The 57671-nt window shown below is 46.3% G+C and carries 44 protein-coding genes (1 of these 44 only partly in view); 33 read left to right on the forward strand and 11 right to left on the reverse strand.

All coding sequences use genetic code 11. The features are described from left to right. Positions 1 to 74: 74 nt before the first annotated feature. From ACJJI7_RS15520 to putA, 3 genes are all read right to left on the reverse strand, one after another. Positions 75 to 563 (reverse strand): AAA family ATPase, encoded by a 489-nt coding sequence (locus tag ACJJI7_RS15520; protein ID WP_020415003.1) that lies wholly within the window; start codon positions 561 to 563, stop codon positions 75 to 77. A gap of 220 nt (positions 564 to 783) precedes the next feature. Then, positions 784 to 1653, reverse strand: a complete 870-nt coding sequence (locus ACJJI7_RS15525) for a hypothetical protein (protein WP_282950934.1) — start codon at positions 1651 to 1653, stop codon at positions 784 to 786. An 897-nt stretch (positions 1654 to 2550) separates the two neighbouring features. Further along, positions 2551 to 5697 (reverse strand): bifunctional proline dehydrogenase/L-glutamate gamma-semialdehyde dehydrogenase PutA, encoded by a 3147-nt coding sequence (gene putA, locus ACJJI7_RS15530; protein ID WP_282950933.1) that lies wholly within the window; start codon positions 5695 to 5697, stop codon positions 2551 to 2553. 141 nt (positions 5698 to 5838) lie between these two features. On the opposite strand from putA, the gene ACJJI7_RS15535 reads away from it, so the two are divergent. From ACJJI7_RS15535 to ACJJI7_RS15555, 5 genes are all read left to right on the forward strand, one after another. Next, positions 5839 to 6348 (forward strand): Lrp/AsnC ligand binding domain-containing protein, encoded by a 510-nt coding sequence (locus tag ACJJI7_RS15535; protein WP_020415006.1) that lies wholly within the window; start codon positions 5839 to 5841, stop codon positions 6346 to 6348. 328 nt (positions 6349 to 6676) lie between these two features. Beyond that, complete coding sequence (locus ACJJI7_RS15540; RefSeq protein ID WP_020415007.1) at positions 6677 to 7831, forward strand: acyl-CoA dehydrogenase family protein; 1155 nt, start codon at positions 6677 to 6679, stop codon at positions 7829 to 7831. A gap of 236 nt (positions 7832 to 8067) precedes the next feature. Beyond that, positions 8068 to 10083, forward strand: coding sequence for an alkyl/aryl-sulfatase (locus ACJJI7_RS15545; protein WP_282950932.1), 2016 nt, complete (start codon positions 8068 to 8070; stop codon positions 10081 to 10083). Then, a complete protein-coding gene (locus ACJJI7_RS15550) occupies positions 10083 to 10526 on the forward strand; it encodes an OsmC family protein (RefSeq protein ID WP_282950931.1) in 444 nt (147 codons plus the stop codon). Before ACJJI7_RS15545 ends, ACJJI7_RS15550 begins: the two co-directional genes overlap by 1 nt. A 46-nt stretch (positions 10527 to 10572) precedes the next feature. Beyond that, positions 10573 to 11808, forward strand: coding sequence for a phytanoyl-CoA dioxygenase family protein (locus ACJJI7_RS15555; RefSeq protein ID WP_444901784.1), 1236 nt, complete (start codon positions 10573 to 10575; stop codon positions 11806 to 11808). 211 nt (positions 11809 to 12019) lie between these two features. On the opposite strand, the gene ACJJI7_RS15560 is transcribed toward ACJJI7_RS15555, so the two are convergent. Continuing rightward, the gene (locus ACJJI7_RS15560; RefSeq protein ID WP_444901783.1) at positions 12020 to 13555 is read right to left on the reverse strand and encodes a flavin-containing monooxygenase; all 1536 of its coding nucleotides are present in this window, start codon (positions 13553 to 13555) and stop codon (positions 12020 to 12022) included. Between the two features lie 116 nt (positions 13556 to 13671). Here ACJJI7_RS15560 and ACJJI7_RS15565 point away from each other — a divergent pair, with 116 nt between their 5' ends. Continuing rightward, on the forward strand, positions 13672 to 14721 hold the full coding sequence (locus ACJJI7_RS15565; RefSeq protein ID WP_282950926.1) for an AraC family transcriptional regulator ligand-binding domain-containing protein: 1050 nt from the start codon (positions 13672 to 13674) through the stop codon (positions 14719 to 14721). Here the strand turns inward: ACJJI7_RS15565 and ACJJI7_RS15570 are convergent. After that, positions 14715 to 16220, reverse strand: coding sequence for a DUF1254 domain-containing protein (locus ACJJI7_RS15570; protein ID WP_020415012.1), 1506 nt, complete (start codon positions 16218 to 16220; stop codon positions 14715 to 14717). The genes ACJJI7_RS15565 and ACJJI7_RS15570 overlap by 7 nt on opposite strands. A gap of 47 nt (positions 16221 to 16267) precedes the next feature. Here ACJJI7_RS15570 and ACJJI7_RS15575 point away from each other — a divergent pair, with 47 nt between their 5' ends. From ACJJI7_RS15575 to ACJJI7_RS15660, 18 genes are all read left to right on the forward strand, one after another. After that, positions 16268 to 16504, forward strand: coding sequence for a hypothetical protein (locus ACJJI7_RS15575; RefSeq protein ID WP_282950925.1), 237 nt, complete (start codon positions 16268 to 16270; stop codon positions 16502 to 16504). 635 nt (positions 16505 to 17139) lie between these two features. Then, on the forward strand, positions 17140 to 18609 hold the full coding sequence (locus ACJJI7_RS15580; protein WP_444901782.1) for a class I adenylate-forming enzyme family protein: 1470 nt from the start codon (positions 17140 to 17142) through the stop codon (positions 18607 to 18609). A gap of 128 nt (positions 18610 to 18737) precedes the next feature. Beyond that, positions 18738 to 19886, forward strand: coding sequence for a type III PLP-dependent enzyme domain-containing protein (locus ACJJI7_RS15585; RefSeq protein WP_353375177.1), 1149 nt, complete (start codon positions 18738 to 18740; stop codon positions 19884 to 19886). A 3-nt stretch (positions 19887 to 19889) separates the two neighbouring features. Next, a complete protein-coding gene (locus ACJJI7_RS15590) occupies positions 19890 to 20930 on the forward strand; it encodes a hypothetical protein (RefSeq protein WP_020415015.1) in 1041 nt (346 codons plus the stop codon). After that, positions 20927 to 21763: a hypothetical protein gene (locus tag ACJJI7_RS15595; protein ID WP_444901781.1), complete on the forward strand. Its 837-nt coding sequence runs from the start codon at positions 20927 to 20929 to the stop codon at positions 21761 to 21763. The genes ACJJI7_RS15590 and ACJJI7_RS15595 overlap by 4 nt, the downstream gene beginning before the upstream one ends. Beyond that, complete coding sequence (locus ACJJI7_RS15600) at positions 21760 to 22299, forward strand: hypothetical protein (protein WP_282950918.1); 540 nt, start codon at positions 21760 to 21762, stop codon at positions 22297 to 22299. Before ACJJI7_RS15595 ends, ACJJI7_RS15600 begins: the two co-directional genes overlap by 4 nt. A 2-nt stretch (positions 22300 to 22301) precedes the next feature. Next, positions 22302 to 23321 carry a hypothetical protein gene (locus ACJJI7_RS15605; RefSeq protein WP_020415018.1) on the forward strand — a complete coding sequence of 340 codons (1020 nt, stop codon included), beginning with the start codon at positions 22302 to 22304 and terminating at the stop codon, positions 23319 to 23321. Beyond that, positions 23314 to 25161 carry an acyl-CoA dehydrogenase family protein gene (locus tag ACJJI7_RS15610; RefSeq protein ID WP_444901780.1) on the forward strand — a complete coding sequence of 616 codons (1848 nt, stop codon included), beginning with the start codon at positions 23314 to 23316 and terminating at the stop codon, positions 25159 to 25161. Before ACJJI7_RS15605 ends, ACJJI7_RS15610 begins: the two co-directional genes overlap by 8 nt. Positions 25162 to 25166: 5 nt before the next feature. Then, positions 25167 to 27134 (forward strand): NAD(P)/FAD-dependent oxidoreductase, encoded by a 1968-nt coding sequence (locus ACJJI7_RS15615; protein ID WP_444901779.1) that lies wholly within the window; start codon positions 25167 to 25169, stop codon positions 27132 to 27134. Further along, on the forward strand, positions 27131 to 28045 hold the full coding sequence (locus ACJJI7_RS15620) for an alpha/beta fold hydrolase (protein WP_444901778.1): 915 nt from the start codon (positions 27131 to 27133) through the stop codon (positions 28043 to 28045). The genes ACJJI7_RS15615 and ACJJI7_RS15620 overlap by 4 nt, the downstream gene beginning before the upstream one ends. Then, positions 28042 to 29172: a hypothetical protein gene (locus tag ACJJI7_RS15625; RefSeq protein ID WP_353375183.1), complete on the forward strand. Its 1131-nt coding sequence runs from the start codon at positions 28042 to 28044 to the stop codon at positions 29170 to 29172. Before ACJJI7_RS15620 ends, ACJJI7_RS15625 begins: the two co-directional genes overlap by 4 nt. A gap of 2 nt (positions 29173 to 29174) precedes the next feature. Further along, positions 29175 to 29429: an acyl carrier protein gene (locus tag ACJJI7_RS15630; RefSeq protein WP_020415023.1), complete on the forward strand. Its 255-nt coding sequence runs from the start codon at positions 29175 to 29177 to the stop codon at positions 29427 to 29429. Positions 29430 to 29451: 22 nt separating this feature from the next. Next, on the forward strand, positions 29452 to 30186 hold the full coding sequence (locus ACJJI7_RS15635; RefSeq protein WP_282950912.1) for a tetratricopeptide repeat protein: 735 nt from the start codon (positions 29452 to 29454) through the stop codon (positions 30184 to 30186). Continuing rightward, on the forward strand, positions 30186 to 30920 hold the full coding sequence (locus ACJJI7_RS15640) for an ABC transporter ATP-binding protein (RefSeq protein ID WP_444901777.1): 735 nt from the start codon (positions 30186 to 30188) through the stop codon (positions 30918 to 30920). Before ACJJI7_RS15635 ends, ACJJI7_RS15640 begins: the two co-directional genes overlap by 1 nt. After that, positions 30917 to 31621, forward strand: coding sequence for a hypothetical protein (locus tag ACJJI7_RS15645; protein ID WP_444901776.1), 705 nt, complete (start codon positions 30917 to 30919; stop codon positions 31619 to 31621). The genes ACJJI7_RS15640 and ACJJI7_RS15645 overlap by 4 nt, the downstream gene beginning before the upstream one ends. A gap of 2 nt (positions 31622 to 31623) precedes the next feature. Beyond that, a complete protein-coding gene (locus tag ACJJI7_RS15650; protein WP_444901775.1) occupies positions 31624 to 32853 on the forward strand; it encodes an ABC transporter permease in 1230 nt (409 codons plus the stop codon). Between the two features lie 48 nt (positions 32854 to 32901). Beyond that, positions 32902 to 33645, forward strand: a complete 744-nt coding sequence (locus ACJJI7_RS15655; RefSeq protein ID WP_282950907.1) for an outer membrane lipoprotein-sorting protein — start codon at positions 32902 to 32904, stop codon at positions 33643 to 33645. A 14-nt stretch (positions 33646 to 33659) separates the two neighbouring features. Then, positions 33660 to 35045: a hypothetical protein gene (locus tag ACJJI7_RS15660; RefSeq protein WP_282950906.1), complete on the forward strand. Its 1386-nt coding sequence runs from the start codon at positions 33660 to 33662 to the stop codon at positions 35043 to 35045. Positions 35046 to 35134: 89 nt separating this feature from the next. On the opposite strand, the gene ACJJI7_RS15665 is transcribed toward ACJJI7_RS15660, so the two are convergent. Further along, positions 35135 to 37438, reverse strand: coding sequence for a tetratricopeptide repeat protein (locus ACJJI7_RS15665; protein WP_444901774.1), 2304 nt, complete (start codon positions 37436 to 37438; stop codon positions 35135 to 35137). A 109-nt stretch (positions 37439 to 37547) separates the two neighbouring features. Between ACJJI7_RS15665 and ACJJI7_RS15670 the strand changes: the two genes are divergently transcribed. The 4 genes from ACJJI7_RS15670 to ACJJI7_RS15685 all read left to right on the forward strand — a co-directional run bounded on the left by ACJJI7_RS15670 (position 37548) and on the right by ACJJI7_RS15685 (position 43898). Further along, entirely contained in the window at positions 37548 to 38594 is a 1047-nt protein-coding gene (locus ACJJI7_RS15670; RefSeq protein WP_444901773.1) for an HAD family hydrolase, read from the forward strand. Positions 38595 to 39006: 412 nt separating this feature from the next. After that, positions 39007 to 40485 (forward strand): arylsulfatase, encoded by a 1479-nt coding sequence (locus ACJJI7_RS15675; RefSeq protein WP_444902643.1) that lies wholly within the window; start codon positions 39007 to 39009, stop codon positions 40483 to 40485. 34 nt (positions 40486 to 40519) lie between these two features. Next, a complete protein-coding gene (locus ACJJI7_RS15680) occupies positions 40520 to 40846 on the forward strand; it encodes a hypothetical protein (RefSeq protein WP_282950900.1) in 327 nt (108 codons plus the stop codon). A gap of 229 nt (positions 40847 to 41075) precedes the next feature. Further along, entirely contained in the window at positions 41076 to 43898 is a 2823-nt protein-coding gene (locus tag ACJJI7_RS15685) for a zinc dependent phospholipase C family protein (RefSeq protein WP_444901772.1), read from the forward strand. Between the two features lie 794 nt (positions 43899 to 44692). Here the strand turns inward: ACJJI7_RS15685 and ACJJI7_RS15690 are convergent. Beyond that, positions 44693 to 44914, reverse strand: a complete 222-nt coding sequence (locus ACJJI7_RS15690) for a hypothetical protein (RefSeq protein ID WP_444901771.1) — start codon at positions 44912 to 44914, stop codon at positions 44693 to 44695. 459 nt (positions 44915 to 45373) lie between these two features. Between ACJJI7_RS15690 and ACJJI7_RS15695 the strand changes: the two genes are divergently transcribed. From ACJJI7_RS15695 to ACJJI7_RS15710, 4 genes are all read left to right on the forward strand, one after another. After that, positions 45374 to 48340, forward strand: a complete 2967-nt coding sequence (locus tag ACJJI7_RS15695) for a DUF3857 domain-containing transglutaminase family protein (protein WP_444901770.1) — start codon at positions 45374 to 45376, stop codon at positions 48338 to 48340. A gap of 109 nt (positions 48341 to 48449) precedes the next feature. Beyond that, entirely contained in the window at positions 48450 to 48830 is a 381-nt protein-coding gene (locus tag ACJJI7_RS15700) for a SpoIIAA family protein (protein WP_444901769.1), read from the forward strand. Between the two features lie 39 nt (positions 48831 to 48869). Then, a complete protein-coding gene (locus ACJJI7_RS15705) occupies positions 48870 to 49217 on the forward strand; it encodes a hypothetical protein (RefSeq protein ID WP_444901768.1) in 348 nt (115 codons plus the stop codon). 68 nt (positions 49218 to 49285) lie between these two features. Next, positions 49286 to 49741: a GyrI-like domain-containing protein gene (locus ACJJI7_RS15710; RefSeq protein ID WP_020415042.1), complete on the forward strand. Its 456-nt coding sequence runs from the start codon at positions 49286 to 49288 to the stop codon at positions 49739 to 49741. A gap of 20 nt (positions 49742 to 49761) precedes the next feature. Here the strand turns inward: ACJJI7_RS15710 and ACJJI7_RS15715 are convergent, their stop codons facing one another. Next, on the reverse strand, positions 49762 to 51732 hold the full coding sequence (locus tag ACJJI7_RS15715) for a DUF3604 domain-containing protein (protein WP_444901767.1): 1971 nt from the start codon (positions 51730 to 51732) through the stop codon (positions 49762 to 49764). A 283-nt stretch (positions 51733 to 52015) separates the two neighbouring features. On the opposite strand from ACJJI7_RS15715, the gene ACJJI7_RS15720 reads away from it, so the two are divergent. Continuing rightward, entirely contained in the window at positions 52016 to 53695 is a 1680-nt protein-coding gene (locus ACJJI7_RS15720; RefSeq protein WP_444901766.1) for an NAD-dependent malic enzyme, read from the forward strand. A gap of 48 nt (positions 53696 to 53743) precedes the next feature. On the opposite strand, the gene ACJJI7_RS15725 is transcribed toward ACJJI7_RS15720, so the two are convergent. The 3 genes in view from ACJJI7_RS15725 to ACJJI7_RS15735 are tightly spaced (at most 49 nt apart) and all read right to left on the reverse strand, a layout consistent with a single transcriptional unit that may run on beyond the window. After that, a complete protein-coding gene (locus tag ACJJI7_RS15725; protein WP_444901765.1) occupies positions 53744 to 55048 on the reverse strand; it encodes a patatin-like phospholipase family protein in 1305 nt (434 codons plus the stop codon). A 49-nt stretch (positions 55049 to 55097) separates the two neighbouring features. Next, positions 55098 to 55889: a M48 family metallopeptidase gene (locus tag ACJJI7_RS15730; protein WP_444901764.1), complete on the reverse strand. Its 792-nt coding sequence runs from the start codon at positions 55887 to 55889 to the stop codon at positions 55098 to 55100. A gap of 7 nt (positions 55890 to 55896) precedes the next feature. Continuing rightward, positions 55897 to 57671: the 3' portion of a type I restriction endonuclease subunit R gene (locus ACJJI7_RS15735; protein ID WP_444901763.1), read on the reverse strand. 1549 nt of this gene lie beyond the right edge of the window; the window shows 1775 of its 3324 coding nt (coding positions 1550–3324); the start codon falls outside the window, past its right edge; it ends in the stop codon at positions 55897 to 55899.

The raw sequence follows: 57671 nt of genomic DNA on the forward strand, positions 1-57671 counted from the left end.
TAAGAATTAACGCAACTAAATTAGCTGCTGCTGGTTTTTGCGCGGGTAAAGAAAACGGTGGGATTAGGGCAGGCTCATTTTATATTTTTATTCTCTGCATAAATAGCTTTTTTGCCTTGATAAGTTTTGTAAAATCTCAGGTGAGCTTCATAAGAAAAGGTGTCTGATCTTGCTTTATAATCCTTGATCCAGCGTGTCAGCATATCAAGATTTGAATCCTGTGCCTCTTTGGATTCGTACTTATGTGGCTCCCAGGGTCTATTCCTGGCATTTTCTATACACTGTTCTATGCTGAGATCCATAAATATTATTTCTGTGGATTCTTCTACTAGAAGTTCAAGTAAATCGGTGTAGCATCCTTCTACCACCCAGTTTTCATTTTCCCTTAGAAAAACCTCTATCTTAACTCGGGATTCTTCTAAAGGCATTCTCTGGGGAGGGGAGGTGGGTAGCCATGCCAAAACATCCAAATCCAAATGAGCTAATCCTTTGTTATTTGAAAGATGCTTAGCTAAGGTCGATTTGCCGGAACCAGAGTTTCCAAAAATTAATATTTTGCTCAATTGAAAATTCTATCTCTGTGATGAATAGGGTATTAAAAGGTAGGATCTTTAATGTATATGCTATCAGTAAGTATTGATTAAGGCCACCAGTAGTTGCTCTTTCAAGTGCGCAGATAGTAACAATAAAGCACTGGCCGATCTATACATCGGCCAGTGCTAATATTTAAGTATTGTCTTTCCTGTGCCAGAATTAATCAGCTTTATGGTTGTACAACTGTTGCTATAGGGTATTTCTAGCCAGAACTCCCTTGGTCATAGCTAAATGCTCATGCTGAAGATTATAGTTGATTCCGTTGTTTGGTGAGAAGCCATAATGCTCTGCAAGTGCTGTCACTAGTACGTAGGTATAGAAGTCGCAAATTGATGTGTCGCCACTAAACTTATCTGCTGCTTTTAATAGATCTTGTTTGTTTTCAGTCAGTTGCTGACCAGTTTTTTGAAACTTCATATAATCACGTGTATCACTATACATCCAGGCAATAATAATCGTGTTTCCCACGGCTGTTGGTGCAAAAAGACCCACCACGTTAGAGGCGATCGCCAAAAAATCTCGCCGGATCATTTTATAGTATTCCCTCCAGGATGTGTTCTGTGAGGCCAGGTTAATTCTCAAGCCTTTAAGTGCGATAATTGTTGCCACAACTCCATTGATCTTTGATGAAATATCATTGACGGATGACGCTAACGAAGAGGCTGAAATTGCAAAATTAATACGCCTATCTTTTTTAAGAGCATTGTTTTTATCGATTTCTTTATCTATTTCTTTCGTGAGGAACGCCGTAGAACATAACCGCTGATAATCCACTGCAGCGATCCTAAAGCGGTCTCGTAAGTTATCAAGTTGTGCAATTTGGCTGGCAGGTACTCTCGAAGTCAGGTATTCCCTGAGAAAGGAGTGGATGGCCAGGATGCAGCTCGCTTCACTGTTAAGGTCGTTCCAATAAACTTGTCCATCCGCAGATCGCTCTCGACCAGATTTATAGTTATTGGCGACATCCTTATTAATAATTTTGGTCCAGGCGTCATAGCCTTTGGAGCAAAATTCAATCATCTCTTCTATTTTGGTATTAGTGAAAACGTCTGCACCCATGATTAGTCCCTTTGTCAGGTGGAGAATTTAAAGTGGAAGTCGGCACTCAGTTATATATGATGTTCTGGAAGGCCAGTTATGATGAGCAGCATAGGAGTAGTACCATAATTTGACTCCTATATGTCTTAGCCTTAAGACGGTTTAAAGGCTAACGTGGTTTCTCATGGGAATAGCCAAGGCCCGATAATCAGCTTCTACATTACCATACTTCCCTGATAAACCTATTACTCGCAGGCACATCCCAATGGTACAGCTGATTTTCTATATTTCTTTGCCTTAGATAAATTGGTTTACATAAACTAACCTTCATTGAGCATGGCGTAAGTTGGTACTTGAATACAAAAATCGATTGGCAGATTTTTTGTACGATCGTACGGAATGTGTCTGCTACTCTATTCATTAAGCCAGAAGGCCAGTAGTCTTTTCTAATGGATCTTTTACTGGTAGTTGGGTTTAGTGAGCTTTGTGTTTTTGTCCAGGACTTATGAAGAGTGAAAAAAGATATCTGATTTTCTGAATCAATTTTTTAACGATGCAGCCCGATTAAAAAATTAAAAATTAAGAAATTTTGTTATTTTTAATGTTGAAAAATACAGTATTGGTTTCATGGGTGGGACTCTAAATATCTTATTGTATCCTGCCTGTGAACTTATTAGTGGTGTATTGATGGTCAATTAGAAGTCGATTATTTCAGTGGAAATATGGCATTGCTGAAAGTCTTTATTATATTAAGCAGGGGTGCAGAAACCTAAACGTTTTTAACTGCTAAGATTAAAAAATTAAATTTTACTGGTTTGGCGGAATAGGGTGAGACAGCCGGGAGCAAAAAAGATTTAAAAGTAATTACTTATATGGTGTAGAAAAAGCGGGCTAAGCCCGCTCTCTCATTTTTGAAGATTACTGTCCCAAAGTAAACAGCTGTGTATTGCCACCAGTGGCAACGGTATTGATGGTTTTGGTTTTCTCGGTAGCAAAACGGAATAAATAGTGGGGGCCGCCGGCTTTGAAACCGGTGCCGGAGAGGCCTTGGCCGCCGAATGGGTTCACGCCGACTACTGCACCGACCATATCCCGGTTTACGTAGCAATTCCCTACATTAACCCGTTTGAATACCGCGTCTGCTCGGCCCTCGATGCGGGAGTGCAGGCCGAAGGTAAGGCCGTAGCCGGTGGCGTTAATGCGGCGGATCATGTCTTCAAGTTCTTCCGCTTTAAAGCGTACCACGTGCAGGAAGGGGCCGAAGACTTCGCGCTTTAGTACAGAGAAGTCTTCAATTTCTACAACTTGAGGGCCGAAGAAAGTGCCTGTACCGGGCTTTTTATCTTCATCGAAGGCAAACAGTGTTTTGGACTCTGTGCTCATACGCTCCCGATGGGCTTCCAACATGCCCAGTGCTTTGTCGTCGATTACTGGGCCGATGTCGGTATCCAGCTTGCCGGGATCGCCAAGGGAGAGTTCTTCACAGGCGCCTTTGAGCATATTGAGCAAGTTATCGGCGATTACGTCCTGTACACACAGAATGCGCAGGGCGGAGCAGCGCTGGCCGGCACTTAGGAAGGCGGATTGAATTACGTCATCTACTACCTGCTCGGGCAGGGCAGTGGAATCCACAATCATTACATTCTGCCCACCAGTTTCGGCAATCAATGGAACGATCGGGCCCTCTTTCGCTGCCAGTTGTTGGTTGATCAGGCGAGCGGTCTCGGTGGAACCGGTAAAGGCTACGCCGCCCAAGCGGGGGTCTTCGATCAATAACTTACCTACGGCTGCACCGGTGCCGGTAATCAGGTGTAGTACTTTTGCTGGTACGCCAGCATCGAGCATCAGGCGAACGGCGTGGGCGGCGATTATTGGCGTCTGTTCAGCGGGCTTGGCCAGTACTGCATTGCCAGCCGCCAGTGCGGCAACCACTTGGCCGGTAAAAATAGCCAAGGGGAAATTCCAGGGGCTGATAGCGACGAATACGCCACGGCCGCCTAGGTATAGTTGGTTTTTTTCACCAGTGGGGCCGGGCAGCTCCGTTGGTTCACTGAAATGCTGGCGCGCTGCATTGGCATAGTAGCGGCAGAAATCGACTGCTTCACGTACTTCGCTGATACCATCATTGAGAGTGCGGCCTGCTTCCAGGCAAATAATTGCGGCAAGTTCATTCGTCTTTTTCTCATAGAAATCGGCGATGCGATCGAGAATCGCGGCGCGCTCATTGCCGCCCATACGATCCCAGCCGATCTGTGCTTCAGTCGCAGAGGCGTAGGCTTGCTCAATCAGGTGCTTGTCGGTATTAGCGGTGTGGCCAATGACCTCGCCGGAAGCCGGATTGTAAACTGGCTCTTCGGCTTTACCCATAACACCGTTGATGATTGGGCCCCCGAGGAAATGCTTGCCGCGCTGTTTGTCCAACTCTTCCAACAGCGGCTCTACAGAATTGGGATCGGTCAGCTCGATGCCGTGTGAATTTTTTCGTGGCAGGGCTTCTGCGCCCATATAAATATTCTCCGGAACAGGAATTTGTGGGTGGCGGTATGGGTTACAGGCCTCACTGAGGTCGAGAGTGTCCTGTACCAATGCCTCAATTGGGGTCTCCTCATCCATAAAGCGGTTTACAAATGAGCTGTTTGCGCCGTTCTCGAGGAGTCGGCGAACCAGGTAGGGAAGCAAGTCGCGGTGGGCGCCTACCGGAGCATAAACTCTCACTGGTACGCGTTTGCCGTGTACAGCTTCAATTTGCGCGTAGAGCAGGTGGCCCATGCCATGCAGGCGCTGGAATTCATAGTCAGTGCGTTCACCAGCCATCTCCAGGATCAGGCCTACGGTGTAAGCGTTGTGAGTAGCAAACTGGGGATAGATAGCATCACCGGCATCCAGCAGCCTCTTGGCACACACTTGGTAAGAAAGGTCAGTGTGACACTTGCGGGTATATACCGGGTAATCGGTCAGGCCCATCTGCTGGGCGTGCTTGATTTCGCTATCCCAGTAAGCGCCTTTCACCAAGCGAACCATTAATTTGCGGCCGGTGTCTCGACCAAGGGCGATCAGCCAGTCTGCAACATGGGGAGCCCGTTTTTGGTAAGCCTGCAAAACAAAGCCGAGGCCCTGCCAGTCCTTCAGTTCAGGGTCGCGGGCAAGTGCGTCGAAAATATCCAGGGAGATATCCAGGCGTTCCGCTTCCTCGGCGTCGATATTTAAACCCATATCATATTTGGCGGCAGCAACGCACAGGCACTTTACCTGGGGCAGCAGTTCATCCATGACACGATCGCGTTGCAGTACGCTATAGCGAGGATGAAGGGCAGACAGTTTGATAGAGATCCCGTTAGCTTCGACAACGTCACGTTTGGTGTTGTCGTTACCGATGGCTTCGATAGCCATCATGTATGCATCGTAATAGCGCTGGGCATCGGCCATGGTGCGCGCACCCTCTCCGAGCATATCGAAGGAAAAGCGGGTGCCGGGCAGGTTTTCCTTGGGGCCGCGCTTAAGTGCCTCGTCGATAGTACGACCAAGTACGTACTGTCCCCCCATGATCTTCATGGCCTGCATCATGGAGGTGCGCACCATGGGTTCGCCGATACGGCTGATCAGGCGTTTCATCCAATGGGAAGGGCGCTCGGTGATATCGGGGTCCAGCTCAACCACGCTGCCGGTAAGCATTAGCCCCCAGGTAGAGGCATTCACAAATAGTGAATCTGACTGGCCACGATGGCTGGACCAGTTGCCGGAATGCACTTTCTCAGCGATCAGTTTATCGGCAGTATCAGCATCGGGAACCCGAAGTAGAGACTCCGCCAGGCACATGAGGGCCACCCCTTCTTTGTTCGACAAGCCGAACTGCTGCAGGAAGGCGTCCAGGGTGCCACGCTTACTGCGCTGCTGGCGTGAGTGCCGTACCAGCTCGCGCGAGGTATTCAGAATTTTCTTGCGCAGGGCTTCACTGGGACGCGGTGCGGCCAGGAGCTCACTTACACATTGGTTTTCGTCGGCATGCAAATACTCGCGTGCCTGTTCTCGGGCACTGTGTAGGTCTCCGGCGAAGTTTGTCGACATATCGTCTCCCAAGCTCTATATCTAGGGTCAGAATAAAAAACCGGATTATGTGCGAAAGTGCTTAGAATTAATCGCCATTTTGGCGCCAGTTGTGGTTAAATATCACGCCTAATTGCGTGATTGCCAGTAGGGTATTTTGTAATGTCTCGACAGTTGGAAGATCTTGATCGTATCGATCGCCAAATACTGCGTATCCTGCAACGCCATGGACGACTGCCAAACGTAGAGTTGGCACGCCGGGTTAATCTCAGTCCCACTCCCTGCCTGGAGAGGGTCAAGCGCCTCGAGCGAGAGGGATTTATCCGCGACTATGTAGCGTTGCTGGACCCGCTCAAGGTTCATGCCGGCCTGGTTGTTTACATCCAGGTGACTCTGGCTAATACAGCCACTGAGGCACTGGAAGCCTTTAACCAGCATGTGGCTGGCTTGGAGGAAGTGCAGGAGTGCCATATGGTGGCCGGTGGTTTTGATTACCTCGTAAAGATTCGCATTAAGGATATGCTTGGATACCGCCGTTTTCTCGGAGAGAAGCTGGCTTCAGTGCCGGGAGTACGCGAAACCCATACCTATGTGGTGATGGAGGAGGTGAAAACCGATACTGCCGTAGCGGTGCCGGACCCTGAGCCCAAGACCAAATCAGCCCGGCGCTGAGCCGGAAGCGCGCTTTAGGCGCGTGGTGGTCTGGAACCTATCTGGAACCTATGGGGAGTCGGCCATCGGGCAGATAATCATCAGGTAAGGTTGCCAGAGCTCGGGAAAATGACTCGCCAAAAAACTCCGTACCCGGCATGTGCTCCGTGTTGAGGTAAAACCCAATTGCTTTTCCCCACCGCTACCTTTGCTATTGATTGCGGAATTCATGGTGGAATAGGGCGAATTGGCAACCATTGTCGGTCGGTATTTTATTATCCTCGACATAACTTGTGAGCGGTGTCCCCGCCGCCGAATCAGAATGCGATAACGATAAAGTAGGTAATGTATGGATTTCTCACTGAGCGAAGAGCAGCAGATGATCCAGGACGCAGCACGTCAGTTTGCCGAGAGCGAATTGAAGCCTATAGCTGCGGAACTCGACAATACAGGTAACCGCCCTCTGATACTGGAGAAGCTCAAGGAATTGGCCGAACTGGGTTTTATGGGTATCAATATCGATCCCAATTACGGTGGTACAGGTGCAGGCACGGTGGCTTTTAGTTTGGCGATTACCGAACTGGCACGAGGCTGTGCATCCACTGCAACTACCACCTCGGTTACCAATATGGTGGCTGAAGTTATCCAGGCTGTAGGCAATGAGGACCAGCGCCAGAAGTACCTGCCAAAAATCTGTAGCGGGGAATACGCTGCGGGTTCTTTCTGCCTGACTGAGCCCGGCTCAGGTTCTGATGCTGCAGCTATGCGTACCCGTGCAGTAAAAGACGGCGATGAGTATGTGCTGAATGGCAGCAAATTATTTATCAGTAGTGCTGAATTTGCTGGCATTTTTGTTGTGTGGGCGGTTACCGACCCTGATGCCGCGAAAGGTAAAGGGATTTCCTGCTTCCTGGTTGAAGCGGGCACACCGGGGCTGATTATCGGCAAGGCTGAAGAGAAGATGGGGCAGAAAGCTTCTGTCACCAATGAAGTTTCCTTTGATAATTGCCGCATTCCCGCAAGTAATATGCTGGGTGAGGAAAACCGCGGCTTCCGAATCGCCGCGGGTGAACTTGCTGGTGGTCGTATTGGTATCGGTTCCCTGGCACTGGGAATTGGGTTGGAGGCGATGGATTGCGCCCGCGCTTATATGCACGAGCGCGAGCAGTTTGGTAAAAAACTGGCGCAGTTCCAGGGATTACAGTGGCAGCTGGCAGATAAGTACACTGAGCTCGAAGGTGCGCGCCTGTTGCTGTTACAGGCAGCTTGGCAGAAAGATGCGGGCATGGCTTTTGGCCCCGCGGCGTCCATGGGCAAACTGTTTGCCAGTGAAAAAGCCAATGAAGCTTGTTACTTAGCCCTGCAGATCCATGGTGGGGTCGGATATACCCGCGAGTACCCATTGGAGCGCATGAGCCGCGATGTGCGTATCACCACCATTTATGAGGGCACCAGTGAGATCCAGCGCCTGATCATTGCGCGTCACCTGCTTGATGTGCGTTGATTTAGTGATATAAGACCCAGAGGCTGGCTCTACCCAAATGGAGGAGTCGGCCAGTGGGCTCCATGCTTAAAATTGTCAGCAATCTTCCCTTCGTTACCGAATATCCCATCCTTACTGACAGATCCTACCTATTCTCTACTGGGAAATTCTTTTCCTGTTTTCCGGGAAAATATTTTTCAGAGCTTGTCCGCTAAACAGTACTTGCGGCCATTAAGAGTATCCGATAGCGGGTGAGAATGATGCTTGCTGACCAGGGAATCTCCGCGACTTTTTTAGCTCGCCTGGCATTTATTATATCTCTTCAGTTTTCTGTTTTCACTTATGCCGATCCACCTAATCCGGCGAGTGCTGTCACCCAAAAGGCCAATCAGACAGTTTTAAAAGAGTTACCATTTGATAATCGGCAGGATTTTGAAAATGTAAAACGCGGTTTTATCGCGCCATTACCTGATAATGGCGTAATTAAGACCGAAAAAGGACAGCCTGTCTGGAATCTTGAAGCCTTTCAATTTGCACGGGATAAATCTGCACCAGACAGTGCCAACCCAAGTTTATGGCGACAATTACAGTTGATCTCCGAGGGTGGGCTTTATGAGGTAACTCCGCGAATCTACCAGGTGCGTAGCGCCGATCTCTCAAATATTACGTTTATTGAGGGAGAGACTGGGGTGATCGTAATGGATCCCCTGATCTCGGAAGAAACTGCGAAAGCAGCCTTGAAATTGTACCGGCAGCATCGAGGTAACAAGCCAGTGGTCGCGGTGATTTATACCCACAGTCATGTGGATCATTACGGTGGCGTACGTGGGGTGGTAAATGAGGAAGAGGTAAAGTCTGGAAAAGTTAAAATCTTTGCTCCAAAAGACTTCCTAATTGAAGCGGTCAGTGAAAATGTCTTTGCCGGTAACCATATGGCGCGCCGAGCCAGTTTTATGTACGGTAATTTGATCCCAAAAGACCCTAAAGGTACGTTGGGGGCTGGATTAGGTCTGGAAACCTCTACGGGTACTGTCACTTTAATTGAACCCACCGACACTATTACAAAAACAGGAGAGACTCGAACCATTGATGGTCTGACTTTTGAATTTTTGATGGCACCGGGTTCTGAAGCACCGGCTGAAATGCATTTCTATATTCCCGAGCTAAAGGCAGTAACCGCTGCCGAAAATGCTACCCATACCTTGCATAATCTTTACACGCTTCGCGGGGCCAAGGTGCGCAATGCAAGGGATTGGTCGCGTTATTTAAATGAGACCATTCAGCGCTGGGGAGACAAGGCAGAAGTATTGTTTGCACCGCATCACTGGCCGACCTGGGGGCAGGAAAATGTTGTTAATCACCTAAAGAAACAGCGAGATCTTTATAAATACCTGAATGACCAGACCCTACGCTTGGCCAACCATGGCTATAACATGGTGCAGACTGCTGAGATGATGGAGCTTCCCCCAGAGTTGTCTCAGTATTGGGCCAACCGAGGTTACTACGGTAGCGTTAATCACGATACTCGCGCAGTGTGGAATTATTACCTCGGTTTTTTTGACGGCAACCCCGCGCGTCTTTATCCAATGCCGCCCACTGCTGCCGGCAAGAAGTATGTGCAATATATGGGAGGGGCGGCCAATATCATCAAGCAAGCCAAGAGAGATTATGATGCTGGCGAGTACCGCTGGGTGGCGGAAGTGCTGGATAGACTGGTCTCAGCCGAGCCGAACAACCGTGCTGCAAGAGATTTACTGGCCGATGCCCTGGAGCAAATGGGTTACCAACAGGAAAACGGAACCTGGAGAAACTTCTTCCTCAGCGGCGCTAAAGAGCTGCGGGATGGCATCGAGCGCCTACCGGTGCCGCTAACTGCCAGCGCAGATACTATTCGTAGTATGCCCACCGAGCTGATTTTTGATTATCTGGGGATTCGCTTGAATGGGCCAAGAGCGACAGGCAAAAAAATATCGATCAATATTAATCTTCCAGATATAAAAGAACGCTACTCACTGGTGCTGGAAAATGCAGTGTTGAACTATGGCCCTCCAGTTAATGACCCTCATTCCAGTGTCACAATAAAGCGTGAAGACTTGAATGATATTATCCTTGGTACCGCCACAATTCAGGAGAAGATGGAGGATGGTTCGATAAAAATAGTTGGGGATGTTGGCCAGTTGAAAACTCTTCTCTCCCTTATGGATCGATTTGACTTCTGGTGGAACCTGGTAACCCCAGAGCCTATGGAAAAAATGTCTTCAGGAGACTTCTGATGAGTGGTCCATTGCCAACTGTTGTTACCGTAGAAGAGGCTGGTGCGGATAAATATACGCAGATACTGCACTCGGGTCCCCATCGGTTAATTGCTGATGAGCCGGAGGATTTTGGCGGGCAAAATCGTGGACCAGGCCCTTACGAATATTTACTCATGGGGCTAGGAGCATGTACCAATATCACCGTGCGTATGTATGCAAATATGAAAAATATTCCGTTGGAGCGAATACAGGTCATCCTCTCCCATCGTAAGGTCCACCTAGAGGACGGGAAGGACTGTGAAAAAAGTTCGAAAAAAATTGATGAAATTGTGCGGGATATTACCCTGGAGGGGGAACTGACCGGTGAACAGAGGCAGCGCCTGCTGAAGATTGCTAATCGCTGCCCGGTACATCGGACTTTGACATCATCTATCACAATTCACACCCGGATTAGTTCATAAAGATCTGAAGATGAAGTTGGGAGATGCAATGCATTGAGGAGGTAATGTGAGTAAAAGCACTTTATCAGAAATGCTAAAAGGTTTTGGAAGTTTGGATGATATTGCTGCATCCTACTCGATTGGTTGGAGGCAATCTATTTATGTGTGGTTGGCAGTGATGGTTGTGGTGATTTATAAGATATTTGTGATGCCCTGGAGAAGAAAAAAGAAGAATGACTTGTTTGTAGATTTGGATAATTTGAAGAACTTAAAATTGAATATTTCCAGAGATAATATCTCGAATAAGTCTAATGAGAAAGGTCCAGGCGAGTACTTTCTAAATGAGAGTGATCTGAGTTTCTTTGAGAAAAATGGATACCTCCCACCTTTTCGTGTGATTTCTTCAGATGAGGCTGAAGAACTTAAGGGGGAGGCGATGTCCAGTTTTAAAAATGATTTTGACGGGTTCAGCTTTCTTGGAAAGCTAATCCCGGAAATTGAGAAAAAACAAGGTCAGTGGAGTATTGAAAGTGCTGGGTTGTATCAGGCACTTCGAATGAAGTCATTTCGCAATTTGATGCGAAAGCCTCAGATTTCTCAACGTATGGCTAGCTTATTAGGTAAGGAGGTTATCTGCTGGCGCTCACAATTTTTTGATAAGTTGAGAGGTGGGCGGGGTACTATTTGGCATCAAAATGCTACATTCAGGGAGACTGGAAAATATGCTAAGTTGCAGCCCACTAAAGAGACAGATCCTGCAATTATACAATTAAACGCCTGGGTTGCACTCACTGATACTAATCAGGAGAATGGCTGCTTGAGGCTGTTGCCGGGATCTTTTGTCGATGCAAGAATGGATTACTTATATAGTTATGTGTTGGATAATAAGCTTTTTTACATGGCTCTGATTCCACATGCTTTTTCACATTTTTATGTCCTTTTAAAAATAGTACTTTATGGGCAGGTTTTTGATAAAGGAATGTTTGTTTTTTTGACTGCGGTTGAATTACTTGGTGAGGATTACTTTGATCGATTTGATGTGGTAGATATGGAAATGAAGGCAGGGGAGTGTTTGATTTTTTCTTCTTTAAATATGCACGCCTCTTATCCTAATATGAGCAGTAAAGAGGATCGATTTTCCTTCGTTGGGCGATGTACTGCTAATCATGTAAGGGTTGCTCCTTCCGGAAAGGACTTCTATTCAACCGCAGAGGGGTTGATAGAGTACGACTTGCCGGAAGTTTCTAATTTTCAAGTTTATGGGAGGGATAGTTATGGCTATAACAAGATTATGAAAGATTAAATTATGATTTTTAGGCTAGGGCACTAGTGTTTAAATGGGAGAGTTTTTAGGAGTTTAAATTTTACTGTATTGTGGGGAGTTGAAATCCGGTATGGTCTCATCACAGGGTTTTACTTGGTGCGCAGATGAATCTACTTTCCCGGCTAATCTCTTTCTAATTTGTTGTACTTTTTATCTGAGTGAAGACTGATAGAGGTTGGTGTTGAAAGGTCTAGAATGTACTATTTTCTAGATTTTTTTTTGTTGAGTGTAGGTCCTCTGGAGGTCTATTTTTATTTGGTTTTTGGGTCTTCTTGGCTAAAAATCGTAGAATGCCATCTTCAATCGGGTTATTCAGTAAAATCTTTATATCTTCTTCATAGTTATTCAATAGGCGCCAAGGATATTTTTTACCTTGACGAGGAAGGGCGCTGTTTCCTCTTTTAACATAGCCGGAATCCAGCTCACTCATTACCGAAACATCCTCAGCGCAGCTCTCCATGTCGGTTGCGCAACAAAAATCATATTCATGTTTATCCATGTAGGCTAGGAGTCGGCAAATATAGCGAGCGGCAATATCTGCTTTTAAAGTCCAGGGTGCGTTAGTATAGCCGAAGATCCAGGACATATTGGGTACACCCTCCATCAGAACCGCTTTATAAGTTAATTTTTTTCTGGCCTCTACAAGATCACCATCCAGGTATAATTCCACTCCACCTAATACTTGTAGGTTTAAGCCGGTAGCAGTGACAATGATATCAGCGTTGAGGTGACGGCCTGATTTAAGCTGTATGCCATTTTCGGTGAGCATTTCGATTTCCTCTGTTTCCATGGAAACCTTGCCGGATTTAATTACCTTAAACAAGTCATCATTTGGTACCGCACAGAGCCTCTGATCCCAGGGATTGTAGCTTGGAGTGAAATGGCGCATATCATAGCCAGTTGGTAATCTCTTGCGAATACCACGCAAGAGCAATTTATGCACAAATTTTGGCCAGCGTTTTGAAGCCTTAAATAGCCAGCGTTGCACTCTGATATTCCGCCAGCGAGCCATTCTAAACACCCAGGCCTTTGGTAGGAATTTCAGTAGTAGGGATGATACTTTGTCAAAGGCTGGTACGGATAATATGTAGCTGGGAGAGCGCTGCAGCATGGTTACATGCTTGGCTTTTTCCGCAAGTGCGGGAACTAGAGTAACCGCTGTTGCTCCACTGCCGATGACAATGATCGTTTTATTACAGTAGTCCAGTTTTTCCGGCCAATGTTGCGGATGGATATAGTCACCCTGAAAATGTTCTGCTCCAGGAAGCTCAGGCAGGTATCCCTGATGATGATCATAGTACCCTGTACAGGAAATCAGGAAACGACAGCTATAGCTGCACCGTTCACCGGTTTTTAAGTTAATTCCGTCGATAACCCAGATTTTTTTTTCGCTATCCCAATTGGCTTTGGAAAGTTCAATGCCGAAATGAATATGCTCCTTAATGGAATATTTTTCGGCAGTATCGCTGATGTATTGTTGGATAGAGGGGCCATCGGCCAGCACTTTGAGGCCAGGCCAGGGGTGAAAGTCAAAACCAAAACTGAACATATCTGAATCGGAGCGAATTCCTGGATAGCGAAATAAATCCCAGGTTCCACCGACTTGTTCGCGGCGGTCCAGAATGGCAAAACGTTTTGTAGGGCACTCGCGACTGAGGTGGCAGGCTGCGCCAATACCGGAGAGGCCAGCACCGATAATTAGTACGTCAAAATGAAGCGGCTCCAAAATCAATTACCTGGCTGATTGGTAGGTGTTTATAGACTGCGTAGAACCAATGCTGATTTATTGCTACATTGCGACAAAAAATTATCTTGAGGCGCCAGAGGCGTTTTGGAGGGGCAGTGGGAAGCGTAATACGAGCCAGTGTGCTCACGGGATATGGCGAATTAGTGGAGGCTTTGGGTGGTAATACCGCTAGCTATCTCACTGAATTCAATATACCGCAGGATATTGTGGTGTCCGACACTCGTCTCTTGTCCCATGCCGATGTTGCGAGTTTGTTGGAAGTCTCCGCACAGCGATTACAGTGTGAGGACTTTGCGCTGCGCCTTGCCTTTCATCAGGGAGTAGACAGGCTGGGGGGAATCGCTGTGATTGCCTGCAACTCTACAACGCCAAGGGAGGCGGTGGAGGCGGTAGGTAGATTTATGCCTCTGCATAGCCCGGCAACCCAATTGCGTCTGGAGCCTGTAGGCGACGGGCATTGTGAGCGCTTGGTATTTAACTTACTTGACCCAGCTTTGTCACGATTTACCCAAATCCATGAGCAGACATTGGGTAATGCATTGGCAATGTTACGTATGCTGATGGGGGCGGATGCTGCACCACAACGGGTTTTGTTGCCGCACAGTCCGATCTCCAGCAGGCAACGTTATCACGAGTACTTTTCCTGTCTAGTGGAATTCCAGTCGGGCTACTGTGCTATGGAGTTTCCCTCTGACCAGTTGGATAGTCAATTGCCCTCTGCCGATCCCGTGACCAAGCGTTTGGCTACCTGCTATCTGGAGCAGCAATTTTCCTCATCAGCAGCGTCTCTGGGTACCAGAGTGCGGGAACTATTACGGCAGTTGTTGCCAACGGGAAAATATCAGGTGGCGGTGGTTGCTGATCACCTGAGCTTGCACCCCCGCACTCTACAAAGGCGCTTGGCAGATGAAAGTCTGCGTTTTGATAGCTTACTGGATCTGGTGCGTAGGGAGCTGGCGGCAGAGTATCTCTCAGATGCCAGTCTTGCATTGGGGCAGATAACGGGTTTATTAGGATATGCCGAGCAGAGTACTTTCCAGCGCTCCTGTAGGCGTTGGTTTTCCGATACGCCACGCAACCATCGGCGTCGCCTTACTCGTGCGCAAGCTTTAGAGCGTAAAGGTTTGGCTGCTGCAGATCAGTAGTCTGTTAGCTCAACCTCTCCGGGGCGCCAAGTCTTTTCCAGCCAGGGGCCTAATGGGCCATATAGGCGCAAAATAACAAAGAAGCCTTTACCCGGCACTGTCTCCAGCCAGTTGTTTTCAAATCCTTTCGGCGCTACGGGACCGAAAAAAATATCGTAAGAACCATCAGTGTTTTTCTTGATACCTTTGCTCTGGCTGCTTACCGAGGGAAACTCCTGGCTTGTCTTTAGCTGGGAGCGGGTTTGGCTGTCATAAATGTTAACCGCCCAAAATGCATTGACAGGTACATCGGGTGGCAGGTGCAGTTTGTATTTCCTGGCGCCATCAAAGGGCTCTTTGTTTTCGTCGACAAAGGCAATGGCATAGTCAGAACCTTTACCTGGCTCGATGGCTGTCATCGCTGGGCTGACACCGGTGTAAGGGTAGAAGTAGCTAACACGGGCATCACTGTTAATCGTTTTACCATCGGGCCCATTGAAGAAAATATTTTTACCCGGGAAGGCCATCACCCAGGCGCTGTCGGTGCCCGGATAGATTTTGACATCGGATAATGATTTGTCTGTGCGTGGGTACCAGACAATAGATCGGGCGATGCCATTACCGATGCCAACTGCATCGGTCAGTATCTTGATCATGCGTTCATCAGGGCTAAAAGCCTTACCTTTCTCAATGCCGATAGAGGCAAACAAGCCGCGAGTTTCCGGATTTAGCATTCCTATCCATTCGTATTGGATGATCTCATTTAAGTGCTTGTAGAACTTGTAGTTGTTGGGGTGGATGGTGTTGAAGGCCTTGCCAGAGGCGCTAATAAACACCATGCGCGGAGGGTGATTCTTCTTGGAGAGGGGGTAGATCCTCAGTTTGTCTTTAACGCTCTGTACAGCTTCATCCAAGTCCTGGTTGCTGGGAGAGCGCATAAAGACCCATACCCGGTAAGAGCGAGGATATACAGGGAAGTAACCGAAGGGAAGGTTGCCTTTATAGTCGGGTGGCAGGACTAGATATTTTCCTCCCCGACCCTTATCGGGGCCGGAGTTACCTATGTCTTCCGCATAGCGAAACCAGGCATCATTGAATGCGCCCATCACATTCGGTGGTGCGTGTAGAACTGTAGGGCCATCTCTCTTCAGGTCCAGGAAGGCCAGGGTGTAGATGGTGGATGTATTGCCGGTAAGGAACAGGGATTCGGAATTCATTAGTCGATCAAAGATCAGCACTTCATGGGCCGACTTGGCGCCGAGTTCATACCCACCTTTCATGAGTGCATGTACTGATGCTCCCTGAATACCTTTCAGGAAGCTATCTACCGCGCGCATATGGTCCAGATAGTCATATAGCTTTTCAGCTGTCTCAGGGTAAGGTGCGCCGTCGCGAAACTTTAATAAACCGATACTACTCTCGACTTTATCCGGGGTGCTGATGGACTCTATGGTTTCCGGGCCGACGTCTGTGCTAGCAAAAGTAGCGGGTAAGTAAAAGGTAAATAAAAAGAGGGCCATCAAAAACCCACCGTGGATGCAAGGACGTACTTGCTGGAGAGGCAGCCATGACCGGTGGTTCAAATTCTGTTCCTCCATTGGTGAGGTTGCCTTTGAGTAGATTAATGACAGGAAAGGCAATAGCTTCCAATGCTTCATCTGTAAGTTATTTTCCGCGCAGGGAAGCCTTTAGAAGTAAAAAGGTGTCATTTACTGGCGCGTATAAAAGAGAATTTGGCAACTACATATTAGTCGCTTCTACTGATGGACTCTTTGTCAGTTTCAGAAGTGGCGCAAATTTATAACATGTTTTGACAGATGGCGTATTACGTAGAAATTCATGCAGGGACAAGTTGTAAAAACCTGGGAATAACACTCTCATAATATTAATTTCATCAAGAGCTTTGAGCGAATATGTTAAGTGGTCTTTATAATGGTTGATCACTTCCTGATTAAAAATGAATTAAAGGTTGTTCAGGAAAGAAAAATTTTTTGAATGAAAATGTCATTAGTATATGTTTTTTTTGTCAATCGCGGGCAGTTAATCGGCTTGCTAAAGGTAGAGTGGGCAGCCATTTTTTAATTGAAATAATTGCATGAATATTCGGATTTTTTTTCTTACTGGAAGATTTGTTGTCATTTTTTGTGGACGAAAAAGATTTAATTTCAGCTCATGTTAATGGTTGGGAACTTTATTCTTGGAGTTCGTTTTGTCTGTTTGTCGCGGATAGACAAAACAAAAAATGTCTAACAATTTTTGACTTTTCTTAATTTCAAGTAGCTGAATAAAAACTTCATCACAGGATTTCAAGATAGTACTTGTCATTATGGAGAGCTAACTTTATAAAATGATCGTCCCATGTAGGTGACCCCGAAAGTTTTTGAAGAGCAACTGGGGAAACCGTAGTTAAAAAATTTAGAATAATTAATTGGACTAAGAATGTTCTCGCTTGCCGACCTGTTCGATAAGGTTGTCGCTAACTCTTGGCATGGAAGCTTGGAAAGCCTGACCGGCGAAAAATTGACCCTCTCACATTGTGAGGAGGCCCTGGCCCTGTTGAAACAGGAGAGTCTAGGTCTCATCAACGGGGATAGGATTGTTGTCAGGGCACACAGCGATATTTTTACTGTAGCCGTTATGCTGGCCGCTTGGCGACTTGGACTGGCCGTAGTGCCAGTTAAAGGTGATGCGAGCGAAGCTGCGGTGCAATCTGTAGCTTCAGACTGTAATGCGAAGGTAATTTTCAAAGATGGTGATGTTGTTTCCCTAGAGACTTATCGCTCAGAGCAGAGACGTTTCGAGTTTTGTGCGCCCCCAGAGGTAACCGGGGTTGATTTGGCACTGATTATTTATACATCTGGTAGCACGGGCAGGCCCAAAGGAATAATGCTCACCCACCAGAATGTGCTGACCTCACTGGAGTCAATCACAGAGTACCTGCGCTTAACTGAGCAGGACAGGATTCTCTGTCTCTCACCTCTATCTTTTGACTACGGTCTATACCAGGTGCTATTTGCCCTCTACAAAGAGTGCACGACGGTCCTCTATGATAAGCCCTTTAATCCAGTTCATGCGTTAAAGGCACTTTCTGAGAATAAAATCACGATATTACCGATCGTTCCTGCCATGGGGGCAGCATTAGTAAAGCTGGTTTCTCTGGTGAAGCCGGATCTTTCACTGCTGAAAAGTATCACCAATACCGGCGGTCACTTATCTGAATATGTGATTCGGGCCTGGAAAGAGTACTGCCCGCAACTCAACGTTTTTTCAATGTATGGACTTACTGAGTGTAAAAGGGCCATGTACCTGGAGCCTGAGCTTTGGGAGGAGAAAATGGGGTCGGTTGGGAAACCGGTTCCCGGTCTGGATGCGCGAATTTTTCAATATGACAGTGACGCAGATAGCTATCGCGAAGTAGCAGAAAACGAAGTCGGTGAGTTGTATGTACGTGGCTCAGCGGTAATGCAGGCTTATTACGATCCGAATGCCCAGGGCGGTGCGATAATTGTGCATGGCCTGTATCGAGATGATAACTGGCTTGCGACAGGCGATTTGTTCAGCAGGGATAATGAAGGGTTTTATTATTTCAAGGGACGTTCCAAAGACCTGATCAAGCAGGCAGGATTCTGCCTTTTCCCTAAAGACCTGGAAAACCTTATTGATGCTTGCCCGCAGGTACACCTCAATGTGGTGATGGGTTCAAAAGATAAATTTCAAAGTGAAATTGCCGTTTGTGTTGTTGAACTGCATGAAAATACGCCGGAAAATCAGCAGCAGTTTAAAGTGTGGTTAAAAGAAAATCTGGATGTTGATTACACACCTCGGGAAATAAAATTTGCTGAGAGCATTCAGTTGACGGCCAATAGTAAAGTGGATAGAAAATTACTGCAGCAAGAGTTTCAGGCCTGAGTTAGAGTTTCTAATTCTGGCTATTTGCAATGATACAAAAATAAAAAGCGCTGAGACTTATTAGTCATCAATACGATTGAAACATAAGCGCATTATAAGAATGACATTGAATTTCTTTAGGGGATACCATGAACGCTTCCTTGGAAAAGCTTGTTGCCCAGCTTGACCAAAATAGACAACAATTTTCAACGCCTTGTTACGTATACTCGATTGAAGATGTTGCTAATAATTATCGCAAGCTAAAGGAACAATTGGGTACATCCCTGATTTACTCGTTGAAGGCAAACAGTTGCCTCGATCTCATTGTACGCTGTGGGCATATTTTTGAGGACGGTATCGAGATCGCCTCTGTGGGGGAATTGAATCTTCTACCGAGAGGTGAGAGTCCCCGTTACATCAATAACCCTTCAGCGGACAAAAGCTTTATTCGGGCCGCCATAGCCAGTAAGTGTACTCTGGTAGTAGATAACCTTTTCCAGTTGGAAATTATCAGAGAGTTTCAGGGCAAGAGGCCGATCAAACCCCTGATATTGCGCCTGAATCCAAGCACACTCGATCAGTTTGTAGAGCCTCCAGTTGGAATCCGGAAAGATCATTTTGGTTTGAGTTGGGAAGATGCAATTCGAGCCCTTGAAATCTGTAAGGAGTATGGCCTGGACGTTGCTGGCTTCCATGTTTTCCGCGGATCATATAGTTTTGCCAAGCTTGCTAACTCTACTGCGCAAGCTGCACTAAAAATTGTAGAGACATTTGAGGATTCTCTAGGCTACCCGCTCTCGCTTGTGAACCTTGGAGGTGGCTTCAATTCGAACTGGGAGGATGAGAATTTTGATTTTAACCAATATCGAAGTCTTCTTTCAGAATTTCCTTCCCATATCAGTATTATCCATGAAAGCGGGCGGGCCATTATGGAGTCTGCTGGCTACTTTGTTACTGAAGTGCGCTATGTGAAGTCGATAGAAGGGCGCCGTTACGGTGTTTGTAACGGGGGGATGGCCCAGAATTTTCTATTGGCCAAAACGGAAAGTGCTTTCAAGCGATTCTCGCAACCCCTGGTCTTACGCGAAGGCACTGTAGTTAAACCTGAGGAAGAGGCCGGTAGCTGCTTTTTGGTCGGCACATCCTGTAACAAAGAGGATGTGATCGGTGAGGTTAAAGAGCTTGAGGTAAAGCCTGGAGACCTGGCTATTTTTAGTCATTGTGGTGCTTATAACGCGAGCTATACCGTCGCTCCTTTCCTAAGCCTGCCGTCCGCAAAATCCTACCTGATGGAGTAGTTCATGGAATTGCAATCCATTGCTGGCGGCTTTGTCGCTGACCAGCTCGCATCGATTTCGCCTGTTCCTGCGACCTTTCAGAGCCTGCTGGAGCGGGCCTGCATTCGCTTATTTGATGCCTCGATGATTATTGAAGACCCGCTGACTGACTTGGCTCCGCTTAGGGAGCCCTCAGTAAAGCAGCCTTTAGAGCAGTTTGAGCAGACCTACGTAATCGATCAGATTATTGATAGGGTGCGGGATGAAGGGCTTTCGGGGCATTTCCATGAAATGATCGGGCTTTTTGGCTCCATTATGATGAGCCTGACTGCCACAGATGAGCAATTAGCGCAGGTGAACCATTGGGTAGAGGAGGGGATTTTTGGCCACTTCTTAATGACGGATCCCGGCGGGCCCAGCCTGCAAAGTTGGAAGACTGAGCTTAAGGATAGTGACGAGGGCTTGGTACTCAATGTTAATAAGATGCATGGTATTGAAGCCCAGAAACTTGGGTTTGCCATGGTTGTAGCGAAACAGGCTGCGCGTCCATTTCCAATCACGGTGATGTTGCCCCCTGATCTTTGTGCTGAATTAAAACAGCTACCTGTTGGAAAGCCTTTCCTGGATGGCAGGCTGCAGCTTGGTAATTGTCAAGGCAGTGTGCAAGTCTCTAAAGATATGTTACTCAGTAAGGGGGGGTTGGGTAGTGTTAACCGTTTCCTTACTTTGGTTCGTCCCCGTTTTGTAAAGTCCTTGATGCACTTTGTGCTGTGGTTAAAAGATCAGGGAGAGGTAGAGCTCTCAGTTACAGATCAGGGACATATTGAATACCTCATTTACCTGTGCAACGAGCAGACTTCGGCAACGATCTTTTCAATGCACAGTGTAAACAGGGTATTAGCGACAAAGTTTGCCAGTAATGAACTGCTTCTCGATATAGTGGCTTCTGGCAAGGTAAAAAATAAGGCTCGCCAGCGTGACTTGTTGGCATTTACCAAAATGGAAGGAAGCTCCTACCGCTGCTTTTTCGAGATCTATAGCAAGGCGAAAGGGCACCGGGTATGAGTTTGTATTTGAAGTCTGCCGCTTTCACTCCTATCGAAAGTATTACTTTTTCATCGAGCGGAAGTCTCCGTAGTGCTTTTGCTCACGTCAGTGAAATTCTCTTTGAGCAGAGTACTCGTGTACTTGAAGCAATTTCCCCGGTTATAAGGAAAGAGATCGGCCGCCACTTTCTTTGCTCAACAATGATCGAATTGCCCTTTACAACAGGCGCTATTGCGGAGAGTGATTTGAATGTTGTGGGAAAAGAGCAGCACGTCCCTGTGACCAGCTTTGTGAATACTTATGAATGCGCCTCGTGGGGCTATAGCCTTCGTTATTATTTAAAACAGAACCCTGATGCCCGTTATGTCATGGTCAGTATTCTGGATGCCAATGTACTGGACTTAAGTTTTTGGCAGAGTAATGAAAACTGGGGAAATAGCGGATTTGGTCTTTGTACTTTGCTGTTGGAAGTGGAATCATTTGAAAAACATGATATCACTGCAAGCTGTGCTGTTACCTATAATACAACCCCCGAGTTTGCAACGATTATCCGAAAAATGGCAGCTGGTAGGGACGACCTCACATTATCATTGCCATTCTTCCCAGAAAATATTCGTCAAATTTTTACCAAATTGCTCAATGGTTTCAAGCAACTGCCCGATTTACATGACAGGTGGGGTCACTGTTTTGGTAGTGATCCCTGGTTGAATATTATCTGTCACGGTGTCAATGGTGATTTTCATCAGCCAAAAAAAATACTGGCCTGTTCTATTGCATTAAATGGCTACTACTGTACGGCAGAGGTGTGTGTTGACCAGCAGAGCACCTTTTATCTGTCGGAGGCAGTATGAGTAAATTGATAGAAATTACTGCTACGCTGGTTCGTAATCCATACCCAGATCTACCTAAGCTCTGTGCAGCCAGGACTTTGCCTTTACATAGGGAAGAGGATTTTGAAGCGATATCTATTCTTCCGGTGAATAGTAACCCGATGATGCTGAACTTTGCCGAGCACTATCGTTTGATCGTCGAGTTGCTCGGTTGTATTAAGAGTTTTGAAGCCAGGATTGATACGTACCTGCTTAGGATACAAATGCCTGCAGGTGGGCGTATGCCTAAAGAGTTTCTCGATGAGAAGGTCTTGATGTTACAGGATGTACGCGCTGAAGAGGCATTCCTTCAACGTGAAGGAAAACCATATATTGCTATTGAAGACACACTCCCTCGGCATCCATTAGAGGCGGGGAATAATAAAATCCAAATTCGAATTGCCTGCGAGCAGGACCCTTCCGATTTACATTGGAATTTAGTGGAAGGTATTTCAACCAAATTAAAAGCCGTTGGATTTGATGCTGTAGAAATGACAGTCAAGGACAGGACCGCGTAGACATGTATATCAAAAGCCTGTGGTTGGACAATAAAGGGGAGACGGAGCAGCTAGTACAATCGCTGAATCAGTATCTGGATGGTTTTGCTGAACTTCCTGAGCTTATCTATATCGTATCTGCCGGGGAGGCGAATGTGCTGCTCGAGCAGCGCGTAATGCAGTTTATTACGGAGCTGGAAGAGTCCGCCCACAATATTCTTTTCGTAGGTAGTGCTTGTACCAGCTTTCATGCTGCGATCCTTAGTTATTCACGGCGAGCTGAAGCAGATGCGTTGATTATCAACCTGGAGGTGGGTAAGGAACGTCAGCAGGAATGCCTGGACTCCCTGGGCATAGGCGTGAAAGCAGGACAAGATGGCCTCAGTGTAATTACCGGTGTAGCAGTCACCTGGATTACCAGAAAATATCACGAGCAGAGCATCTGTCAGATTTCAAGTTGTGACATTTTATCGCAGTCCCCGTCATTGACTGGCGCACACGAGCTGGTAAAGAGTCTAAAGCGAATCATGTCCGTCAATTTCGATGATGCGAGTCAGGTAGTTTCCTTTGATATTGAATCCAAGTGGGCCAAAGGATTATTGAAAGGATTCTCTGGCGCAGAAAGGTCAACCTGGCTGCCAAGTATTGAAAAGGATGGCCTGCATTATTTGAGTATCAAACCGCTAGCTGAGATTAGAAAGTACTTTCTTGAGAAAAAACTTGAGAATCTTTGGCTGATAACACTCGGTGGTGGTGGTAGAGCAGGGTGTATAAAGGTAGTGAGTCCCGCAATCGACCGAGCTAGATTGCTTTCCAGATTGGTCCATACCGAGACGCTGTCTTTGGAGGATGCCTTTTCCGATTTTAGTACGGCGCAGCATATCGGAGACACGTTAGGGCAGGACTACCTTCCACATGTACGTGAAGCCTTGAGTTACCCCAAAAGAAAGTATCGGGGAAGGCACAATCAAATATTTCACTGGGTGCTAAATTCTGGCAGCTGGCGATCCCTTTTAGAGAATCAAGGAGCCAAACATGGGTAGAAATATCTACAAGGCTGATTTAAGGGAATTCAAATTCCTGATTGAAGACCAGTTTCACCAAGCCCGAACCCTGTTTGAGCACCCGCTATATAAAAATTGTACGCCAGAAATATTGGATGATATTTTGTTGCGTGGAAAGCAGTTTTCCTATCAAGTCTTAGGGCCAGGTTACCAGGAAGCTGATGAACAAAGTTGCCACCTTGTAGATGGCAAGGTTCAACTCCCCAGTGCCTTTCCTGAAATGTGGAAACGTTTCAAGGAGGAGTGGGGGAATATGGCTGCTGTGGATGGGGCACAGGATACCGGTCTGCCGCCTTTCGTTATGCAGATGCTCCTGGAAATGTTTATGGGCGCCAACCCCAGTTTTATGACATATGGAGGTTTCTGCCTGCCATCCGCCACTTTGGTAGAAAAGTACGGCAGTGATATCCAAAAGGCGCTCTTCAAGGACAAGCTGGCAACCTCCGAGTGGACTTCCTGTCTTTGCTTGACTGAACCTCAGGCTGGCAGTGACGTTTCCCTGGTGGAAACCAAAGCTACTCGCCAGGAAGATGGCACTTACTTACTAAGTGGTGAAAAATATCTGATCAGCGCCGGTATGCATGACCTGACAGGTAATACCATTTATTTTGTAATGGGCAGAGGAGAGAAAAGCGGATCAGGTACCTATGGGTTATCTTGCTTTATAGTGCCCAAATATTGGGTAGAAGAGGATGGCAGCCTGGGAGCTTTCAATCACGTGGAGTGTATATCCCTGGCTGATAAAATGGGTTTTAAAGGCTGCGCCAATACCCATCTGACTTTTGGCAAAAAAGGCCAATGTCGGGCTTATTTGTTGGGCGACAGAGAGAATGTCGGCCTACTACAGTTTCTCACCCTGATGAACCAGGCCAGGATAAGTACCGGTGTTTATGCACTGGGGATGGCTTCCTCTGCTTATTACAATGCGCTGGCCTATGCCAGTAAGCGTCTTCAAGGCAAGCGGTTCCATGAGAGTTTCAGCTCAACAGCCAGCCGTGTAAATATTGTTGAGCATGTGGATGTTCAGCGTATGTTGCTGGAGATGAAATCCAAGGTGGAAGGCTGTCGTGCGCTGATTGCCAAGTTGACCCTTTCGGAAAGTCTCCTGAAAACTTTTGCCGGTGATGCCGACAAAAAAGCGGAGATAGCCCACCATCAGGGTCTGGTAAATCTACTTACTCCAGTTGTTAAGGCCTATATCAGTGATCAGGCCTGGAGAATCTGCGAGCTGGCGATTCAAACCTGTGGTGGTCAGGGTTACTTGAAAGGTTTGGGTATTGAGCAGTATGCCCGAGATATCAAAGTGCTGGCGATCTGGGAGGGCACCAACTATATCCAGAGCCAGGACCTTATTCGAGACAAGCTCGGCCTGGGCAATTCCAGCAAGCTCTTTCAGGTATATAAGACTGAAATCGACGCATTTATTGGCAGGGCGGCAGACTTCCCACAATTCAAGGGGGAGTTTGATCATCTGAAGCAGTCCTTTGAACACTTGGAGGCAGCCCTGAAGGCTGTTCATGTCTGGGTCCGGACCAAAGAGATGTTTAAAATCCCAGCGTACAGTACACGTATCCTGCACATGATGGGGGATATTACCCTGGCCTGGTTATTACTCGAAGCCGCCTGTGCAGCCTCCAGCAAATTGAGTAAAGAAGATTCAGATAACGCTTTTTACGAGTCAAAGATACTTAGTGCCAAGTTCTTTATTCGCAATGAGTTGCCCAGAAGCAGGTTTACGCTGGAGGTAATTCAAGACCCTGACTCTTTCTGTGGGGTCGACTCGCCGATTTGGGCCTCACTGCTCAGTGATGTGGAGTAACTGTAATGAAAGCAGTCGAACAATTAGAAAAAGAATACGACGTTGTCATTATTGGTGGCGGTTGGGCCGGCTTGACCCTTGCGCGCCAGATAAGGCGAGGCAGTAGGGAAATCTCAATCCTTGTTGTAGAGGCCAGCGAGGAGTTTCGGGGGAAAGTTGGTGAAGCCACTGTCGAAATGACAGGCCACTATTTTATGAAGCAACTGGGGTTGGTGAACTACCTATACCGTAATCACTTACCTAAAAATGGTCTGCGTTTCTTTTATGACAAGCCTGATCACAGCTTGTCGCTCACAGAAATGAGTGAGCATGGGACTACCAGCATTCCACCGCATCCGGCCTTCCAACTGGATCGGGCCCGCTTGGAAGAAGATCTGGTGGAGATGAATCGCGCAGATGGTATTGAAGTTGTCATGGGGGTGAAGGCCAAGGCACTCAATATAGAACCAGCAGATAAACGACACTCTGTGCTGGTGTCTGCCGGGGATTACAGTTCGGAGATTTCTACACATTGGTTAGTGGACTGTAGTGGTCGAAACCGATTCACCAAAAAGCATAAAAAACTAACCCGGCAGGAAAATGTGCCTGAACACTTCTCTGCTTGGGGGCGTTTCAAGAATATCCAGGATATAGATTCCATGGGTGATGAGGCTTGGAGAAAACGGGCGTTTGGCCGTTTCCTCTCTACCAATCACTTTGCAGGGGATGGCTATTGGGTATGGTTTATCCCTTTGAGTGGTGGCTACACCAGTGTTGGTATCGTTGGAGAAAAGGCTAAATTTGAGAAACCACCTACTAAGCGCGATAGCTTCCTGAATTTCCTGGCGGAATATCGTGCGATTGCGGAGTTGTTGGAGGGTGCGGAGCTTGTGGATTTCGAGGCCTGGGGCCAGCTAGCTTATCGTGCGGACGAATTTATTTTTCCAGATCGTTGGGCAACTTCCGGCTTTGCTTCTATGTTCCTGGACCCGCTATTTAGTGGGGGGGGCGATATGATCGCCCTGTTCAATGATCATATTTCCAAATACATTCTTATGGATCTTTGTGAATCTGACAGAGATAAAGCTCAGGAAGTACTGGATCATCAGTTACCGGTTGCCAACCAAACAGTAAAAGAGTTTTACCAGGGACTTTATGCACATGTGGCTAATGTGTATCCGGTCATTGACTCCGCCGAACTGTGCTCGCCGCTACTGGCTTACAATACCGCGGCCTATTTCTTGGAAATAGCCTGGGATTATATGTCTGGAAATTACCTTGACCAGGAATACTGGCAACGCAAGAGCTACCTGCGTCGCGGCTATATGGCTCTTGAATTAATACTGCAAAAGCAGCTGATAGATACCGCTGAAGTACTGAAGTCCGAGGGGCGCTACTACCGCCGAAATGATGAGGGCTTTTTCGAATCTGGAGCCGATCATTATAAGTATTTTGTTTACTTGATGGGCACCAGTGGCAAAGATGGGTGGCGTATTGATTTAAGGGTCAAACTCTGGGTGGAGATGTTCCTTAAAGTAATCGAAGCCAGGTTGGATCTACCGATGCTTGCCAGTAGGATGGTTGTGCAGCAAAGTATTTTATTGCCGGACCTTTTGGAGAGGCCCAACCTGAATGTTGGGGACAAAGATTGGCTCCTGAATAAAATCTCAGACAAATTATCCGAAATGCTCTCCGAAGAAACCGAGTTCCCGGTTCAGGCTAAGATTAATGAAGATGCCTTTCACACTGATATGGTGAAAGTTGTGGACCCCTCATGTGATCTCACTGAAGTTGAGCTTGAAAAGCTTTCTAAGAAAGCCAAGGCACTCTGGGGGCAAACTCAGGAATATATAGCCATGCCGGGTATGGTGCCTGTATTTCTGGCATTTGCTCGTAGCCAGCCTGATAGCATTATGGATTCAGTAATAGACCAGAGGAAAATGCAGGGTATGGATCGAGAAGTCTCTGAAATTAATGTTGTGGAGGCGGTGTGATTCAGGAGTTTTTTAAGGCCAGGGATGGTAAGAGCCTGGCATTTCGCTGGTTACCAGCGGATGATACTGAGACTGCACTAATTTGTATGCACGGTAGTACTTTTAGTAGCCAGTGGTATCTGATGTTTGGACGTATGTTGCACAGGCAGGGGATGACCATTTGTCTACCCGACTGGCGTGGCCATGGCAAAAGTGAAGGCCGTCCAGGTGACCTGGACTATCCAGATCAATTACAAGACGATCTGCATGATTTAATTAATCACCTGAAACAGCGCGGAGTACGTCGTCTTATTTTGGGGGGGCACAGTGCAGGTTCTCTTGCGTGCTTAAGATACCTTGGGATATATGGTACCCGGGACATAGTGGGTTTCTTCGCTATTGCTCCGCCATTAACCCAGGCAGAGGAAACCAGGAAGTACGATATTGCTACTTCAGGCCTTGAGTACTTTATCCGTTACTTCCGCAAGAGAAGACATGCACGGCCGATGGCGGGACCTGAGCAACAAAATTTGCCTAAAATAAATCTGTGGAAGTATTGGCTGGCAATGCTCTTTCCTGTTTTCAGGCGGATGGCTGTGCTGAGCTTTCCTCCAGTGGGGTCGGATGCCGGTAACCAGGGTAGAGTTCTTGATTGTAGCTTTAATCTCCTGAGTGCTTATACAATCAAAAGATATACGGATCTGTTTGCCAGTCTGGATATTCCGTGCCACATCACAGTCGGTGAGCATGATGAGGTGGTCGACGCTCATATCCTGTATACAGTGATGAACTGGTATATATCTCCCCAGGTTGAGTCTTGTCTGACCGAGATTCCAAAAGCCACGCATATGTCAGCCATTTCGGCATCGGCCAAACCACTTTCCAGCTGGTTGGATAAGGTAGTTGAGCATCAGCTGGAGGCAAGCCTGTGAAGCAAATGGTTTACGATGTTCCGGGTGTGGAATCCGTAACTCTGGCAGTTGGAGCAGAGCTTTCCCTACTTAATTTATATCCTGCCAAATACAAAAAGTCAGAAGCTATTCCACTTGTAGATCATGACTCTGTGATTCAGCGAAGTGATCGCAATAGCTTTCATATTAAGCTTGGCAAATCATTCAGTTTGCCCCTTTATCACTTCCTCTTTAATGAACAGTTATATATAGGAAGATGTCTATCTTCTTTTATAGCGGTGGGTGCCGATAAAGTTGATCCTCATTATTTAATCGAACTGGAATACTTTGGTTTTCCGACAGAGCGAAAAAGCCTGCTGAAAAATGTCCATATGCTTTTTCCTGGCGATGAAGTGATGATTAATGCAGAAGAGCTTATTTGGCTGGATGAAACCTTGCCGGAGCAACCGGGTTTACATGCGACTTTGGTGAAACCTCAAGCAAAAGGGGATGTAGTTTACAACCTTCTACCCAAAGTGGCTGCGGACCTGTTTTCTCCTTTCGATCATGTATTTTTTGCCGAAATTTCACAGCAACTACAAGACAATGAAGATTCGGTTCTTGAAATATCCAAAGATAGTCTGCCGAAAAATTTTGGGCTTAATAAAGAAAGGGCTGATGTCTTTAATGGAGCCCACAAGTCCAACGTAGTTGAGGGGGTTGATCTACAAGAATACACCGATCAGATCAATGACTTAATCAAGTCAAGCTGGGAAGCTTCGGGAAGTAAAGAGTCCCTAGGTTGCTATCTGGCAGAGCAGTTTTACTATCCATTTATTCTGTTCCAGCTCAATACATTAGCTGCTGGAGCTGGTAAGGAAATCAGGGTTGTTGAATCAGCAAATCAGGAAAACAGTGTAGCGCCGGTATTTTCTTTGGACGATGCCCCAATAGTAAATGTCTATGAATCATTTCAAAGGGTGTTCTTTTACGGTAACCAGTGGCTTTCTCGCGTATGGTTTTTTATTCCACCCATGATTAGTGCCAAGATTATTAAACGGCAACAGAAATATTCCGGCGGTGAACAGCATATATGTATATATGCCCTTACTCTGGATTATTTGTTGCGATTCTATCCCTTAAAAGTTGGTAATGTTATTGGAGATTAGGTATGTCTACAGCAGTCGTAGAGAGCAAAGTACAGGAACTCTGTGAGCAGATAGCTCTTATGCTGAATGTTGATTCCGTCGATGCGGATACTCCCATCGCTGAGCTTGGTGTTGATTCACTCAATATTGTTGAAGTGATACTAATTTGTGAACAGCTTTATCCTGGAGTTATGAGTCCTGAAAATCTGGTGTTTGATGAACACACCACTCTTAAAGAAATGGATAACCAATTACTTGAGAATTCTGTCGAGATGTAAATCTCTTATAGGGGGGTAGCCCATGTTAAAGAAAGTGCTAACAATTCTAATAAGCAGCCTTTTTATCGGAAATATTGTTGCCTGGTTTTCAGGGGCAGCTCCCATAGATTTTAAAAAGGTCGCTTATAGCAAATCAGAAACTGAGCAGTTGCAGTTCCTTAAGGCGGAGCTTGAGCAGGATCAATCTGACACAGAGTTGATGCTGCAGCTTGGTCAACTGTACAGCTATCACAATGAAATAGATCGAGCAGATGAGTTATTGAGCCTTGCTTACCAGAAAGATCCTGACAATATGCTGGTCAAGGCTGCCTACTTCTCTAATGACGGAAAACTGGCCGGGGCTATGTTTGATCCCGTTATGGGGATCTACAAGCTCTATCGGCTGCGTAATGCGATGAGCCAAGTGGATGCGGCCGCAGTACAGGCGAACTCTGATTTTAATGTACGCTTGGTTCGTTTACTGACTTTCTCTTTTGTTGGTGAGATCAGCGGTCACTTTGATCGGGTCTTTGAAGATGAAGACTGGTTTAATGCGGTAATTGATGAAGACCCTGCGGCTTTACCTGCTGAGGTCAGGCAGCTGGTATATCTCGCTCTTGCCAATGCCTATTGGGTTAAGGGGCAGGAAGATAGTTCCGAGTTTAGTATAGCCTCTGACTATTTTCAGAAGGCAGAAAGTCTGGCTGACTGTCCCTCGACAATGCAGGATGCTTGCAAGCAATTAAGTCAAATGGTTGTAACCCTGGGCAAAGCCTAATGCTGGTTGAACTTAATAATGTATCTAAACGCTATGCGATGGGTGATGTTTGGGTGGATGCGCTCAAAGAAATCACTCTTTCCCTGGATAAAGGCGAATTTTTAGCTGTTAAAGGCCCGAGTGGCAGCGGAAAGAGCACCTTGCTGAATATTTTGTCTGCACTTGATCAGTGCGATTCCGGCACCGTTCAGGTAGGGGGGGTTAATGTCGGGGCGTTGGGCGAGCACAAGCGCTCGAGGTTCCGCAACCGGCATATTGGCATCGTGTTTCAGTCCTTTAACCTGATACCGGTACTGACCGCTTTGGAAAATGTGATGTATCCACTGACTCTCAGGGGGGTGAAAGATGCAAAGCCGCGGGCTTTACAGGCACTGAAAGATGTCGGTCTAGAAAAGCAGGTTAATCAGAGGCCTACACAACTGTCTGGTGGGCAGATGCAACGGGTAGCCATAGCCCGGGCGATTGTTACACGGCCCGATATTGTGCTGGCTGACGAGCCTACTGCAAATCTGGACTCAAAAACCTCTGAAAATATTATGGCGTTGATACAGAAACTGAATAAGGAGCAGGGTGTCACCTTCGTTATATCCACACACGATAATTATGTGACCAGCCTGGCTTCCAGAGTTATTACTATTCTGGATGGAAAATTAGTGGGAGATAGTCTTGCTGAAAATAGGCAGGCCAATAAATATTCAGAAACTGTTCTTGATGAATCGGGGGGAGAGGTATGAAGTTATTTACTCAGCAATATGCTCTGAGATTTTTTGTTATCTTTTTTATTTTAGCCAGCCATCTATCAAAAGTATGGGCTGAAGAATATATACCACCCACTGAGATTCCCGCTGAGAATAGTGAGCGGGCTTTACTGATAGCTGGATTAAATGAAAATTCCACCCCGGAACAAAAAAAAGTTGCCTACTTAGCCGAGCTGGCATTGCTCACTTCCTCGGCCGATACACAAGTGGCGCAAGTGGAATTGCTGGAAGAGAAGATCACTCAATTACTGAAGTCACAGGATAATGATTCAGAACTAAGTGCCGCCCTGGGTTCAGCGATCTCGTTTCGATCCAGTTTTTATACAGACCAGCTGGCAAAGCTTTCCTTATTCTCAAGAAGGGGAAATCGCATTATGGATAGAGCTGTTAAACAAGCCCCCTTTGACTTGGGTGCCCGGTTACAGCGCGGCATCAGCTGTGCAAATATGCCGGCGTTCCTTCGTCGAGCCCGCTATGCGGTTGAAGATCTAGAACTGGTTCAGCAACAAATAGGTGGGAAATATGGCGAAGAGTTCCAGGCATTTGTCGAGTTCTACCTGGCGCAGGCCTATAGTCGTAATAAGCAGGCAGAGGAGGCCCGAAGCCTTTGGACAAAGCTGGCGGGCTCTGAAACCAATTGGGCGCAAAAGTCTCGCCAGGCGCTGGAGAAGTTGTAACCATGACTCTGGGTTGGAAAGTAGCACTGTTAAATATCCTGAGAAATGGACGGCGTAGTCTGATTACTCTGGCAGCAGTTGTATTTGGTTGCACGAGCCTGATTATATTTGGTGGCTTTGTGCAGTCTATGTACGATGGTATGCGTGAGAGTATGATTCGTTCGCAGTTAGGTCATATCCAGGTTTATGCAGAGGGGTTCGATCAGTATGGTAAGGCTGAACCAGAGAAATACCTTATCTCCTCTGCTGACTTAGTAGAGATTAGCGATGTAATTGAAGAGCAAATCCAGGCTTTGGTGGTGGCTCCACGACTAAATTTTAATGGGCTTCTCAGTGATGGAAAACAGTCTATAGCCATAACGGGGGTTGGTATCGATGCGGAGAAAGAAGTTCTCCTTTCCTCCGCTATTCATATTGTTGCAGGAGAGGACCTGTTTCCTGAAGATGCGGCTGCTGCGCACCTTGGAGAGGGGCTGTTTAATTCACTGGATGCTGAAATAGGGGACTATTTGACCTTGTTGGCTAGCACCCAGGATGGGGCGATCAATGCGGTGGATATCCAAATTGCTGGAGTGATTAGCACTGGTGTAAAAGAGCTGGATGATCGTCTACTTCGCGTCAATTTACCTCTTGCCCAGGAGTTGCTTTATACCTCAGATGTAACCAGGCTGGTTGTCCTTTTGGACGATACCAAAATGACCGACAAAGTCGTTGGTGATTTGCAAAGGATATTTCAACAGCAGGGTCTAAAACTGGAAATAAAGAGTTGGTGGGATCTGGCTGGTTATTATCACCAGGTCGTCGGGCTATTCAATGGTGTCTTTGGTTTTATTACAGTTATTGTATTGGTAATTGTGGCTTTAAGTATCTCCAACACCATGCTGATGGCAGTGATGGAGCGCACTCGCGAGATTGGTACTATTCGAGCCATGGGGGGAACCCCCACCCAAGTGGTCGGGTTAATTCTTCTGGAATCCGTATTCCTGGGTATTATCGGTAGTCTTTTAGGTCTACTTGTAGGCGTTCTGGCTGCTAAAGGCATCACCTATGCGGAGTGGATGATGCCGCGCCCACCGGGTAGTACCCAAGATTACCCTATCCGGGTATTTGTAGTTTCTGAAATTTTAATCAAAACCTTTATCTTGGGATTTTTCATCTCTTTGGTTTCCAGTATTTATCCTGCCGTGAAAGCATCCAGAATACCTGTAGTGAATGCTCTGAGGTTTACCTGATGTTAATGCGAGCTATCCAGTGACGTGAGGCTTAGAAAGAGTATTGTGATGGAAAAATATCGCTTTGGTTTTTGGATTGTGTTTTTGCTTGCTTTCAGTCTATCGTCAAAAGCTGAAGTGACGGCGGAATACCTGGTAAATCGACTGGATGAGGTCAGGGGCTATAGGGATCAAGGATTTGTATTCGATATCACTAATATCAGCTACAAAAAAGATAAAGAGCCCCGAACAAATACGCTCAGTGTTAAAGTCTTCAATGACAAATCCCTGATTCGTTTCGAGTCACCCGCCCGAGAACGGGGCCGGGCAATGTTGAAAGAAGACTCCAATATGTGGCTCTATATTCCGGGGACCCGCCGTATTATCCGAATAGCGCCATCGCAGCGTTTAATTGGGGAGACCAGTAATGGAGATGTAGTGGGCACTAACTTCTCCAGGGACTACAGTGCAAAAATTGTTGGTGAGGAATCAGTCGAAGCGCAGGAGTATTGGTTGTTGGAGTTAACTTCGATTGCTTCCGGCGTAGCATATACCAAAGTAAAGGTATGGATGGCAAAAGCCGACGGCCATCAACCGTTAAAAAGTGAGTTTTATTCCCGCTCCGACCGCCTCTTGAAAACAGCATTTTACAAAGAGTATAAAAAGTACTCTGGCGAATTGAAAGTACACAAGATTTTGTTAGTTGATGCACTGATGCAGGATAACTATACCTGGATGAAGTTTGATAATTACCAGCTTGAAGCGCTAGATCCGGCTATTTTTCAAAAGGCTTCTCTGGGTAGGCTGAATTAAAAGAAGTAAAGATCATGGCAAATCCTAGCTTGGTCCGGCAAAAGCTGGCTATTTTTTTGTGTATTGCTTCACTACCTCCCTTAGTCATTGCACAGGAGTATGAAGATCCGTTTTCAACCGAATCTTCCGAAGCCAATCTGGCGGGTGAGCTCGGTAGTGATATGTTGGAAAATTCTGCTTCATGGAACTTTGATGTCTCTGCTATTGCCTACCACCAGCAAAATAGCGTTAGGGACAATCAATACTTTAATCCTGGAGGGTTGGTTTTTCGTGAAAGGGAGTCTCAACTGGCATTGGATTTAAGTGGCCAGTTTTCTACCGGTTCTTATTTTTCCGCTTATACACGTTTAGCTCTCGTAGGGGACTATCGAGTAGATGAATCAGGAGGTGCTTCTGATGAGTTCAGCCACTACTTATTAGAAGGCTATTTATCCTCCTATTCCTCTAGTCGACGATTTGGAGTGAATGTTGGGCGCATGAAGCCACAGTGGAGCAATGGCTATAACTGGTCACCCGCAAATTTACTCAAGCCCGTTTATGATCGCCCAAACCTGGATACCGATGACCTGACCCAACAACAAGGGTGGGATATGGTTCATCTGGATTTTCGCTACGGGGATTGGAATACGGGTTTCTACTTTGCTGAAGTGGAAGATACCTTGGACCGAAATCTGGACCTTCCATTTGGCGATAGTGATTATCAGTATGCGTTGGTTTTCAACCGTGAGGGGGACCTGGATACTCGTCTGGTATTACACCAGCTAGAAGGTGGGGATATTAATGTTGCCCTTGGTTTAAGTGCACTAGCTGACGATAATATCACTCTAAGGTTTGAGGGCGCCTGGGAGCACCAGCGGGAGCTAGCACTGGCAGGTGATATGCAATACGCCGACCTGCAGGATCGCGGTTACTTGAAAGCAGTTCTCGGCACCCAAGTAAGTTTAAATGATGGTTGGGATATTACGGCAGAATATCTGTATAACGAACATGGTTATACAGCGGAAGATTGGGATCAGGTAATTGAGCAAATAGATGTAGCTAAGCTGAATCTCACTCAGCCAGGCTTTTCCCTGACAAGCCTACAAACAACAGAGGCGCACACAGCTTTTAATTTCCTGATTGATAGCTTCGGCTTGTTATCTGTGGGGCAGCTACGACGGGAATATCTGTTTTTTATGTGGGGCAATACGCGTGTAGAGCGTAAATTCCAATATCGTCAAAGTATCCAATACAATATTGACGATCAGAGTCAATACCACAATCTGGAATTTATCCAGAATTGGACAGAACATTTCAGTACAAGGCTTCAGGCTCAAGTATTTTCCGGCTGTGATAACTGTGAATTTGGCCTGATTCCCAGTGAGCATCTACTGCGATTGAGTTTCTATTACGATTTCTAGTTTTTTTATACTAGAGGATGTATAACTGGAATAGCAAAGTGTTCTCTGATACTTATATAGAATTAACAGGTCTATTTAACCCAAAGTATTTAATAGTTTCCAGTAAGTAGTACTTCATATTTTTTTGCTTTTTCGAGATTGCCAGATTCACGATGAATAGAGATTATTGCCTGCAATATATCTGGTGAGGATGGGAACTGATCCAATCCTTTTTCAAGTACTGAAAGTGCCTGCAATGGTTCTTTGGCCGAGTGTAAGGCAATAGCATATACGTAGATATAGCGACTATTGGTTTCCTGGGCTTCTGCAGCTTGTTGCAAAAAGTAAATTGCCTCTGAGTGGCGGCTCTGCCGTATCAAAGATAGCCCCAAGGAGTGCTGAACTGCCGCTTTGCTTTCGGCTCGATTCAGGCCTTGCCGCAGTAGTTTCTCAGCCTCCTCCTCACGCTCCTCAACTCGATACAGGTCCGCCAGATTCACGTAGGCAGGGACATAATAGGGGGCACTCTTAATTGCTCGCCGAAAAAAAACTTCTGCCTGGCTGGAATTACCTCTCTGTCTGTGTAGTTCGCCCAGATTGACCAGGGATTCCGGGCGATCACTATTAAATAACTCTGAGGCGGTGTACTCCTTAAGTGCTGTGTAAAACTGCTTCTGAACGGGGCCTGGGTAATTATTTAGGGGCAATGATCCCAGTGCATTGGCGGCTAGCGAGCGTGTTATGCGTTCACGCTCAAAGAGAAGGGGAATGCCCAGTGCCGGGCGAAATTGTGCTGGTACTCTATCCAGTGATTGGGCTAGAGCCAAACTGAGAAGCGGTTCGTTACCTTGCGCTATTGCCTGTAATAGCTGGGCGGAATGACGTGTGAAATACTGGGGGAGTAGGGTTACTGCGGTCGCCCTCGCAATTGCTGGCTGTGTGGAATCTGTAATTAGCTGGCTTAGTTTTTTCTCTCCATCGATTGCTTGGAAAAATCCTGCGTGAAGCGCTTCGCCGTAATGAGACTTGTCGGGGGCGCCGAACTTTCTGCGCAGTACATCAGTTGCCCATTGGTTGGTTTGTTCCTGGTGGCAGCTGAGGCAGGCATTGGGTGTGTTTAACTTATCAGAAAGGTCTGGCCTTGGGATTCGAAAACTATGATCCCGACGGCTATCTACCTGCATATAGTTTTTTGATGGCATATGACAATTGACGCATCTTGCACCGGAGCTATTAACAGGGTGAAGGTGGTGATCGACTTGCGCAAATTTTTCCGGGAGGTGGCACTGGGAACAGACACCATCGCTACTACTGCGCAGCTGTAAGCTATGTGGTTCATGGCAATTGCTACAGGTAACTCCTGCTGCATACATTTTACTCTGCAGGAATGAACCGTAAACATAGACTTCCTCGTTAATTTGACCATCTATATGATAGAGCGGCGGTAGCAGCAGGGCGGGATTATAGTGATCCAGAAATTGGCTGCCAGCTTTTGCGCCGGGAAAGAAAGTAGTGCGCCTGGAGTGACACTGGGCACAGGTTTGTAGCTCTTGATTTTTTTTGGATACCTTATTTTTGGCAATGCCACTTTCATGGTCCATTTCCCAATTGGTCGCCCTGACCGAATGCAGTTCAACAGGAAATCCAAAATTTTTGATCTTTAACTGCTTGTTCTCAGCCCACTCTAGATGTTTGGATGCTGACCCGTGGCAGGACTCACAAGCAACATTGATTTCGGACCAGCTGGTTTTAAAGCTATCGGTATTTAGGTCGTAATTTTTTTGTAGTTTTGTGGAGTGGCAGTCCGCACACATAAAATTCCAATTTTGATTGATGCCGCTCCAGTGTAGGGAGTGCTTATGTGAGATCTTCTCATCTGGATATAGGTGGAACCATCGCTGCCCCCCCTCTGCCTTGGACCGACTATCCCAGGCGATACTGAGTGCCTGAAGGCGTCCGCCGGGAGACTGAATCAAGTATTGTTGCAGTGGTACTGCGCCAAATGTATAGGCAATAGGAAAATCTTTTAGCTCGCCGTTGGCCCCATCAGTATTGACGTAATAGTCCCCTTTCTTTTTATAGAAGGTGGAAGTAATACCCTCATAGGTAAAAGTTGACTGATTAAAATCGCCGAGGATACTCCCTTCATTCGCTTCCTGCATTGCAAAAGCATGGTGGGAACTTTGCCAGGCGCTGGTCTCTTCCTTATGGCAGTGAGCGCAAAATTTAGACCCTACATAAGTCGTTTCTTTATGCGCAGCTTGATCTATCTGCTGATTATGAGTTGTGGAGGTATCGAGGTTTTTAACCTTATCTACTTTGGACATACTGCGATCATTCGGCCCACAAGCAATCAGAGCTTGAAGACTCAAGAGCACGACAAGTCGGGAAATACCGCTGACTATATTTATCATAATTCTTGCGTAGTCCTGAATAACCCAGTTCGGCTCTGGGATTGCTAAAGCAAGATTAGTTCATTCGCCGCCAAAGAGTAACGTTTAACCATTAGGGTGGTTTGTGGGTATGGTCAGGATTCAAGCGTATCTGTTTGCATATGGCTTACTCGTGTCAGCATATGCCTGCTTTGCTAACGAACGTGGTAGTGCGCCACTTCCTTCATGGAATAGTACTGCTGCAAAGTCCGCTATCGTAACATTCATCGATAAGGTCACTCAGGAAGGTAGCGCAGATTTCATCCCTCCTGAACAACGTATAGCCGTATTTGATAACGATGGAACCTTATGGGCAGAAAAGCCAGCCTACTTTCAGCTGCTCTTTGCTATGGATGAAGTAAAGCGGTTGGCACCGGAACACCCTGAATGGAAGTCGGAGCAGCCTTTTGCGGCGATTCTCAACGATGACATGATCACCTTGTTGGCACAGGGAAGAACCGGTTTGGAGAAAATGATCGGTGCGACTCATGCCGATATGACCAGAGAAGAATTTAATAAAGTTGTTGCTTCCTGGCTTAATACAGCCAGAAATCCGCTCACAGGAAAGCACTACATTGCTATGTATTACCAGCCAATGCGAGAGCTATTAAATTTCCTGCGCTCGAAAGGATTTAAAACTTATATAGTTTCTGGAGGTGGCGCAGATTTTATCCGTGTGTTTTCTGAACAGCTATACGGTATTCCTCCAGAGCAGGTTGTTGGTAGCCGACTGAAAGCCCGCTATGAGGATGGTGATGGCAAGCCGCGTGTTATCACTACTGATGATGTCGAATTTGTGAATGATAAAGAAGGCAAACCTATCGGTATTAGCCAGATGATTGGCCGCCGTCCGATTTTTGCCGCTGGAAACTCCGATGGGGACCTGCAGATGTTGGAGTGGGTAACATCAGGCCCTGGGCCGCGTTTTGGGATGTTGATTCATCATACCGATGCAAAAAGGGAGTGGGCTTATGATCGCAATTCCAGGGTGGGACGCTTGGATAAAGCGCTAAAAGCTGCGAAACCCAATGGCTGGACGGTTGTAGATATGGCCAAGGACTGGAAGGTGATATTTCCCGTCGTACAAACCGCCGAAAAAGAGGACAGAAACGGTGAAAAAGTACATGCGCCAAATTAATCAAATCTTTCGCCAGGGAAGCATATCGAGCAGTGTTGGTATAGCAGGCACCAATGGGTAAAGACTTGTCTAATCTTGCTGTATTACCCCTCAAAGAAAGTGCAAGATTTGAACTCTGGCACCAATAACAGGGGTCATATTCTGGATATCAGGCAAGGTACTTTTGTTTTGATATGAGCCCGCAAAGCGAGTGATGAGGTCCGTCATGTATTCACTTTTCCTGCTGTCGCGACGAGTAGCAGTGGCTATTGGTTTACTTTGCTGTCTTCAGTGGCAAGTTAATGCTCAGCCTCAGCCTCAGCCTCAGCCTCAGCCTCAGCCTCAGCCCCAACTCGGAGAACAAGAGCAACTTGAAAAACAACCGGAGAGCCCTGCTCAAGCTCAGTCCCAGCAAGGTAAACCCCAACCTCAAATGCCAGAAAAACCAAATATCCTGGTGATCTGGGGAGATGATATCGGTATCTGGAATATCAGCTTTAACAGTCGCGGCATGATGGGGTACGCGACCCCAAATATCGATCGGTTGGCAGTTGAAGGGTTGTCATTTACCGATTACTACGGCCAGCAATCTTGTACTGCTGGGCGTGCAGCTTTCCTGGCAGGCAACGTTCCGGTGCGAACTGGAATGACCAAAGTAGGACTCCCGGGAGCCAAAGAGGGATGGCAAAAGAGTGATGTGACAATCGCTACGGTGATGAAAAGCCTTGGATATGTTACAGGGCAGTTTGGCAAGAATCACCAAGGTGACCTGGATGAGCACCTGCCGACTAATCACGGCTTTGACGAATTTTTTGGAAATCTCTATCACCTCAATGCGGAGGAAGAGCCGGAAAATCGTGACTATCCCAAAGATCCAGAGTTCCGCAAAAAGTTTGGTCCTCGTGGAGTCATAAAGTCCTTCGCTGGGGGCACTATAGAAGATACCGGCCCACTGACCAAGAAACGGATGGAAACCATTGATGATGAGACTCTTGCTGCGGCCATAGACTTTATCGAGCGTGCTCACCAGGACGGAAAGCCATTCTTTGTGTGGTGGAATGCCACCCGAATGCACTTTCGCACTCATGTACGGGAGGAGCATACAAATCTGGCGGGCCCGAACAGTAATGAATATATGGACGCTATGGTGGAGCACGATATCCTGGTAGGGAAGTTACTCAGCCTGCTGGATCGCCTGCAAATTGCCGATAATACCATCGTGTTCTATTCAACCGATAACGGTCCTCATTTCAATACATGGCCTGATGCAGCGACTACCCCCTTCCGCAGTGAAAAGAACTCAAACTGGGAGGGGGCCTATCGGGTCCCTGCCTTTGTACGCTGGCCGGGTAAATTCCCGGCAGGAACCACATTAACCGGTATTGTTTCACATGAAGACTGGTTGCCTACTCTGGCTGCTGCAGGTGGAAATCCCAATATTAAAGAGCAATTAAAGTCAGGGGTGGAGCTGGAAGGTCGGCAATATCGAAACTATGTCGATGGTTACAATATGATGGATTACTTCACCGGCAAGGCAAAGCTATCACCTCGCAAGGAATTTATCTATGTGAACGACGATGGACAGATAGTAGCCATGCGTTATGAACCCTGGAAGGCCATTTTCCTGGAAAACCGCGGAAAGGGTTTTGAAGTCTGGCGTGAACCTTTTACGGAATTGCGGGTTCCTCTTCTATTTAACCTGCGTCAGGACCCTTTCGAAAAAGCGCAGCATAACTCCAATACCTATAACGATTGGTTTATTGACAGAGCTTTTGTGCTGGTGCCGATGCAGCAGCTCGCTGCCAAATTCTTACAAACGATGAAGGAGTACCCTCCCAGTCAAGTACCGGGGTCTTTTAACCTGGATAAAGTACAAAAGCAACTCGAAGCAGGTGCTGCAGGAAGTAACTGACTTTTCTGAAAACACTCTGGCTAAAGAGCAAAGTATGAAAAAACTACATATAGCACTGTCCACTGATAGAATTGAGGAAACAGTACAAGATTATAGTACTCGCCTAAACTGCGCCCCGTGCTCTTATGTTGCCGGTGAATATGCTTTATGGCGCACCGACTCACTGAACCTATCTGTCCGCAAAGACCCAAAGTGCAGATCTGGGACTCTTAGGCACTTGGGATGGGAAGATCCGGCTGCAACCGCTTTTACCCAAGAAAAGGATGTTAATGGTATCACTTGGGAGCACTTTAATGCTCAACAGCAGGCGGATGAAATTAATAATGCCTGGAGTAGTGCTAATTATCATCCAAACAAGTAATTAATTCACGAATTTGATTAGTATTTAAATTATATTAAGAATGTTGAAAATTTAAACCAAATTATTGCTGAATGTCTAATTAAACAGACCTACCCTATAAGTCTGTGTAAAATTTGTTCGCCTTATAAATTTTGTAGGCAATGGATAAAGGATGAACAGTTAATCTTTAACTATATATAAGATCCTAAGCTTGATACAATCCTTCTTTTATCATTAAGAAGTATATCGGATGTTTGCTAGAAAAAAGGGGATAGGGGGGCAGTTTGCCTGCCTTCTTTTGGGGTTGTTGGCAACTAATCAGAGCTGGGCTTTTAAGTTAAAGAGTCATGTATTTGTTGGTCAACAAGTAATCAATGATCTTGCTGATGATGGCAAGCTGACTTTTGAAATCAATAATAATTACTATGATATCGATGTTCCAGATGATGTTTCTTCAGCGATTCTGAAGAATCAGTCCGCTTATCTGCTTGGCAATATTGGGCCCGATGCTTCTCCCGATTTTGTAGTTGGGCAGACCAGCGTTCACCCTGGAGCACTGGATAAAAATGAGGCTGGTGATGCGATAGTTCAAGAGGATAGCACGCGTTATAACACAGACGATTGGCTAAAGTACTTGCTGACCCAGAAGGACACCTCTAATATAGGAAAAGCTTATATCTATGGATACCTCGGGCATGCCTCAGCGGATGTATTCGCTCACACCTATGTAAACCAGTACTCGGGTGATATTTTTGCTATTTTTGATGGTGAAAGTTTAAATGAAAAGCGCCATATAGCTCTTGAATCTTATATTGATTCCAGGGTGCCTATTCTGCGTGATCACCTCGGAAAGGTCCTCGGTGAGCCTCACCAAAGAATTGACCTCAATGATGATGAACTGTTTGAGTTTCTTCGAGACAAGCTTATTTATGCTGATATTCCAACAGAACAGTATGGAAAAAACCCCCTGGCATCTCACTTGGCTTCAATTTCAAAGTTCAGGGAACAGCTATATAACCAGGCAATTGATGCAAATGGCTATTGGCACACCATTGATGTATGGGTAACCCAATACCTTATTAAGGATTGGACTGGTTATGAGATGCCAGAGTCAATGGCTAGTGATTTGAATAACATTGCCAATGATTTTATTGATGAAGTCAATATAGGTATCGATAAAGCTCAATCAATAAGTAATAACTTACTAAAGTACAGGCTTGATTTTGAGGGGCGTGGCTTTGATGGGGTAGCAGATGCCTTAGATAAGGTGCAAAGCTCACATACCAAGCTAGTCAACAAAAAGCATGAGTTAGAGAAGGCCCAGCTGGACTGGCGCACAGAAGTAACGGCAAAAGGTTGTGAGTTTGCCCTTAAAACAATTGACCCCGCTGGTCTGATTGACAAGTCAATTGACCTTGATCCTATTGCTAACATGTTGGGTGTTGATGGTGTAGAGGACCTGGTAAAGTTAGCTTTGAACCCGGGGAGTCTATTTGATGGTGATGGTGATGAGCACTGGTATGCGAGAGATTTTGATATTTCAGCACATCAACTTTTCTCAGACCAATATCTCTATGAGCAGCATAGAAAAATAGAGAGCGAAGTCCCCTTTAATAGTAGATACCCTAGACATCTAACATATATGATTGATGGTGTTACAGATGTTTTGAATTTAGCACGAGAAAACACTCAGGCACCATTTATTCCTATTGCATCAAGTAATATTTTTATTCCTCTTATTAATGACAAAAAATATGATTGGAAGATGCGTGTATCTTTAGATCACAATGTTGTAGATCATTTTTGGGTTCGTGAGGCGGAATCAGAAAAAATGATAATCAGTATGCAGGCTGATAAGCTCATCTCAGATGATGTAGATGTATGCGAGAGCCTTGCAAAGACTGTTCACGCCAGCGAATATGCAGCGCTTAAAGTTATTCATGATCTAGAAGAAGAAGCCAATGATTTGGCTAAACAAAATATTAAGGATGCTAGAGAAGCTCATGCGGAAATGCAAAAAGCACAGAAAAATCTGCATGCCATTGCAGATGCCGCCATCGATCTTTTGCAGCTTCTGAATAGTAATGTTAGCCCGATCCAGTCCAAATTTGAGATGTGGAAATCAGGGGTTGATGTTGCAATGTTGGAATATACACGCACTACCGCTACCATGATGGTAAATACCATGGATAAGAATGCTAGTAGTGTAGATCCTTTAACTGATTGGGTATATTGTTATGGCCCAACTTTTATTGGGGTACCATCGCAAGTTTGTGATATTTGGCAAAATGTCGATAGTATGATCGATTCCCTGTCTGATGTTTTGACGGTTCTTGATAATGCGCCAATTCCTCTTACGGTACGCAATGCCAGAGAAGAGCTCCGAAAGGCAATTGATGGGTTAAAAGGGGAGGTAAAGGAGTATGCGATTGAAGAGGTGGAAGATGTGCTGCCCACCGAATTCAAGGAGTTACTCGACCTGCTTGATGCACCCATGACCGATACTGCGCTGAATACCTGGTATTCGAAAAATGAATCCAATACTCAGCATTTGGTTAAAATCCCAGATATGGCTTATCGAGTCACAGCAGAGATGCGCCTGGATGGTAATGGCGACTACAGTGTGAGTGAGTATCCAGTAGTAGCAAATGCCATTACTTTGGCGAAACTAGCCTTGCTGGATACGGAGGGGCTGAAAGCATTAGCCAGGACTCAAGGTTTGAGCGAGTCTATTTTTAATGGATTAAGCGCTGATAATCTTGTTGCTGGTGCCTTCAAAAGCATCGACGGTAATCATCAATGGATGTTGTGTGCACCACCGTTACCAAGATCTATTGGGAGTGAGGACAAATACCGTTTCTTTGATAACTTCTCTACATCATCAGGTTTTGTGCTATGGAAAGACTGGCGTGCAAAAAATGATTTGTTTGATGGTTTGTTTAAGGGACCGTTAACCGCTGGAGTAACCAATCCTACTGTGATAGGTTTTGATTGGATTCTTGATGCAGGCTCTTCTTACAGAACACTGAATGAGAGCTTCCCATATCCAGATCGTCAATGCGCCATGCCCTAATAAGGTTGACCTCTTTTGTATCACCTTATTGGTGAGTCGAGGAGTGTAGGATAGAAAGGCCCCTAAGAGCATTTTTCTAATGGAGCCTTTCTATTAAATCTTATCTACTTTATTTAGGCAGGAATTGCCTGCCTAAATACCTGTAAAATTTTTTTCAAAAAGTACATATATTTTCTTATTGGCTCTAAGTGTATTGGTAATCAGATCGATACAATTGCTTTGGCGCTAATTGCTAATAAAATTTAGGAGCACTCTCATGTGAGTAATAGATGGGCGAAATTAGTAGTTTTTGAAGCCGTGCCAATTATCACCCTGACAAGTAGTGATTGTTGGTATTGAGTGCTAAATAAGCAGTAAGTTCTATAATCCCTGCGCATTCAACTGACTTAGACTGCGAGATAAAATGTCTGCCTGGCAAACTAATAACCTCCAGGGACTCTAATAGAAAGCTCAAAGTTTTAATTAGTCTCTTTGACTACTAAATAGTCATTCACAGGGCGGATATAAACCGAAGCTATGCTGAATTTTCGAATTGGTGTGTCTATTTTTGTAATATTTATAAATCGTTGTTTTAGTATATCTGTATTCGTTTGCTTCAATGACTGAAAAAGCTGCTGAGGTTTTTCGTCTGTGTCATAATCATTGAAGCCTGAGAAGTTGACTATCAATCGGCCTACGAAGTTGGGTTTCATAATTCAAACTGACAGCCATTTAGAAAATCTGGATATGGCTGATGGTGGTGAGACAAAGCTGACAATAAAGACAATCTCTTTTACTCTATTCTCTGTTAATTTTCATAGCTCATAGGCTAACCTGTCGGAATAGAACTCCACAACCAGAAAAAGGATTTCTTCCTTTGTCATTTTTTCTAGTGATACTGCTTGTTCTGAGCAGTCTTGTCCTTCTAATTCTGGGAGGTAAATTGCCTCGTAATTTAGTGTCTTGGGAAGTGCTTTTATCAGGTCGTTAAATAAGATGTCAGTGCCATCCAGGCCGGGTAGAAATACAAGTTTCAAAGTCATCACCTCAGAATGCTGAACTGTTTTTACCGATAGAAATATGTCTGGGCATTTCAGTTTAGGGTTGCTACTTATTAATAGGGATGCTTGTGTGCATATATAATCTGGATATATTCAATTTTTGAATAATTATTACAGTTGTGGATGGTTTCGAGAAGTTAAAAAGTATATTTTTTAATTTAGAGATGATAAATTACGTGGTATTTGTTTATTGCAAACATAAGAGGTCGATCATGTTGTTTAAGGTTTTTTCCGTATTCGATTGGAAATCGATAATACTTTAATCGAAGATGTCAACTTAAGTGGGTGGTAGTTGGTATTTTAGTTCCAGGTGAGGCGGTATTTCAGGCTGCTTTTGAGTGGTAGTGAGAACAATAACTTTGAGTTGGTAGTAGATTTGTTGTCGTTTTTGTTGTCGTTTTTGTTGGTGAGTATTTTTACACTTTAAAAAGAAAGATGAATATTAGAATTGTTTCGTTAGTAAAAGTGGTTTTAATTGGTTGTTTGTTGAGTGGGGCTGGAAAAATTTGGGCTGAGGAGGAAGTTGCAACCTCACCTGTACCAGGATGGGTAACAAATGTAGTTATTCCTGAAGTAAGTAAGACTCCAAATGACAAAATTCAGAATGGAGTTCATTACTTGCTGTTAGATACACAAGTTAAGGTGGGTGAGGAGAAGGTGCCAGATTATTTCTTCCGGATGGCTGAAAACATTATTAATCAAGAGGGAGTAGATGAGAGTTCGCAGATTAGCATTAACTATGATCCTGCCTATCAAAAAGTAGTTCTGCACTCTATTAATGTTATACGAAATGGAGAAGTGTTAAATAAAATCAATACAGCGCGTATGGATTACATACAGCGTGAAGAAGAAATGAGTGAATTGATTTATAGTGGCCAAATAACATTAAATATTCTTCTGGATGACATTAGGGTAGGGGATGTTGTAGAGTATAGCTATACTCGCTCGGGAATGAACCCTGTCTATCAAGGGCTATTTGCTTATAGTTTCAATCTTAACTGGTCTGTTCCATTAGAAAGTCATTTTCTTCGCATACTTTGGGAAAAGCCAAATCCTCTCCAGTACTCGATCGTAAATAGTGATTTAGAATTAAAACGACGGAAACTAGGTGATGCCAATGAGTTTATTTTACAGGATAGTAAAATTGACCCTTTGAAGTCTGATGATGATACTCCCTCCTGGTTTAGTCCATGGGGGGCTGTTTACTTTAGTGAGTCTGAGACATGGGAAGATGTTGGTATTTGGGGGAGAGGGTTGTATGAGGATGTATATCATATTAATGAAGATATCTCGAAGCTAGCAGATAATATAAAATCAAACTCATCAGATAAGGGTTCCCAGATATCGGCTGCACTAAAGTTTGTTCAGGATGAGGTGCGTTATTTAGGAATAGAGTTGGGGGAAAATTCGCATAAGCCCAGATTGGCGAGTGAGACATTAAGAAACCGCTATGGTGACTGTAAAGATAAAACCGTACTATTTCTTACTCTACTAAAAGAGTTAGGAGTTATAGGTTATCCTGCGTTAGTTAATACGGAGTCAAAGTTAAAGAATAAAATCCCTAGTGTCAGATCCTTTGATCATGTCATTACCTATTTTGAGTTTGAGGGTAAAGAGTACTGGGTAGACGCGACTAGAAGCTATCAGCATGGTGCTTTAGATACAATCCACCAACCAGACTATGGAAAAGCACTCGTACTAAGACCTGGCGTCGATAACTTAACAGAAATGCACCCGACTTTTGCAAAATTTGGTGTGTTTGTAAAGGATGAGTTCAATATTCCTACTGAAGGCTCTGTAGCATTTAAGTCAAAGACTGTTAATTATGGATGGAATGCTGAAAGACAAAGGCGAGGCTTGGCGAGTAATGGGCGAGACTCAATTCAGAATGGATATCTGGAATTTTTTGAAGGCTATTATCCTGGTATTGAAGTTGAAACTATAGTTGAATTTGAAGATGATCTTGAGAGGAATATTTTTTCTTATACCGAGCAATATAGGATTGAAGAGTTCTGGGAGAGTAAGCCTGAAAGAGAGCGGTATGAAGTTGATTTTTATGCAAATATTGTCAGTTCGGCGATTTCAAAATATGATGATAGGAATAGGCGGCACCCTCTAGAATTATTGTATCCGGAGCTAATCGAGCAGATCATCGAAGTCAACTTTGAAGGGGATGATTGGTCCTTTGATAATGAGTTTTTTGAGGAAGATAACAAATTTTTCCACTTCAAGAATACCGTTGATTATCAGGAAGCCACTAAAAAACTGAGGTTAGAGTATTCATACCAAAGCAAGATTGATCATGTTAAGGCTGAAGATTACAAGTCTTACATTGAGGCAATTGAAAGGGTAGAAAATCACTTGAGCTATGGTGTCTACAAACGGTATACAAATTCTTCTATAGTAAATGAGGGCGAAGGGGGGTTGGTGTCTCAGTTGTCTGTCGCCACATTTATTTATATATATGCATCTTTCTATGTGCTGCTTATTTTTATGTGGCGTTATGAAAGGTGGAAAAATCCAGTTAAACAAGACGCGATTTATTACCCAGTTTCTCTAGGTAAGTTGATAGCGATGTGGATTTTTACTTTTGGATTATTTGGTGTCTATTGGTTCTATAGGAATTTTAAGTATATTCGGGTACAGGAGAACAGCGCAATCATGCCGGTTGCCAGAGGGATATTTAACGAATTTTGGTATTTCCCCCTTTGGAACAATCTAAAAGAGGATAGCGTAGACCGTTTTGGTGTTTCTCACTTGCCTGGTAAAAAATTGGCAATCCTATTGGCTATAATCTTTCTAGTCTCGTCGATTTTAGGACATATTACAGATTACGTCTTGCTATCCTTGCTGATAAGTGCATTAGCTATATTGCCTCTAGCAAATTATATGATTTTTGTTAATGGTGCCAAATCATCTGCAGAGATAAATAATTCCCGTTGGGGTATTAGGCATGTTCTATTGATTTTACTTGGCCTGCCTCTATATGTGATTCAAATAGGAGGCGAAGTTGGGTTGACTCCGAGCGAAGCGGTAATAGATGGCAGCGAAATTTCGGCTGATAACATTAAGTTTATGCAAAGACAGGGGATAATAAAACCAAAAGATGAAGTTGAATATTTTTATAGTGATGCCCTTTTATTTGTGAGAGATGATGGGAACGGCTTCACTCAACGTCATGTATTTTCTTATTGGAAAGAGGAAGGGGTATTACAGAAAGAAGTGGCGACTTATGACAAAGTAGAAGATATCCAGGTTGAATGGGGGGGCTTGGAGGATAATACTACGGTCACCATCCTTAGGAAGGATGGTAGTGACTTCATCCTCTATGTTTCTGGCGTAGATGGTAGGGATAAACTATTTGTCAATGCCCTGAAAGCACAATGGCAGTCTATTCAGTAATTATTTTTTAACGAAAAGGTGGTAGATAGCTTTAAGTTTAAGAGGCTGGCCGCTATCTATCCCGGCTTAAGGGTTCGGACATTGCTGACCTCAAATTAGGAATAAACAAATGATTACAACCATTGATATCGGTATATCTAATGCCCTTGCATTCAAAATATCTGGAGATATTACTGAAAGTGATATTTCTGAGGTATTTGACCAGATGAAAGCCCTTGGGGAGAAATATGAAAAGATCACAATTTACGAAGAAATAGAGTCATTCGATGGCCTGGAGTTTTCGGCAGTTGTAGAGAAGTTCAAGTACCTATTTGAGGTTGGCATCTCAAATATATGCGCCGTGGCGATTTTGACTGATAAAGAGTGGCTTAAGAAAGTTGTAGGTGTTGAGGATAAACTGTTTCGAGGTATTGATATGAAGTGCTTTTCTCCAAACCAGCACACAGATGCGGTACATTTTTTAATGCAGTATGCACCTACTGATGATTAATTTATAGTTTGGTTTTCATTCTTGTAAGACGGTGAGTTTATGTCAGAGGCATTAGAATTGGCAAAATATTACTTTGACCTTTCAAATCAGAGTAATTTTGTCGAGATAGAAAATCTATTTGATGAGTCTTCCACATTCTGTGCGCGAGATGGCGCACTCTATCTGGGTGTGAAAGATATTATGGTGATGCAAAGGGTCCATCATGGCTCTTATAGCAAGTTAGAATGGATTGTAAATAAAGTGGAGGAGGTTAAACCCTGCATTATTCGTTTTGATTTTGACTTTGAGGGCACTACTCAAGAGGGTGAAACTGCCAAGATGTCTGGCGTAGAGTTTGTAATTGTCGATAGGGGAATCATTCGACATATAGATGTTCGAAGCCAGTAAGATTGCGATCTTCTGAGGTTCACGGTAGGTTGTTATGCTAACGATATTAATAATGAGGATAATCCGGAATGGCTATGGTTGTTGAGCAGATTGAAGGTTTTGATCTTGTGGGGCTTAGTACAAGAACCAAGAATGCCAATGAGGCAGATCCGGGCACTGCAAAGATTACCCCCCTTTGGGATAAGTTTGGCGCAGAAGCCGCACCAAAATTGCGTGGCACTCCCAAGGTGTATGGTGTGTATACCAACTATGAGTCAGACCACACGGGCTTGTTTGATGTCTTTGCCTGCTCCGACATGCTTTCTACGGAGATGTCAGAAGACTTTAAAACAGTTCATATAGAGCCAGGCAAGTACCTTGTATTTGGCGCACAGGGTGAGATGCCCCAGGCAGTTATTGATCTTTGGGGGGAAGTGTGGGGTCATTTCTCAGCACCGGACTGCCCTCATGAGCGAGCTTACACTACTGATTTTGAGCACTATGCAAGCCCTAACGAAGTTAAGATTGCTATTTCTATCAAATAGTAATGCAATCTTTTCGATGCTTACTGCGGCGAGTACCAGATTGGTGAGCTGAAGGCGCGCCCTTGCTGAATGAGGGGCACCTTCTCGTCCATATCAATGCCAAAACGCACCTTATCGTAGAGCGTCCAGCGAGGTGTCGGTATTTCAAGGGCGCGCAGATAGTAGACAGCGCTTTGCTTGGGGTTAAACTCCGGGTCTTTGAAAAGCCCAATCAGCTGGGGTTCGCCAATAGTGTTCGAGTATTTGGCTGTGTCCAGATCAACGGTGTTGCCTACAGGTGGAATCTTACCGGCACTGTCTATTTTGCGCCCACCGGACCACTTTACATTAAAGATCTTTTCCCTGGTGAGCCCGTTGTCATCCAGCCAACCTTTAATGATTTGTACTCGGTCTAAGTTAGCTCCTTGAGGGTCTTTCAATACAGCTACAAGAAAGGTCGCTTTTTGCTCCTCGGTGGCGGGAGGCAGCTTTTGCCCCATCGGTACCCCTTTTTTATAGCCATTCGCCACTATGTCTCCTTTGATATCTGCATCCGTATAGTCATAACCGCCAAAGAAGCGCACGGAAATCCGGGGACCTGTGGTGGCGAAGGTCTCCTTGCGGTTCATTGCATCCCAGATGGCTTCGCGGGTATTCTCTCTAGCCCATACACCAGTGATGCCCGAAGCGGCTTGCTCCCATCCAAAGTACTCGCCACCAACCCCTTTCAATAAGGGAAATGCCCAGCGTTGTTTATTACTGGGTTCCAGGGTTTTGAACTTGCCGTAGAAATTATCCTGATCAGGAGTGGAGAGGCCTGTGTGAGTGTCTGTACCTGCATTGGCACCGTATTGAAAAGGGTTGGTGCCCAGGGCTTTCTCCAAGCGCAGTCCGGATTTGAGAGCCTCGCGCCAATACTCGTACTGTAAGGCACCGGGAGGTTTGGGTTTCAGGATTAGGTTACCGCGGTCCCAAAGGTCCCAATTAGCGAATTCATCCTCGGGAGAAAGGGCAGGGTGAGACTCACTCTGCCCTTTTACCTGAACAAGTTCATAGAGTGGCTCATAGCGCGCACGAAGCCGAGCCCACTCTGGAGTTAGGGGAGAGTCGTCAAACTGCTTCTCGATAAACATGCGCCCATTGGACATATTGCCGTTGTGTGGAATCGCTAATACTCGCCCACCAGTTTTATCCTCATAAGCCTTCATCCATTCCCAGAGTTTTACCGGTTTCTGGGTGTCGAAAGTAGTCAGGGGTATCAGTGATTTGGTGCGATCGGCTCCATCGCGAAATATGACGTTGCGATGCAGGTTATCACCGCCATCGGCATTGACCGTCCACTCGAAAGCAATAAAAGTTGTGAACTCACCGGGTTTGTAATAGCGCTCTGCGGCGTCAACGGTTCTCTCCCAAGCGGTACGCATCCACTTGGGGTCCATTACCTGATTGGGGAGTTTGCCTTGGGACTGGAGAACAATGACCTCGCTCTTGGCATCATTGGTGGCTTCCTCGCTGCCGGAGGCGAGAGCATCGTGCCAGCGTTTAAGGGTGGGGTCGGACATCATCTCCGGGTTGCCAGCGACTATCTCACTAATAACGCCCATGCCGTCGGAGTGATCGGTGATCATAAACCAATCATAAGGTCGGTTTAATTTTGCTTTGAGTCCGCTGTTGGAAGTAACTTCCTTTCCCAGCGCAAACTGATAAGCATCGTCCGGGGTGAGTATTGCGCCATCCAACCCCGCGTCGACAGACCAGCCAGTATGGACATGTGTATCGCCAAAATAGACATTGCGTGCGATACGTTTGTCAGAACTTTCCTGGGCCTCTATCTCTGCTTTGATCTCCGGTGCCATGGCGGTAAGCACCTCACGCTGATTTTTTTCTTGTGAAACTTGTTCGTTCTTTTTATTAGGTTGCTCCTCAACCTCACCATTATTTTTTCCGCAGCTATATAGGCCTGACGCGACTGACAGGGCGATCAGAATACTTTGCAGTTTTTTTATTTGCATGCCGGGCGCTCCATTGCCTGGGCAGAAAATGAGTGGCGCCGATATTGATTTCGGTACCGCCTCCTTAGGTGAAAATACAGCTAGCATAGTTGAGCGGCGTTTTTTTAGGGGCGGGTAGGCCGAAGGGTGGGTCTTGTTATATCGCGGAACAATGGATAGTCTTCCATGCCCCACTGGATTGGCAGGTTTGCGCACAATCCTGACCCGCATTAGTTAATTTAGTCAGATTGCAAAAGCTGAGCGCAATTTACTCCATCTGCCGTATCAGACTTAAAGCAGGTTTATGAGCAACAACGAAAAGCGTCCACTCTATATCCCCCACGCCGGTCCCTCCCTGTTGGAGATGCCACTGTTGAATAAAGGTAGTGCCTTCACTTTAGAGGAGAGACTTGAATTCAACCTGGCCGGGCTTCTGCCAAATAATGTCGAAACGATTGAGGAGCAGGCTCGGCGCGCTTATCTACAGTACCAGCAATGTAAGACGGGGCTGGACAAGCACATATATCTGCGAGGGATTCAGGACGATAATGAAACCCTGTTCTTTTACCTGATTGAGCATCATATTGATGAGATGCTGCCGATCATCTATACGCCCACCGTAGGGGCAGCCTGTGAGGAATTTTCTAACATTTACCGCAATCATCGCGGTCTGTTTGTCTCTTACCCAGACCGTGAATATATTGATGATATTTTGCGAAGCGCTACCAAGGAAAACGTCAAGGTTATCGTAGTGACCGATGGTGAGCGTATCCTCGGTCTTGGCGATCAGGGTATTGGTGGAATGGGTATTCCTATCGGAAAACTATCCCTGTACACCGCCTGTGGTGGTATCAGCCCGGCTTATACACTTCCCGTCACCCTGGATGTTGGCACCAATAATCGCACCCTCCTCGGCGACCCCATGTATATGGGCTGGCGTCATGAGCGCATTTCCCAAGAGGAATATGATGAGTTCTTAGAGCAGTTTATTGAGGCGGTAAAGCGTCGCTGGCCCAAGGTGCTGGTACAGTTTGAGGATTTTGCCCAGACCAATGCCATGCCACTGTTGCAACGCTACAGGGATCAAATCTGCTGTTTCAATGATGATATCCAAGGCACCGCCGCTGTCACTCTGGGGACCATTCTGGCCGCCTGCAAAACCTGGCAGGAGCCATTAACGGCCCAGCGGGTTTTGATTGTGGGTGCCGGTTCTGCCGGTTGCGGAATCGCCGAGCAGGTGGTGTCCGCCATGGTGCAGGCTGGCCTTAGCGATGCAGATGCGCGCTCGCGCATTTTTATGTTCGATCGCTATGGGTTGGTAACCTCTGATATGAAGGGGCTACACGATTTCCAGGCTGCACTGGCCCAGTCTCCGGATATCTTGGATGGGGCAGCCGAATCAGACCTGCAAAGCCTGATTAGCAAGGTAAAGCCGAGTATTCTTATTGGCGTATCCGGACAGGGTGGTTTATTTAACCAGCAGGTGATTGAGGCATTACAGAAGGGCCATGAGCGCCCGCTGGTGATGCCGCTGTCAAACCCCACCTCCCGCGCTGAAGCGACCCCTACAGAAATATATACCTGGACCAAGGGAGAGGCGCTGGTGGCTACCGGCAGCCCATTTGCCGCAGTGGAAATTGATGGGCATCACCACCCGGTGGCCCAATGCAATAATGTGTATATCTTCCCGGGTATTGGCCTTGGGGTGATTGCCGCGAATGCCACGCGGGTTACCGACGGCATGTTGATGGCAGCCTCCAATGCTCTGGCAGAGCAGGCGCCAGTGGTGAAGCAGGGGGAGGGCGCGTTATTGCCACAATTGGATGATATTCGAGAGGTGAGCATTGATATCGCCAGGGCTGTGGCTGCCCAGGCACAGCTCGATGGGGTTGCGCCCAAAGTGAGCCATGAGCATCTGGAGAAATCTCTCAAGCGTAACTTTTGGCAGGCCGACTATCGCAGTTACCGCCGTCGTTCTTTCTGACCACTTAATAACAGCCCTGGCCGGGTAGTTCTACCCGGCTTTCTTCTTTTAAGCCAGTTGCTCCCCTGAGAAGAAGACTTCCGGTTGGCGCAGAACCAGATAATCCTCCCATTGGAAACCGCTGCTTAAGAACTCAATCGCAGCTCTAACGCCCGATAAGAACAAGTGCTCACAGTGTTTTCCTGGCATTGCGAAGTCCAGCCAGTGGGGGTGCTCACCGCTGGTCATCGGTTCTATAGCGATCTCTTTTACCAGTGTGTGGTACTCCGCATTCAGGCTTGCCCGCACATGGTTGTCGAGCATATTACGGCAGGTATTGATTAGCCCCATGGCAAAGCGCCCCACCTTGTCAGACCTGGGCTGGTAGTGGTCCACCTCCAGCTTGATACCAAAAGTGGGTAGCTTGGGAGTACCGACTGGCTTGTGGAAGATATCAAAGGGGAAGTTGGATACCAGGCCGCCATCAACAAACTGAATCTCTTTAGGGAAACCATTTTTAAAGAACAGCCGGGGATCGCCAATCCCTTTTATACTGCGCCAGTTCTCAGCCACTGAACTGCATTCATCCAGCTGGGGAATATCCTTCACAGTGTAAGGTTTGAAAAAGCCCGGCACAGACATGGAAGCCCGGACGAACTCGGCGGGATTCACCGCATCCGGGTTACTAAAATAGAGCGGTGCCTTGGCTGGGAATACGGCTCGTGTTTCAGTGGTAATATCCGCCGCAACCAAAGCGACTTCTGCATTGCCTACTATAGGATCGGGCTCTCCCCGGTAGTGAAGGGTGGGAAACTGATTGATACGCTGGTTGAGTTGTGCCGTATTGGTAATGCCCAGCTGGCGCAGTTCCTCTCGTAGCCATTGGGTAAAAGCATCGCCAGGATTGAGGCCTTTTTCTCGCAACAGTTGCTTGCAGGTTCGTAGAGAATCGAACGGATGTAGGGCCAGGCTATTAAAAAGCCCTTTGCCTTTAAGCAGGCGTTGTACTGTTTTGCGCGCAAAACGTTCGCCGTCTTCAAAGCTGGCAAAGTCCGCCTTAGCCATAATATCCAGTAACTTTGCACTCTTACATGAGCCCGGTGTGCCGGCAGCGGCTAAAAACAGCGCATTGATGGCACCTGCAGAAGTGCCCGCAACCTTGCGAAAGCGTATGCCAGCCTTCTCAAGGATATAGGTGTAGCCCACCAGGGCAATCCCCAACATGCCACCGCCTTCCATTACCAGATCCACATACTGGAGCCCATCGGCATCCTGTACATCGCTAAAGGATTTACCTTCGATCGATTTGCGCGAATTTTGCCAAAGGGTATCCGCTTGGGAGATAGCACTGGTCACCCACGCTGTTTTACTCATTTGATCTTTCCCTGAAGTGGCGGTCGATTCCATACGAAAGTTAAAAATATTATCGGTTAAAAGAGTGGGGCAGGGTATCACCTAGAATCAAATTCGCCATAGCGTCCAGTTTGTTTTTCGTGCCTTCCCACCTGGGCATCACTTGATTCATTAAACGGTAAAATCGCTCGCTGTGGTTGTGTTCGGCGATATGGCAGAGCTCGTGCAAAATCACATAGTCGATGCACTGGCGCGGTGCTTTTACCAGGTGGGGATTGAGGGTAATACGCCCCTGGGGGGAGCAGCTGCCCCACTGGGTTTTCATACTGAGGATACGCAGGGGCGGGCGCCCGGAAATCCAAAGGGTCTGCTCAAGCAGTGTATCCAGGCGGCGGTGAAAAATTTCTTTGGCGCGCGCCTTGTACCATTCGGCCAAAAGCAGGCGCACTCTTTCGGGATCTTTTTTCCGCACGGATACTTCCAGCTTGCCGCGCAGTAATTTCACCTGCTGTTGGGCGTCTTCAGACTCAATGACTTTCAGCAGATATTGCTTGCCCAGATAGTAGTGGCTCTCGCCGCTGATATATTGCCGTGGTGTAATATATTCCAGCGCTTTGCGGAAATCCCGCAGCTGCTGGTAAATCCAGCGCCCGCGTTTTTTTACCGCCTTTAATACTGCATCGTTATCGATAGGTTCCGGTGCGCTGACCACCACACGGCAGTCTGGGTGTACTTTGATCAGCACTCGCCCACTGGCCTGGGGGCGGGGTTGGCATTCAAACGTGATGCGTTCATCCCCATAGGCAAAGCTCAATTGCCGGAAGTTGGGGTTATTTTTTTGGGAAAAAATAGGCACATTCATGCCGAGGTTAGTCTCCGCTTAAACCAACGCGGGTGATCTGTAGGATCATCTCCACCATTTTCTTGGCCTGCACCATACCACTGCCGATGGATTTGCACTCCATAAATAATTTGGGCATCAGCTTTTTATGGATATCCTTCTCAATATTTTGCGGGCTGATGGAGTGCTCCATTACGGACTGGGCAACCATTGTATCGATCTCGAAGGCCAGCTTGATCCACTTATCCTGCACCTGGCTATCACCAACCGCAAAAACCTCCGGCAGGTTTTTCTTGAATACACCAAAATAGGCCTGGGCGTGGCGGTTATCGGCAAAGGCATTGGGGATTTCGTCCAGGCTGCGGGCTTTTACCTGGGCTTCCAGCGCTTCGAACAGTAAGTACTGCTTGTGTGGGTGATCGAACAGTTTTTCCGCCTCCTCAATCGCTTGTAGCAGTAACTTCGAGAAGGCCTCCTGGGCATAGGGGTCGTCGCGCAACTCCTGTTCGATCATGCGGGTGACGCGGGTTTTGATAATATCGGTTTCGTTGCGGGTTTTGTCCTCCCCCCAATCTTCAGGCCGCTCCGCCTTGCCCATTTTATTGACTTCGTATTTACCCTCGGGCTCTAAGATTTCCACGCCCACCACATGCTTATCCAACAGGTTTTTTACCTGGGCCGCGTACTGGTCATAGTCCACAGAGATTCCGGTTTGCTGTAGCGCCCATTGGCGCAAACTGGCAAATTGTTTAACCGTCTGTTTGTAGTGCTGGCGATCACTGTCGCTAAAGCTTTTGTCCTCGAAGAAGGTGGCCGATTGCAAGGCTACTTTCAGGCAGGTGGTGAAGTGGGTGAGTGCCTCGTAGAAATCTTCCCGCACTTTCAGATTCACATCGACCAGTTCACCGTTGCGCAGTTCTATCCTTGGTACCACAACACTCTCTAACTGCCTAGGATCCTGCTTATTTTTCACACCGGCGAAAATGCCCCAAAGGTTTTTATACAGCAGGGGCAGGCGCTTGTACTCGCTGCTCATGGGGCTATAGAGCCCGGCAATATCGTCGATGTCGTAACCGCCCTGGGTGCGCGCGGCCAGATCCTGGTATTTCTGCATGGTGGTATCCAGTTCTGCCAGGATGCCCCGGTAATCGATTAGCAGGCCAAATTTTTTATCTGGGTGCAGGCGGTTGACTCGCGCGATCGCCTGGATCAAGTTGTGTTCCTTGAGCGGCTTATCGATATACAGCACCGTATTCTTGGGCTCATCGAATCCGGTCAGTAGTTTGTCCACCACAATCAGCAGTTTCAGGGAGTCGTCTTTATCGAAGCGCTCAATCACTCCCTGGGTGTAGCGCTGTTCATTTTGCGAGCCCACATTGTCTTTCCACCACTTCACTACCTCCGGCATAGAGGACTCATCTACCGCCTCGTTGCCCTCGCGGGTATCCGGTGCACTGATCACTACCGCTGATTCAAATTTCTGCGCTTCTGGCCAGTGCTGTTGGGCCTCATCCAGGTACTTTTTATATTGGATGGCAGTGGCTTTGCTATCGCAGGCCAGTTGGCCCTTTAAACCCGCATCGATATTTTTAACAAAATGGGTGGCGATATCTGTGGCAATCAGTCGAATGCGGTCGTCGGCGGTGTAAATCTCTCCCTTACGGGCAAACTTGCGCTTTAAATCTGCCTGCTGCTCCTCGCTCAAGCCCACCGTAATGCGCTCAAACCAGCGGTCAATTGCGCGCTCGTTAACATTCAGGTCCGGGATACGCTCTTCGTACAGCAGTGGCGTTACGGTGCGGT

The organism is Microbulbifer variabilis (genome assembly GCF_056232115.1).

Bases quoted from the DNA above. Each gene is read 5' to 3' on its own strand.
- ACJJI7_RS15525 (WP_282950934.1), bottom strand. From the start codon at position 1,653: ATGGGTGCAGACGTTTTCACTAATACCAAAATAGAAGAGATGATTGAA.
- putA (WP_282950933.1), bottom strand. From the start codon at position 5,697: ATGTCGACAAACTTCGCCGGAGACCTACACAGTGCCCGAGAACAGGCA.
- ACJJI7_RS15535 (WP_020415006.1), top strand. From the start codon at position 5,839: ATGTCTCGACAGTTGGAAGATCTTGATCGTATCGATCGCCAAATACTG.
- ACJJI7_RS15540 (WP_020415007.1), top strand. From the start codon at position 6,677: ATGGATTTCTCACTGAGCGAAGAGCAGCAGATGATCCAGGACGCAGCA.
- ACJJI7_RS15545 (WP_282950932.1), top strand. From the start codon at position 8,068: ATGATGCTTGCTGACCAGGGAATCTCCGCGACTTTTTTAGCTCGCCTG.
- ACJJI7_RS15550 (WP_282950931.1), top strand. From the start codon at position 10,083: ATGAGTGGTCCATTGCCAACTGTTGTTACCGTAGAAGAGGCTGGTGCG.
- ACJJI7_RS15570 (WP_020415012.1), bottom strand. From the start codon at position 16,220: ATGGCCCTCTTTTTATTTACCTTTTACTTACCCGCTACTTTTGCTAGC.
- ACJJI7_RS15575 (WP_282950925.1), top strand. From the start codon at position 16,268: ATGACCGGTGGTTCAAATTCTGTTCCTCCATTGGTGAGGTTGCCTTTG.
- ACJJI7_RS15580 (WP_444901782.1), top strand. From the start codon at position 17,140: ATGTTCTCGCTTGCCGACCTGTTCGATAAGGTTGTCGCTAACTCTTGG.
- ACJJI7_RS15585 (WP_353375177.1), top strand. From the start codon at position 18,738: ATGAACGCTTCCTTGGAAAAGCTTGTTGCCCAGCTTGACCAAAATAGA.
- ACJJI7_RS15590 (WP_020415015.1), top strand. From the start codon at position 19,890: ATGGAATTGCAATCCATTGCTGGCGGCTTTGTCGCTGACCAGCTCGCA.
- ACJJI7_RS15595 (WP_444901781.1), top strand. From the start codon at position 20,927: ATGAGTTTGTATTTGAAGTCTGCCGCTTTCACTCCTATCGAAAGTATT.
- ACJJI7_RS15600 (WP_282950918.1), top strand. From the start codon at position 21,760: ATGAGTAAATTGATAGAAATTACTGCTACGCTGGTTCGTAATCCATAC.
- ACJJI7_RS15605 (WP_020415018.1), top strand. From the start codon at position 22,302: ATGTATATCAAAAGCCTGTGGTTGGACAATAAAGGGGAGACGGAGCAG.
- ACJJI7_RS15610 (WP_444901780.1), top strand. From the start codon at position 23,314: ATGGGTAGAAATATCTACAAGGCTGATTTAAGGGAATTCAAATTCCTG.
- ACJJI7_RS15615 (WP_444901779.1), top strand. From the start codon at position 25,167: ATGAAAGCAGTCGAACAATTAGAAAAAGAATACGACGTTGTCATTATT.
- ACJJI7_RS15630 (WP_020415023.1), top strand. From the start codon at position 29,175: ATGTCTACAGCAGTCGTAGAGAGCAAAGTACAGGAACTCTGTGAGCAG.
- ACJJI7_RS15635 (WP_282950912.1), top strand. From the start codon at position 29,452: ATGTTAAAGAAAGTGCTAACAATTCTAATAAGCAGCCTTTTTATCGGA.
- ACJJI7_RS15640 (WP_444901777.1), top strand. From the start codon at position 30,186: ATGCTGGTTGAACTTAATAATGTATCTAAACGCTATGCGATGGGTGAT.
- ACJJI7_RS15645 (WP_444901776.1), top strand. From the start codon at position 30,917: ATGAAGTTATTTACTCAGCAATATGCTCTGAGATTTTTTGTTATCTTT.
- ACJJI7_RS15650 (WP_444901775.1), top strand. From the start codon at position 31,624: ATGACTCTGGGTTGGAAAGTAGCACTGTTAAATATCCTGAGAAATGGA.
- ACJJI7_RS15655 (WP_282950907.1), top strand. From the start codon at position 32,902: ATGGAAAAATATCGCTTTGGTTTTTGGATTGTGTTTTTGCTTGCTTTC.
- ACJJI7_RS15660 (WP_282950906.1), top strand. From the start codon at position 33,660: ATGGCAAATCCTAGCTTGGTCCGGCAAAAGCTGGCTATTTTTTTGTGT.
- ACJJI7_RS15665 (WP_444901774.1), bottom strand. From the start codon at position 37,438: ATGATAAATATAGTCAGCGGTATTTCCCGACTTGTCGTGCTCTTGAGT.
- ACJJI7_RS15670 (WP_444901773.1), top strand. From the start codon at position 37,548: ATGGTCAGGATTCAAGCGTATCTGTTTGCATATGGCTTACTCGTGTCA.
- ACJJI7_RS15675 (WP_444902643.1), top strand. From the start codon at position 39,007: ATGCCAGAAAAACCAAATATCCTGGTGATCTGGGGAGATGATATCGGT.
- ACJJI7_RS15680 (WP_282950900.1), top strand. From the start codon at position 40,520: ATGAAAAAACTACATATAGCACTGTCCACTGATAGAATTGAGGAAACA.
- ACJJI7_RS15685 (WP_444901772.1), top strand. From the start codon at position 41,076: ATGTTTGCTAGAAAAAAGGGGATAGGGGGGCAGTTTGCCTGCCTTCTT.
- ACJJI7_RS15695 (WP_444901770.1), top strand. From the start codon at position 45,374: ATGAATATTAGAATTGTTTCGTTAGTAAAAGTGGTTTTAATTGGTTGT.
- ACJJI7_RS15700 (WP_444901769.1), top strand. From the start codon at position 48,450: ATGATTACAACCATTGATATCGGTATATCTAATGCCCTTGCATTCAAA.
- ACJJI7_RS15705 (WP_444901768.1), top strand. From the start codon at position 48,870: ATGTCAGAGGCATTAGAATTGGCAAAATATTACTTTGACCTTTCAAAT.
- ACJJI7_RS15710 (WP_020415042.1), top strand. From the start codon at position 49,286: ATGGCTATGGTTGTTGAGCAGATTGAAGGTTTTGATCTTGTGGGGCTT.
- ACJJI7_RS15715 (WP_444901767.1), bottom strand. From the start codon at position 51,732: ATGCAAATAAAAAAACTGCAAAGTATTCTGATCGCCCTGTCAGTCGCG.
- ACJJI7_RS15720 (WP_444901766.1), top strand. From the start codon at position 52,016: ATGAGCAACAACGAAAAGCGTCCACTCTATATCCCCCACGCCGGTCCC.
- ACJJI7_RS15725 (WP_444901765.1), bottom strand. From the start codon at position 55,048: ATGAGTAAAACAGCGTGGGTGACCAGTGCTATCTCCCAAGCGGATACC.
- ACJJI7_RS15730 (WP_444901764.1), bottom strand. From the start codon at position 55,889: ATGAATGTGCCTATTTTTTCCCAAAAAAATAACCCCAACTTCCGGCAA.